Annotated in this window: 51 protein-coding genes (2 of these 51 cut by a window edge); 27 read left to right on the top strand and 24 right to left on the bottom strand. The window is 64.2% G+C overall.

Annotation, left to right across the window (positions count from 1 at the left end):
• From U8330_RS16915 to oiaX, 6 genes are all read right to left on the bottom strand, one after another.
• Window positions 1–1,539: the 5' portion of a sugar ABC transporter ATP-binding protein gene (locus U8330_RS16915; protein ID WP_323106408.1), read on the bottom strand. Its footprint begins 36 nt before the window's first position; only the first 1,539 of its 1,575 coding nucleotides appear in the window; it begins with the start codon at window positions 1,537–1,539; its stop codon lies beyond the left edge, outside the window.
• A gap of 1 nt (window position 1,540) precedes the next feature.
• Window positions 1,541–2,182, bottom strand: coding sequence for a DUF2291 family protein (locus U8330_RS16910; protein ID WP_323106407.1), 642 nt, complete (start codon window positions 2,180–2,182; stop codon window positions 1,541–1,543).
• A 71-nt stretch (window positions 2,183–2,253) separates the two neighbouring features.
• On the bottom strand, window positions 2,254–3,195 hold the full coding sequence (locus U8330_RS16905; protein WP_323106406.1) for a D-ribose ABC transporter substrate-binding protein: 942 nt from the start codon (window positions 3,193–3,195) through the stop codon (window positions 2,254–2,256).
• A gap of 66 nt (window positions 3,196–3,261) precedes the next feature.
• A complete protein-coding gene (locus U8330_RS16900) occupies window positions 3,262–4,089 on the bottom strand; it encodes a phosphogluconate dehydrogenase C-terminal domain-containing protein (RefSeq protein ID WP_323106405.1) in 828 nt (275 codons plus the stop codon).
• A gap of 154 nt (window positions 4,090–4,243) precedes the next feature.
• Window positions 4,244–5,578 (bottom strand): four-carbon acid sugar kinase family protein, encoded by a 1,335-nt coding sequence (locus tag U8330_RS16895; protein WP_323107334.1) that lies wholly within the window; start codon window positions 5,576–5,578, stop codon window positions 4,244–4,246.
• A 28-nt stretch (window positions 5,579–5,606) separates the two neighbouring features.
• A complete protein-coding gene (gene oiaX / locus U8330_RS16890; RefSeq protein ID WP_323106404.1) occupies window positions 5,607–6,923 on the bottom strand; it encodes a 3-oxo-isoapionate-4-phosphate decarboxylase OiaX in 1,317 nt (438 codons plus the stop codon).
• A gap of 82 nt (window positions 6,924–7,005) precedes the next feature.
• Here oiaX and U8330_RS16885 point away from each other — a divergent pair, with 82 nt between their 5' ends.
• The 3 genes from U8330_RS16885 (at window position 7,006) to U8330_RS16875 (ending at window position 10,231) form a co-directional block, all read left to right on the top strand.
• Complete coding sequence (locus tag U8330_RS16885; protein WP_323106403.1) at window positions 7,006–7,713, top strand: transcriptional regulator NanR; 708 nt, start codon at window positions 7,006–7,008, stop codon at window positions 7,711–7,713.
• A 121-nt stretch (window positions 7,714–7,834) separates the two neighbouring features.
• Window positions 7,835–9,112: an adenylate/guanylate cyclase domain-containing protein gene (locus tag U8330_RS16880; protein WP_323107333.1), complete on the top strand. Its 1,278-nt coding sequence runs from the start codon at window positions 7,835–7,837 to the stop codon at window positions 9,110–9,112.
• A gap of 57 nt (window positions 9,113–9,169) precedes the next feature.
• Complete coding sequence (locus U8330_RS16875; RefSeq protein ID WP_323106402.1) at window positions 9,170–10,231, top strand: polysaccharide pyruvyl transferase family protein; 1,062 nt, start codon at window positions 9,170–9,172, stop codon at window positions 10,229–10,231.
• A 52-nt stretch (window positions 10,232–10,283) separates the two neighbouring features.
• Here the strand turns inward: U8330_RS16875 and U8330_RS16870 are convergent, their stop codons facing one another.
• From U8330_RS16870 to U8330_RS16850, 5 genes are all read right to left on the bottom strand, one after another.
• Window positions 10,284–10,958 carry a hypothetical protein gene (locus tag U8330_RS16870; RefSeq protein ID WP_323106401.1) on the bottom strand — a complete coding sequence of 225 codons (675 nt, stop codon included), beginning with the start codon at window positions 10,956–10,958 and terminating at the stop codon, window positions 10,284–10,286.
• A gap of 15 nt (window positions 10,959–10,973) precedes the next feature.
• Window positions 10,974–12,293, bottom strand: a complete 1,320-nt coding sequence (locus U8330_RS16865; RefSeq protein WP_323106400.1) for a glycosyltransferase family 1 protein — start codon at window positions 12,291–12,293, stop codon at window positions 10,974–10,976.
• Between the two features lie 142 nt (window positions 12,294–12,435).
• On the bottom strand, window positions 12,436–13,704 hold the full coding sequence (locus U8330_RS16860; protein ID WP_323106399.1) for a capsular polysaccharide biosynthesis protein: 1,269 nt from the start codon (window positions 13,702–13,704) through the stop codon (window positions 12,436–12,438).
• Between the two features lie 9 nt (window positions 13,705–13,713).
• Window positions 13,714–14,439 carry a hypothetical protein gene (locus tag U8330_RS16855; protein ID WP_323106398.1) on the bottom strand — a complete coding sequence of 242 codons (726 nt, stop codon included), beginning with the start codon at window positions 14,437–14,439 and terminating at the stop codon, window positions 13,714–13,716.
• Window positions 14,436–15,959: a glycosyltransferase family 1 protein gene (locus tag U8330_RS16850; protein WP_323107332.1), complete on the bottom strand. Its 1,524-nt coding sequence runs from the start codon at window positions 15,957–15,959 to the stop codon at window positions 14,436–14,438. Before U8330_RS16850 ends, U8330_RS16855 begins: the two co-directional genes overlap by 4 nt.
• On the opposite strand from U8330_RS16850, the gene U8330_RS16845 reads away from it, so the two are divergent.
• From U8330_RS16845 to U8330_RS16820, 6 genes are all read left to right on the top strand, one after another.
• The gene (locus U8330_RS16845; protein WP_323106397.1) at window positions 15,936–16,904 is read left to right on the top strand and encodes a polysaccharide pyruvyl transferase family protein; all 969 of its coding nucleotides are present in this window, start codon (window positions 15,936–15,938) and stop codon (window positions 16,902–16,904) included. The genes U8330_RS16850 and U8330_RS16845 overlap by 24 nt on opposite strands.
• A gap of 2 nt (window positions 16,905–16,906) precedes the next feature.
• On the top strand, window positions 16,907–17,950 hold the full coding sequence (locus U8330_RS16840) for a polysaccharide pyruvyl transferase family protein (protein ID WP_323106396.1): 1,044 nt from the start codon (window positions 16,907–16,909) through the stop codon (window positions 17,948–17,950).
• 156 nt (window positions 17,951–18,106) lie between these two features.
• Complete coding sequence (locus U8330_RS16835; RefSeq protein ID WP_323106395.1) at window positions 18,107–19,267, top strand: polysaccharide biosynthesis/export family protein; 1,161 nt, start codon at window positions 18,107–18,109, stop codon at window positions 19,265–19,267.
• Between the two features lie 148 nt (window positions 19,268–19,415).
• On the top strand, window positions 19,416–20,708 hold the full coding sequence (locus tag U8330_RS16830; RefSeq protein WP_323106394.1) for a hypothetical protein: 1,293 nt from the start codon (window positions 19,416–19,418) through the stop codon (window positions 20,706–20,708).
• A gap of 30 nt (window positions 20,709–20,738) precedes the next feature.
• Complete coding sequence (locus tag U8330_RS16825; RefSeq protein WP_323106393.1) at window positions 20,739–21,530, top strand: hypothetical protein; 792 nt, start codon at window positions 20,739–20,741, stop codon at window positions 21,528–21,530.
• 72 nt (window positions 21,531–21,602) lie between these two features.
• Window positions 21,603–22,847 (top strand): aminopeptidase, encoded by a 1,245-nt coding sequence (locus U8330_RS16820; RefSeq protein WP_323106392.1) that lies wholly within the window; start codon window positions 21,603–21,605, stop codon window positions 22,845–22,847.
• Between the two features lie 34 nt (window positions 22,848–22,881).
• On the opposite strand, the gene hemW is transcribed toward U8330_RS16820, so the two are convergent.
• From hemW to rph, 4 genes are read right to left on the bottom strand one after another with little or no spacing between them, the layout of a single operon-like run.
• The gene (hemW, locus tag U8330_RS16815) at window positions 22,882–24,027 is read right to left on the bottom strand and encodes a radical SAM family heme chaperone HemW (RefSeq protein WP_323107331.1); all 1,146 of its coding nucleotides are present in this window, start codon (window positions 24,025–24,027) and stop codon (window positions 22,882–22,884) included.
• A 34-nt stretch (window positions 24,028–24,061) separates the two neighbouring features.
• Window positions 24,062–24,709 carry an RdgB/HAM1 family non-canonical purine NTP pyrophosphatase gene (rdgB, locus tag U8330_RS16810; RefSeq protein ID WP_323106391.1) on the bottom strand — a complete coding sequence of 216 codons (648 nt, stop codon included), beginning with the start codon at window positions 24,707–24,709 and terminating at the stop codon, window positions 24,062–24,064.
• Between the two features lie 9 nt (window positions 24,710–24,718).
• Complete coding sequence (locus tag U8330_RS16805; protein ID WP_323106390.1) at window positions 24,719–25,141, bottom strand: VOC family protein; 423 nt, start codon at window positions 25,139–25,141, stop codon at window positions 24,719–24,721.
• Window positions 25,142–25,148: 7 nt separating this feature from the next.
• A complete protein-coding gene (gene rph / locus U8330_RS16800) occupies window positions 25,149–25,865 on the bottom strand; it encodes a ribonuclease PH (RefSeq protein WP_323106389.1) in 717 nt (238 codons plus the stop codon).
• 183 nt (window positions 25,866–26,048) lie between these two features.
• On the opposite strand from rph, the gene hrcA reads away from it, so the two are divergent.
• Window positions 26,049–27,119 carry a heat-inducible transcriptional repressor HrcA gene (gene hrcA / locus U8330_RS16795; RefSeq protein WP_416236933.1) on the top strand — a complete coding sequence of 357 codons (1,071 nt, stop codon included), beginning with the start codon at window positions 26,049–26,051 and terminating at the stop codon, window positions 27,117–27,119.
• A gap of 104 nt (window positions 27,120–27,223) precedes the next feature.
• Window positions 27,224–27,883 (top strand): nucleotide exchange factor GrpE, encoded by a 660-nt coding sequence (gene grpE / locus U8330_RS16790; protein WP_323106387.1) that lies wholly within the window; start codon window positions 27,224–27,226, stop codon window positions 27,881–27,883.
• 300 nt (window positions 27,884–28,183) lie between these two features.
• On the opposite strand, the gene U8330_RS16785 is transcribed toward grpE, so the two are convergent.
• The 5 genes from U8330_RS16785 to U8330_RS16765 all read right to left on the bottom strand — a co-directional run bounded on the left by U8330_RS16785 (window position 28,184) and on the right by U8330_RS16765 (window position 33,854).
• Window positions 28,184–29,062 (bottom strand): GNAT family N-acetyltransferase, encoded by an 879-nt coding sequence (locus tag U8330_RS16785; protein ID WP_323106386.1) that lies wholly within the window; start codon window positions 29,060–29,062, stop codon window positions 28,184–28,186.
• Window positions 29,063–29,252: 190 nt separating this feature from the next.
• Complete coding sequence (locus tag U8330_RS16780) at window positions 29,253–31,484, bottom strand: hybrid sensor histidine kinase/response regulator (protein ID WP_323106385.1); 2,232 nt, start codon at window positions 31,482–31,484, stop codon at window positions 29,253–29,255.
• A 56-nt stretch (window positions 31,485–31,540) separates the two neighbouring features.
• Complete coding sequence (lspA, locus tag U8330_RS16775; protein ID WP_323106384.1) at window positions 31,541–32,041, bottom strand: signal peptidase II; 501 nt, start codon at window positions 32,039–32,041, stop codon at window positions 31,541–31,543.
• Entirely contained in the window at window positions 32,038–32,898 is an 861-nt protein-coding gene (locus U8330_RS16770) for an RNA methyltransferase (protein WP_323106383.1), read from the bottom strand. The genes lspA and U8330_RS16770 overlap by 4 nt, the downstream gene beginning before the upstream one ends.
• Window positions 32,895–33,854, bottom strand: a complete 960-nt coding sequence (locus U8330_RS16765) for a class I SAM-dependent rRNA methyltransferase (RefSeq protein ID WP_323107330.1) — start codon at window positions 33,852–33,854, stop codon at window positions 32,895–32,897. The genes U8330_RS16770 and U8330_RS16765 overlap by 4 nt, the downstream gene beginning before the upstream one ends.
• 310 nt (window positions 33,855–34,164) lie before the next feature.
• On the opposite strand from U8330_RS16765, the gene U8330_RS16760 reads away from it, so the two are divergent.
• On the top strand, window positions 34,165–34,635 hold the full coding sequence (locus tag U8330_RS16760) for a carbon monoxide dehydrogenase subunit G (RefSeq protein ID WP_323106382.1): 471 nt from the start codon (window positions 34,165–34,167) through the stop codon (window positions 34,633–34,635).
• Here U8330_RS16760 and U8330_RS16755 read toward each other — a convergent pair whose 3' ends face one another.
• The 3 genes from U8330_RS16755 to sppA form a co-directional block, all read right to left on the bottom strand.
• Window positions 34,636–35,031, bottom strand: coding sequence for a DUF1049 domain-containing protein (locus U8330_RS16755; RefSeq protein ID WP_323106381.1), 396 nt, complete (start codon window positions 35,029–35,031; stop codon window positions 34,636–34,638).
• Window positions 35,032–35,164: 133 nt separating this feature from the next.
• Window positions 35,165–35,482, bottom strand: coding sequence for an integration host factor subunit beta (locus U8330_RS16750; RefSeq protein WP_323106380.1), 318 nt, complete (start codon window positions 35,480–35,482; stop codon window positions 35,165–35,167).
• A 171-nt stretch (window positions 35,483–35,653) separates the two neighbouring features.
• A complete protein-coding gene (sppA, locus tag U8330_RS16745; RefSeq protein ID WP_323106379.1) occupies window positions 35,654–36,610 on the bottom strand; it encodes a signal peptide peptidase SppA in 957 nt (318 codons plus the stop codon).
• A 243-nt stretch (window positions 36,611–36,853) separates the two neighbouring features.
• Here sppA and lptC point away from each other — a divergent pair, with 243 nt between their 5' ends.
• The 8 genes from lptC (at window position 36,854) to U8330_RS16705 (ending at window position 44,426) form a co-directional block, all read left to right on the top strand.
• Window positions 36,854–37,525 (top strand): LPS export ABC transporter periplasmic protein LptC, encoded by a 672-nt coding sequence (gene lptC, locus U8330_RS16740; RefSeq protein WP_323106378.1) that lies wholly within the window; start codon window positions 36,854–36,856, stop codon window positions 37,523–37,525.
• 68 nt (window positions 37,526–37,593) lie between these two features.
• The gene (locus U8330_RS16735; protein ID WP_323106377.1) at window positions 37,594–38,109 is read left to right on the top strand and encodes an LptA/OstA family protein; all 516 of its coding nucleotides are present in this window, start codon (window positions 37,594–37,596) and stop codon (window positions 38,107–38,109) included.
• Window positions 38,110–38,205: 96 nt separating this feature from the next.
• Window positions 38,206–38,955 carry an LPS export ABC transporter ATP-binding protein gene (gene lptB / locus U8330_RS16730; RefSeq protein WP_416236932.1) on the top strand — a complete coding sequence of 250 codons (750 nt, stop codon included), beginning with the start codon at window positions 38,206–38,208 and terminating at the stop codon, window positions 38,953–38,955.
• Between the two features lie 364 nt (window positions 38,956–39,319).
• A complete protein-coding gene (gene rpoN / locus U8330_RS16725) occupies window positions 39,320–40,855 on the top strand; it encodes an RNA polymerase factor sigma-54 (protein ID WP_323106376.1) in 1,536 nt (511 codons plus the stop codon).
• Between the two features lie 222 nt (window positions 40,856–41,077).
• Window positions 41,078–41,650 (top strand): ribosome hibernation-promoting factor, HPF/YfiA family, encoded by a 573-nt coding sequence (gene hpf, locus U8330_RS16720; protein WP_323106375.1) that lies wholly within the window; start codon window positions 41,078–41,080, stop codon window positions 41,648–41,650.
• A 152-nt stretch (window positions 41,651–41,802) separates the two neighbouring features.
• A complete protein-coding gene (gene ptsN / locus U8330_RS16715) occupies window positions 41,803–42,267 on the top strand; it encodes a PTS IIA-like nitrogen regulatory protein PtsN (protein ID WP_323106374.1) in 465 nt (154 codons plus the stop codon).
• A gap of 81 nt (window positions 42,268–42,348) precedes the next feature.
• A complete protein-coding gene (locus U8330_RS16710; protein WP_323106373.1) occupies window positions 42,349–43,116 on the top strand; it encodes an SDR family NAD(P)-dependent oxidoreductase in 768 nt (255 codons plus the stop codon).
• Window positions 43,117–43,193: 77 nt separating this feature from the next.
• Complete coding sequence (locus U8330_RS16705) at window positions 43,194–44,426, top strand: D-arabinono-1,4-lactone oxidase (protein WP_416236931.1); 1,233 nt, start codon at window positions 43,194–43,196, stop codon at window positions 44,424–44,426.
• Between the two features lie 48 nt (window positions 44,427–44,474).
• Here the strand turns inward: U8330_RS16705 and U8330_RS16700 are convergent, their stop codons facing one another.
• Entirely contained in the window at window positions 44,475–46,760 is a 2,286-nt protein-coding gene (locus tag U8330_RS16700) for an NADP-dependent malic enzyme (protein WP_323106371.1), read from the bottom strand.
• A 180-nt stretch (window positions 46,761–46,940) separates the two neighbouring features.
• Between U8330_RS16700 and mutS the strand changes: the two genes are divergently transcribed.
• The 7 genes from mutS to U8330_RS16665 all read left to right on the top strand — a co-directional run.
• The gene (gene mutS, locus U8330_RS16695; protein ID WP_416236930.1) at window positions 46,941–49,676 is read left to right on the top strand and encodes a DNA mismatch repair protein MutS; all 2,736 of its coding nucleotides are present in this window, start codon (window positions 46,941–46,943) and stop codon (window positions 49,674–49,676) included.
• Between the two features lie 314 nt (window positions 49,677–49,990).
• Window positions 49,991–52,813 (top strand): [protein-PII] uridylyltransferase, encoded by a 2,823-nt coding sequence (locus U8330_RS16690; RefSeq protein WP_323106369.1) that lies wholly within the window; start codon window positions 49,991–49,993, stop codon window positions 52,811–52,813.
• On the top strand, window positions 52,810–54,414 hold the full coding sequence (gene murJ / locus U8330_RS16685) for a murein biosynthesis integral membrane protein MurJ (RefSeq protein WP_323106368.1): 1,605 nt from the start codon (window positions 52,810–52,812) through the stop codon (window positions 54,412–54,414). Before U8330_RS16690 ends, murJ begins: the two co-directional genes overlap by 4 nt.
• A 22-nt stretch (window positions 54,415–54,436) precedes the next feature.
• Window positions 54,437–54,826, top strand: coding sequence for a VOC family protein (locus U8330_RS16680; RefSeq protein ID WP_323106367.1), 390 nt, complete (start codon window positions 54,437–54,439; stop codon window positions 54,824–54,826).
• A 50-nt stretch (window positions 54,827–54,876) separates the two neighbouring features.
• Entirely contained in the window at window positions 54,877–55,644 is a 768-nt protein-coding gene (locus U8330_RS16675) for an AAA family ATPase (protein WP_323106366.1), read from the top strand.
• A gap of 87 nt (window positions 55,645–55,731) precedes the next feature.
• Complete coding sequence (gene trpS, locus U8330_RS16670; RefSeq protein ID WP_323106365.1) at window positions 55,732–56,796, top strand: tryptophan--tRNA ligase; 1,065 nt, start codon at window positions 55,732–55,734, stop codon at window positions 56,794–56,796.
• A gap of 66 nt (window positions 56,797–56,862) precedes the next feature.
• On the top strand, window positions 56,863–56,894 hold the 5' portion of the coding sequence (locus tag U8330_RS16665; protein ID WP_323106364.1) for a universal stress protein. It continues 460 nt past the right edge of the window; only the first 32 of its 492 coding nucleotides appear in the window; its start codon is at window positions 56,863–56,865; its stop codon lies off the right edge, out of view.

The raw sequence follows: 56,894 nt of genomic DNA, 5'->3' as shown, positions 1-56,894 counted from the left end.
GTGGCCGACCGAGGCGGCCTTGACGATCGCGTCTTCGCTCGCCTCCGCCCGGTCCAGAATGGTGGTGATGCGGCCGTTGCTCATGACGGCGATGCGGTCGGAGAGCGCCATGACCTCCTCGAGATCGGAGGTGGAAAAAAGGATGGCGAGACCTTCGCCCGCAAGGCGCCGCATGGTGCGGAACACGTCGGCCTTGGCGCCGACATCAATGCCGCGGCTCGGCTCGTCCATCAGCAGAACCTTCGGGCTGGTCATCAACGCCTTGCCGATCACGACCTTCTGCTGGTTTCCGCCGGACATGGAGGTCACGTCGAAATCCGGGTTGGGCGCCTTGATGGCGAGATCGCGGATCGCATGGCTGATCGCCGCCTTCTCGCGCTCGCCTTTAATGTGAAAGCCGAAGCGAACAAAGCGGTCGAGGCTTGCCAGCGTCAGGTTGGCCGCGATCGAGAGCACCTGGACGAGACCCTCGCGCTGGCGATCCTCCGGGATCAGCGCCAGGCCGCGCTTGATCCGCGACGGCGTATCGCGCTCGATCACCTCCTGGCCCTCGATGAAGATGCGGCCGGTGGAATGGGCGTGCTGGCCCATGACGCATTCGAAAAACTCGCTGCGGCCGGCCCCCATCAGGCCATAGATGCCGAGTACCTCGCCGGCACGAACCGAGATCGACAGATGATCGACGGCAAGGCCGCCGGTGCGCCGCGCAAGCGAGATGTCTTCGGCGCGGAAGGCCTCGCCGCCGACCGTGTGATCGAGCGACTTTGCGAAATCCTTGGCGTCCGAGCCGATCATCGAGCGCACGATCCAGCGCGTATCGATGTCCTTTACCAGCGCCTGGCCGGTGATTTGCCCGTCGCGCAGCACGGTGATGTAGTCGCCGATGCGCATCAGCTCTTCGAGGCGGTGCGAGATGTAGACGATCGCCACACCTTGCGCCTTCAGCTCGCCGATGACCTTGAAGAGAATGTCGACCTCGGCGGCGGAAAGAGCGGAGGTCGGCTCATCGAGGATCAGAATCCGGGTATCGAGCGAGATGGCCTTGGCGATCTCCACCAGCTGCTGCTGGCCGATCGGCAGGTCTTCCACCATGGTCTCGGCATGAATTCCCGCATCGAGCCGGTTCAGGAACTGGTTGGCCTTTTCGATCTGCGCCTTGTGGTCGATGCCGGCCAGACCCCGGGTGATCTCGCGGGTGGCGAAGATGTTTTCGGCGACGGAGAGATTGCCGAACAGGTTCAGCTCCTGAAACACCATCCCGATGCCGTGTTTCTGCGCATCCGCCGGCGAGTGGAACTCCACCTCCTCGCCTTCCAGCAGGATGCGGCCGAGCGAGGGGCGTTCCACGCCGGCGATCATCCGCATCAGCGTCGATTTGCCAGCCCCGTTCTCGCCGACCAGCACATTCACCGCGCCGCGTCGCAGCGCCAGATTGGCATGCTTGACCGCGACAATGCCGGAATAGACCTTGGTCACGTCCTCGAGGCGAAGGATGATGTCGTCTTGAGCGCCGGGCGCTGTCGGTGCCACGCTTGCCATCTCAGCCGCCGATCGTGATCGTGACGGGAGTTAGAAGCGGCAGCTGGCCGGAGGCGGGCAGCGGGTAGGCGCCGATGGCGTCGATCCTCTTGCCTTCCAGCCCCTCGCGCGGCAACGCCTGCAGCAGGGTTTCATTGGCATGCGCATTGAAGGCCTTGCCGAATTCGGCCCACTGGATCTGGTTCTTGAACTGGTTGAAATTGACGAAGTCGAGGCTGTCGCGAATGGCGGTTCCCTTGATGACCGGGCCGATCTGGACGCGCACATCCGCCTTGCCGTCGCCATCGACATCGGTGTCGAGATAGGCGGCGCGGGATTTCGTCTCGGCCTTCACCACGGTTCCGGAGACCTTGGCGGCGAAGGTCCAAGGGGCGTTGCCCTCCTTTTCCTTGTGACCATATTTCGCCGCGGCGGCATCGAGATTGCTGCCGACAAGGCTTGCCACATCCGCAAAGGGGCCAGCGCGATTGGTGAGGTAAGGAACAACTTTCGGACCCCAGAGCTCGGAAGCCTGGCGAGTGGGGTTGAAGCCGCCGCTCTTCTCTTCCGCAGCCTCTTCCGCCGTCGGTGTCTTGATGATCTTGCAGCCGGTCAGCGCGAGGCCAAGCGCAAGCAGCAGCGATGCGGCGGGAAAACGCGGCATTCCGTCAACTCCGGAAAACAGGGAAAGACGGACGGAGCGTCACGCCCCGTCCGCTTGGTCCATTGAAAGGATCAATCCTTGAGCGCGAAGGTTTCGAGCTTGTCGGCGTTGTCGGCGTTGATCAGCACGCAATCCATCAGCTGCTTTTCTTCCGCCGGAGCCTTGCCGGTCTTGATGTAGGCATCGGCCTGCTCGACGGCCATCTGGGCCTGCGCATAGGCCGGCTGCATGACGGTCGCCTTGATGCCGCCCGCCTTGATCGAGTCGCGCACATCGTTGGAGCCGTCGAAGCCGACGACGATCACGTCCTTGCGGCCGGCAGCCTGCAGCGCGGCAATCGCGCCCATGGCCATCGTGTCATTGCCAGCGATCACGCCCTGGATGTCGGGATTGGCCTGGAGAATGGTCTCCATCTTCGAATAGCCTTCGGTCTGGCTCCAGTTGGCCGACTGCTGGGCGACCATCTTCAGGTCCGGATATTCGTCGATGATGTCGTGATAGCCCTTGGAGCGGATGCCGGCATTGAGATCGGCTTCGCGGCCAAGCAGCTCGACATAATTGCCCTTCTCGCCCATCAGCCGCACGAACTCCTCGGCACCGAGCTGAGCACCCTGGTAGTTGTTCGACACGATCTGCGAAACGGCGACGCCGGTGGCGTTGATTTCGCGGTCGATCAGGAAGGACGGGATCTTGGCATCCTTGGCCTTCTGCACGGCGGCGATCGAGGCTTCCGAGCCGGCATTGTCGAGAATGATCGCCTTGGCGCCGCGGCCGATGGCGGTATCGATCAGCTGCGACTGCTTGTTGGCGTCGTCGTCATGGACGAGAACCAGCGTCTCATAGCCGAGCTCCTTCGCCTTCGCTTCGGCGCCGACGGCTTCGGCCTTGAAGAAGGGGTTGTCGTGGCTGGGCGTGATGATGGCGATCAGGTCCGCCGCATAGGACGGCATGGCCGTCCCGAGGGCAAGCGCGCCGGCAAGCGCCGCGAGCGTCAGTCTGCGTGTCAGTTTCATGGTGTCCTCCCTTTGGATGGTTGTCTCGGCCCCGCCTCCCTGCGGGGCCGCTTGGGTGCCGGCGCGTCAGGTGATGCGCCGAATGCTTTCGGCGATTTCCTCCGGCTCGAAGACCCGCTTCCAGTCGTCGCGCATCAGTGCCGGGATGCCGAATTCGATGGCCTTGTTGCAGGCATCGGAGAAGACGCCATCGACTTCCTTGAAGATCACGGCGCCGAGCACGTTCATATGGCCGAGCAGGAAGTCGCGCGCGGCCTGCTCCGGCACGCCGCGCTTCACGCATTCCTCCAGCGCCTGGTTCATGACGACGAGCAGCGAGGCGCAGACGGTTTCGGAAAGACCGGGCTCGAGGATCGCCATCTGCTCGACCGTGACCCGGTGCGAGCGCATGACCGGGGCCCAAATGGTCTTCGCCACCCCTTCGCCGATCGCGTAATGCTCTTCCGGACCCTGCATCAGCGCCGAGACGATGTGCTGCTTGGCGGCAATTCCCCCGAAATGGTCCTTCTTCGCGGCCATGTCCGTCTCGTCGTTGAAGATCGGCGGATGGCAGGGATGGGTGACGAAATAGGTGATGTCGGCGCGCTCCGGCAGATGGCCGGCAAAAGGCGCAGCCGCATCGAGGATCACCACGATGGTGCCCGGCGCAAGCTTGGAGACGATGCCGGAGGCCACCTTGCCGATCGCCGTATCCGGCACGGCCAGAACCACCACTTGCGCGCCGGACAGCGCCTGATCGACCGGCACGCAGTCGAGCCCGAGCTCGGCCTTCAGCTTGGCCTGTCCGGCGTCGCTGACCTCGACATGGCGCACGTCGAAGCGCGAGCCTTTCAGATTGCGCGCCAGTCGGGTGCCCATTTTGCCCCCGGCGCCGAAGATTGCGATCGCAGTCATAAATCCTCACCTGCTGTTCCTGTGGCGGCACTATAGCCAACTGGTATAATGAGTCAATGAGATTACGAGTCGGAAAATCGGGGTTGCCATGGATGCTCCTAAGGTAAGCAGTCAGTTACCTTCTTGATGCGCCTTCGTCCCCGCACTCCAGAGATCAGGCGCGCCGTCCGTCCCGGATCTGCGCGAAGTAGCTGTCCGTTCCCACCTGGCCGCCTTTCAGGGAAACTTGCAGCCCGTTCGTCGGAGCGTGCGCGCCATGCGCGGTGCAGAGCGGCGAACCCGGCGTTTGCGGTAAGGGCAGAAGCGTCGTCAGCGCATCGACCTTGAGTGCGGTCAGCGCGTGGCTCGACGTGTCGCCGCCGGCAATGACGGCGCGGGTCAGTCCTGCCTGTTCCACAAGGGCGAGAAGGATGGAGCCAAGCGTCTGGCCGATCCTGTGGCGGCTGCCGGCCACACGGTCGATCGCTTCGCCCTGATCCGCAGCCGGACCGAGCGCCGTGTGAAGAACGACGCTGCGGCCCTGGTCGAGGGCGGCCATGCCGGCGGTAACAGCCGCCTGGCGGGCGGCCTCGCTGCCTTCACCAAGCAAGGCGAGCGGATCGACCGGCACCGTGTCGAAGCCGTCCGCCTCTGCCTGGCGGATCTGCCGTTCGGTGGTGGGAGAGACGCTGCCGGAGACGACCGCGATCCGCTCCACGGCGCCCGGCTCGTCGAAGGCGCGGGGGCCCGGCGTGATGCCTTCCGCCTGCCAGCGCGAGAGGAGCGCATATTCGACGCCGGAGGAGCCAGCCATGAAGCGCAGACCCCGATGGTTGAGGCGGGCAAGCTGGGCCCCTGCCGCCCTCTGGCTGTCCAGGCTGTCGACATCGAGAAGCAGCATGCCCTCGAAGCGCTCGATCAGGGCATCGATGCGGCTGTCGGCATCGCCGGCGGCAAGTGTTGCAAGATCGGCGAGGCGAACAGGCAGCGCCGTCTGCGCCGCCAGATGCAGCCGAAGATCCGCCTCCCGCATCGGCGTGACCGGATGCCGGCTCATGACGGGATGCCGGTCGATCCGGTAGGTCTCGCCCTGATAGGCGGCGAACAGAGTTCCAAAGGCGGTGTAGCGCTTGAGCTGCGGCGCGCCGACCAGCAGCGGCACGACCGGCTGGTCGAAGAGGCGGGCGCCGATCTCGACCGCCCGGCCGATATTGCCGGTCTCGGGGCTCGAATCGAAGGTGGAGCAGACCTTGTAGTGACAGACGGCCGCCTTCAGGCTTCTCAGGAAAGAGAAGATCTCGGGAAGCATCTCATCCATCCAGCCTGTCGTTTCGCTGCGGCTGGTGCCGGCAAGGCCGATGGCGCGGCAATGGGAAAAGCGCGCAAGCAGCGCGTCGTCGGGAATGCGCAGAAACAGCACGGTGTCGACGCCATGGACGGAGAGCGACTCCATGACATCCGTCGATCCGGTAAAATCGTCGCCGTAATAGCTGAGCAGCAGCGGGGTCATCGGCAGGGGCATCCGCGGGATCATGGGCTCAGGCATCCTTCCCTCCGAATTTCTTCAGCGAGGCGGCAAGTTCCGGATGATCGACCGCATAGGTTTCGAGCGGGATATCCTTCACCGCCGCTTCCCAGGCCTGCGTAACGGCGCGCACACCCGCGGCCGGCCCCTGTGGGTGGCTGACAATGCCGCCACCGCAGAGATAAAGGAGATCCAGCGTCCGCCCGGTCCGCCGGTAGGTCTCAGGCGCCTGCCCGCCCCATTGGCCGGACCCTGCCACCGGCAGCGGGCAATCGGCGGGCGAGAAGAGCGGTGTGGACACGGCCTTGAAGGAGTCGACGAAGCTTTCGTCCGGTTCCCAATATTTCACGCCGATCCCGTTGATCTGGAACTGGTCCACGCCAAGAAGGCGCCAGAATTGCTGCCAGACCTTGAAATCGAATCCCACGCCCGGATGACGGGTCAGCACGTCCCAGCCATTGCGATGAGCGTGCAGGACAAGACCGGAGCGCTTGCGCAGAAACGCCATGCCGCCCATCCCGATCGAATTGATGTTGATGACCGCGCAGTTTCCGCCCGCCTCCAGGACCAGATCATGATTGCGCATCATCTCGTCGGGGTCCGTGTGAGAAATGCCGAAGGCATACATGACCTTCTTGCCGGTCTTCTGCTCGTGGTCGAGGATCAGCGGCATGATGGCCGCCACACGCTCCTTGAGCGGCGAATAGGCCGGGCTCATCAGCTTCTCATCGTCCTTGATGAAGTCGACGCCGGATTCGATCAGCTCGCCGACGAGCGCCGCCGTCTCCGCCGGGCGGAGCCCGAGCGCCGGCTTGACGATGGTGCCGATGATCGGCCTCCCGGAGACGCCGGTCAGGGCCTTGCTGCCGGCAATGCCGAACTGCGGGCCGGGGTGCGCCGCGCCGTATTCGGGCGGCAGCTTCAGGTCGACGACCCTCAGGCCCGTCATGCCACGAATGGAAAAGATGCCGCCGACGGCGATCGTCATCAGCGCCGAAAGATCGGTACCGATCGCCTCGAGCGGAAAAGCGATATCGACGTCGGCGCGGCGGATCGGTCCTGTTTCCTCTGCGGCCTCCGGCCAGCTCGGGCGTTTCGCGTCATCGAGGGGGCGGACGGCCAGCACACGGGCAGCGACGCGGGCTTTCAGCTCTTCCGTCTCGCCCGGAACCGGCACGAAGGTCCCGGTCGATTGATCGCTTGCGATTTTCTCCGCCATCGCCTCGACGCTGCCGGGCGTTTCGATCCGGTAGGTGACGGTGATCATGCTTCTCTCCTCAGGCTCGGTTGAGCAACTGGTATAATGAGTATAGCATTGGTGCAAGCCCATGGCTCTGGCTTCCGCAGAACTGCCACTTTGCAGCCATGTGCCGCTCGTGCCACAAGGAGGGCCTGACACGACCGTGAGACCCATGACGAAAATCGACGAACCGATCGTCCGCCGAAAGCTCTCCGACGAGGTCTTCGCGCGGCTGAAGGACATGATCACCGAAGGCGAGCTTCTCCCCGGCGACGAAATGCCGTCGGAGCGGGAGTTGATGGAGCGCTTCCATGTCGGCCGACCCGCCATTCGCGAGGCGATGCAGGCGCTGGCCAATATGGGGCTGGTGGCGATTTCGCATGGCGAGCGGGCGCGGGTCCTCGAACTCACGGCACGCTCGATCTTTCGCCAGGTGGATGTGGCCGCCAAGATCATGCTCGCCAAATCCTCCGATTCGCTCGAACATCTGAAAAGCGCGCGCATCTTCTTCGAGCGCGGCATGGCGCGCGAGGCGGCGCTGCGGGCGACGCCGGAGGATATCGAGGCGCTGGACGAGATTCTGGAGCGCCAGCGGACATCCCTTGGCGCGGCCGAACCCTTCATTTCCGCCGACATGGAGTTCCACACCCGCATCGCCCGCATTTCCGGCAATCCGATCTATGTGGCCTTGAGCGAGGCCATGCTCGCCTGGCTGCGCGAATACCACACCGACATGCTGATCTGGACCGGCAAGGAGAAGTTCACGCTTGCCGAGCATGAAGAAATCATCAGCTGCCTGGCAGCGCGTGATCCGGAGGCGGCCGACGAGGCGATGCGCAAGCATCTGGAGCGCTCCCGCGCCCTTTACGCGCCGCGCTGAGGCGCGCTCGGTTCCCTCTGCCGGCTTTTGGGTCTAGACCCTCCGCCTCCTCCGAATCGCTGCGAGGGCGGACCCGATCGTCCTTGCCTGCGATCCGGCCGGCAGCAGGAGATGCGCAATGATGGACCGAACCGAGATAGACCGCATTGCCGCCTGGCTCACCACCCAGGGGCTGAAGGGCACCGACGAGGGTCATATTCTCCAGGGGTTCTGCGAGCGCTGCGTGGCCGCAGGGCTGCCGATCTCGCGCGCGCTGGCGCTGATCGATACGCTCCACCCGGTCTATGAGGGCCGGGCCTTCCAGTGGGACAGCCGCGAAGAGGTCGACAGCGTCTTCGATTACGGCCCGTCGGATGAAGGCAATGCGGCGGAGAACTGGAAGCGCTCCGCCTTCCATCATCTGCGCGAGACCAATGGCGACGAGATTCGCCGCCGGATCGGCTTTGGCGAGCCGCTGGATTTCTTCATGCTCGACACGCTGCTGGCCGCCGGCCATCGGGATTATGTGGCGATGATCCACCGTTTTGCCCAAGACAGCCATATCGGCGAAATGGACTGCTTCTATTCCAATTGGGTGACGACCGACGAGGAAGGCTTTGCCGAGGAGCATCTGGCGGCCCTGCGCAGCCTCGTGCCGGTGCTGGCGCTGGCCATCAAGGCGGGGTCGCTGAACAGGATCTCCCACACCATCGCTCGCGTCTACCTGGGCGAAGATGCTGCGACGCGGGTGCTGCAGGGGCGCATTTCCCGCGGACGTGCCGAGCGGATCTCGGCCGTGCTGTGGTTTTCCGATCTGCAGAGCTTCACCCGCATCACCGAAAGCCTTGCGCCGGACGACATCATTCCCTTTCTCAACGATTATGCCGATGCGGTCATCTCGGCCATCCACGAGGCCGGCGGCAATGTGCTGAAGCTGATCGGCGACGGGACTCTTGCGATCTTCAAGGCCGAGGACCGCGAGGAAGCCTGCCGGCAGGCGCTGCGGGCCGAGCGCCTGTTGCGCGCCAAGCTCGCGGTTCTCAATGCCGAGCGGACCGCTGCCGGCCGACCCACCACCCTGGTTTATCTGGGGCTCCACATCGGCGATGTGTTCTACGGCAATATCGGCAGCGCCGACCGGCTGGATTTCACGGTCATCGGCCCGGCCGTCAACGAGGTCAGCCGCATCGCCTCGCTCTGCCGGTTCGTGGATCGCCCGGTCCTCATGTCCTCCCCCTTCGTCTCCGCTGCTCCGCCGCCAAGCGACCGGGAGGTCGTGTCGATCGGGCGCTATGCCCTGCGCGGCGTCAAGCTGGCGCAGGAGCTTTTCACGCTGATGCCGCGGCCGGAGGAGGCGATGGAGCCCCGGTTGCCCGATTCGTTGGCCGCCTTGACTTCGAGCCCAAAGAACGATTTCTAGCGCCTGATTTCCGCCGGTGCCTTGAACCGCGGACGCTGGCTTCAGGAGCATTTCGCGATGAAAACCAACCGGCTTGCCGAACATGTGCGTCAAACCGGTAAGGTGCCCCTGTCCTGGGCGGGCTCCACGATGGCGATGGATTACCTGAACATCGGCGATGCTCTGAGCGCCGTGATGGTGGCCCTGCTTGCCGGTCGCGATATCGAGCGCGTGCCGAGCAAGTCGTCCTCGCTGCGCATGGCCTGCGTCGGAACGATCGGCCATGGGTTTTCCGGCGGCGAGGTCTGGTTCTGGGGAACCGGGTGCTCCGCCTGGTCCAATCCTTCCGCGCCGGAGGCCGAGCGCCTTGCCTTTTCCGTCGAGCACGAGAAGGGATTTCGTGTGACCGCCACCCGTGGTCCCTATTCGGAAGCGTTGCTGACCGGCAAGCCGGAGGGCTCGGTGGGCGTCTATGGCGATCCTGTCTGGCTGCTGCCGCGCTTCTACGCGCCGCCAGTCGAGAAGAAGTGGAAACTGGGCGTCATCGTCCATCTCTCCGAACTCTCCGACCGCGCCTACGAGGCGCATGTGAAGCCGGAACTGATCCGCTACAAGATCCCCGCTCATCTGGCCGACGACGTTCACCTGATCAACACGGTGACGCCGATCAGCATGGAAGGCATGAAGGAGCGGATCGACGAGATCCGCGCCTGCGAGCGCATCGTCTCCACCAGCCTGCACGGCATGGTGTTCGCAGAAAGCTACGGCATTCCCTGCCTGCATTTTCCGACAAGCGGCGGCGAGACGGGGCTTGCGTCACGCAGCCTGGAGGGCGCCTGCAACATGGACCCCCGCGTCTTCGATCTCTACCGCGGTCTGCGCCAAACGTCGCTTCCTGTCTACACCCAGCCGCACGGGATGGAGACGGACTGGGAGGCGCTGATGGCAGCGATCGACAAAAGCTGGCGGGAAAAGCCGTTCGATGCTCAGGCGCTGATCGAAGCCTTCCCGCTCGATCTCAATCTGTTGAGCGCGCCGGAAGGGCGGACGATCTGGGACCATCCCCTTCTGCAGGCGCTCGCGCTGCAGCATGATGTTCGCGACTTGAAACTGGCTGACAAAAAGCGGCCTGCAGCCTGACGTAAGAGGCCCCAGGCTCAAGCGAATGTCATATCCCCTGCGCCTTCGGCGTTCAGCGGCCCTTGCTTGTGTCGATGAGCGTCAACAGAAGGGCTGAAATCAGCGCGAGCGGCGTTGTTTCCGCCGTATGCGGCTTTGAGCTTTGCTGCGCGTTCAGTCCGATTTTCCCGACAGGCTTTTCGCCGGCGTTGACGCCACTGTTGCCGAGCGTCCACCAGCCGTCGCGCAGCATACGCTCGATCATGAAGGTCGCCACATCCAGGGATCGCGACGGAGAACCCGGGGGCAGAATATCGGCTGCGGTCGGATTCCGGTCATTCATGACCGAATAATAGATCGTCTTCAGATCCTCGTCGATCTCGTCCGTGCCTTCGGTGGCATTGTTCACTTTCCCGCGCAGTTTTCGCAGCAGGTTGAGCGTGACCGGCTCCTTTGCTCCTGCCTTCTCGACCTCGACGGCAAAGGCATCCGGGTCGGTATTGGCTGCCGACAACATGTCGCCCAGCGCCGAGCCGGGTGTCGCCTGCCTGTTGCGGATGACCTTGGCCGCGCCACGAATGCCTTCGCGGAACGCTTCGCGCCGCACGTCATCCATCTGGATCTGAACCTCGTCGAGCGCTGCGGCCAGCTCGAGAAGCAAGGCTGCGACCTCGGGGCTTGTGCCGGTCACCGCGGCCTCGCGCGCCCGCTGGCTCAGGTGCTCCAGCCTCGCCTTCGACTCACTCATGGTCTCGGCACCCCATCAAGAGAATTTCGCATAAAGCGACTGCAGCCGTTCGGCATAGCGTGCGGGGGAGAAAAGCTCGGCACGTGCGCGGCCTGCCTGTTCGTAGTGCGTCAAGATGTCGTCGTCGTAAGTCAGGGTACGAATGCCGCCAGCAATCGACTGAACGTCATAAGGGTCGACCAGGACGGCCGCGTCTCCAGCAACCTCCGGATTGGCGCCTTCGGTGCCAGTAATCACGGCGGTGCCCAGCTGCATCGCTTCGAGGATAGGGAGGCCAAAGCCTTCATACAGGGAGGGGAAGACAACGCCACGGGCGCAGCGCACGAGCGAGGTGAGCAAGCTAAAGGGCAGGTAGTCGACCCGCATGATGGAGCCGCCCTTCTTCTGTCCACTGCTGCGCGGTGGCGCCAGACGTCCGCTGTCAGGCTCCGGGACCAGGGCATTCAGAAGGCGGAGCTCGCGATCGTCCTTCCAGACGAGCTGTCCGACAATGATAAGCGGATAGGGAGACTGGCTGGCAAGATAGGCCTCGATCAGCCGTCCGACATTCTTCTTCGGCTCGATCGCGCCGAAGAACATGAAATATTTCTTCGGCTGAAGGCCAAAGAACATCTCCACCTCGTCGCGCACGGTGTCCTCATCCCTGTCGAGAATCTTCTGCGGCAGGCGGACCGCCTGATAGGTATTGGTAACCCGGCTCTCGTCGACGTCGAGCAGGTTCATGATGTCGATCTTGGAGGCATCGGAAACGGTGACGATGTGGTCGGCCTTATCGGCGATGCGACGCACCACCTTCATGAACTCGCGCTTGTTGTCGAGCGTCGCATAGGGAAGGCGCAGCGGCACAAGGTCATGAATCGTATAAAGGTTGGCGGCCTTGGGCATCTTGACCGACATCGGATAGGTCCAATGGGCGATCTGCGCCGAATTGTCGTAGTCGACATCGAGGAACTGGCCGTAGGTTCGAAAATGCCAACGGGAAAAGGTGAAGAGGTTCGGCCGGTTGACGATCCGGTCATGCACCGGCAGCAGGCCCTGCACATGGCGGGCGATGACCTTGCCGGTCAGCTCGATCTCCTTGGCCCTCGTGCCAAGTGGGGATGTCACCAGCTGGCGGATCACGGCTGGCGGCGTCATTTTGAAGCCGGACGGATCGAAGAAACCGACTTCCGACAGGAGCTTTGATTTGCCGCCCGTGCGCACGCCATAAAGCAGATCGACGGGATGGCCGAGATCCTTGACCTCCTCCGCCAGGTTGCGAGCGTAGGTGGCGATGCCCGTTCCCTTTTCCAGCGCCAGGTTGAAACCGTCGATCATGATGCGAGGTTTGGCCATCGAAAACGTCGTTCCTGTTCCAGAAGGGGTCGCCGACCTGGCATCGGCATTTTGTCCGGGCCAGTGGTCCGCTCGGAGGCAGCGGGCAAGGCGCTATCTAAGCGAATGCTGGTCGTGACGCAACTGCGCTACCCCCCGGCCCTCAAGTCCGGGTTTGAGATGACGGGTAGAGACATCGCCCGATTCGACGCAGGGATCGTTCCGGTCGCTCGCGGAAGAAATCGGCTGGGAAGGCCGCAAAATAGCGTGCATCTTCCTCGGTTCCGACCTGCCGGATGATGGCGGAAACGAGCGGCGAGAAGCAGCGCCGCCAGCCGAACCGTCCGAAGGCGTCCCGGCGCGCGGCATCGCTCTCCGGGCCTTCGAATGCGGGGGCAAGACGCCGATGCAACGTGCGGATCACCTGGTCGAAACTGGTCCGTTCGCCGGTGTCCGGATCGAAATAGAGCGGATAGAGCAGGTAGGCGCCGGCAAAGAGTTTCGCCAGCGTCAACCGTCGTGTCCGGCGAGGGCTGGGGTGGCGGTCGTCCGTCAGGCCCCAGCCGGCATAGAAGGGCAGGCCGGTGACGGTGACGGGAATCCCGCGCATCAGCGCTTCGAATCCACCAAGCGAGGTCATGGCATAGACATGATCGACGGTTTTGAGCGCCTCGGCCAGCGGCGCGCGGGCCTTGAGGATGGTAGCGATGCGGGAAAGCTCCTCCAGCTTCGCGCCAGACGATCGAACCCCTGCAAGGACGTCGGGATGCGGCTTGTAGATGATCTCGGCATCGGGTCGATCGGCCGCTGCCAGCCGAACGAGAGCGTCATTGGTGATCGGTGCGTCTGACCCATAGCGGATCGAGGCGTCGCCATCGACCTGGCCTAGAACCAGAACGCGTCGGCGTGTCTTTTCTCCATACAACGGTCTGCCAGATACCGCGCCGCCATTGTACTTGCCGATGCCCTCTCGCCTAAGCGTCGCCATGGCCGATTCCGCGCGTTGCATCAGGAGCGGGTTGCCGTCGAAATCGTAAGTTGCGAGCAGGATCTCGAGATCGGACGGCGACCGGCTGTCGAAATAGGGGGTGCGGCTGTCGACGATCAGCGAGAGGGGGGGCGTTCGCCCGGCCTGCGGTACGGCGGAGCGAATGAACCCGTCCTCAACATAGAAGACGTCGATGGCGTGACGCGCTGCAAAATCCCTCGCCGCATCAGGCAGGTTGACGCTCCAGACGAAGAAATCCGGCTTCTGTACAGGGTCGATTGCCCCAAGGACAGTGCGCGTCAAATCGTCATGGGAAAGGTGAAACGGAACGAAGAGGAAACGACGTTCCGGGAAATAGCGGCAAAGGAAGGCACGCTTCCAGGCCTGCATATGGAAGGCGTAGGTCAGGCGCGGCGTTGTCTTTGCTGAAGGGAGAGGCGCCATGCGTTTGCGTCAACCCGGGCTGACATCGTTGACTTCTTCGCCCGTCTCGTCGATCCCGTCGACCTCCCCGCTTCCTTCCCGAACATGGTCGCTGCCAAGCCGCGCTACCGCATCGTCAACTGTTGCCGCGGGGAAGATTTGATGCTGGTCGATGACGAAGAAGTCCGTGCAATACCGCTTCAAAAGGCTGGGCGACGAGGTGTAGATGATGAAGCCCGCGGTCTGCATCCGCTCTGCCACAAGGTCCACGCAGCGCTCGCGGAACTCCCCGCTGCCACCGAGAATGTTTTCATCGACAATGTAGGTTTCGAAGGGGATGGCATAGCCGGCGGTGAAGACCAGGCGCGTGCGCGTGTCGCGGTCGACCTCGCGCATCGGCTTGTCCATCCACTTGCCCGCTTCCGTGAAGTCCCTGACGAAGCGGATGATTGGCACTGGGTCGAAACCGAACACGCGGCACAGAAAGGCAAGGTTTTCGCGCGGGGTCAGCGAGCCGTTGAACACGACGCCGCTGGCCATCGGAAACGAGACGAGGGAGCCCCGGCGAACGGAACCACGATCCGGCCGCACCTTGCCGATCGTCAGATTGGCCATGGTCGACTTGCCGCTGCGCGGCGCGCCTAGAATTCCGGTGATCCTGTCACCGGGAATCTCTGCCGATGCGCCTTCGAAAACAAGCGTCCTTTTGGCCTTGCGTCCGAGCGTCTTGTAAACGTTCTTGAAAGTCACGGTCACGCGTGCAGATCCTGTCTTGCCGGTGCGTCGCCTGTGCTGCGAGCTTCGATTTCGCGCATCCAACCCAGTCCGTCAACCGGGCTGAGGAAAACGGTGCCTCTCGGTGCGATTTCATGGAAGACGGGAATGTCGGACACGATCGCCGGCGTTCCAAGGGCGGCTGCTTCCAGAAGCGGAATGCCAAGCCCTTCGGCAAAAGACGGGAACAAGAGGCCACGGCTGTGCCGAAGCAGGGCTTGGACATCCTCGTCGGGCAGACTTCCGAACTCCAGCACATGCTCCTTGAGCGCGGCGCACCGATCCAGAATGTCCACGATGTTCTCGTTCTCCCAACCGCGCTTGCCGATGATGCACAGACGCGGGGTGTGCCCCCGCTCGGCCAGATCGCGCCAGATGTGCAGCAGCAGAAGATGGTTCTTTCGTGGTTCAATCGTCCCGAGCGTGACGAAAAACGGGCGAGGATCCTCGATGACGTCCAGGACCGGTCCGCTCGCTCGAATGGCAGGGGCCGGACGGAAACTTAAATGTGGGATGACGACATCCATGCCCGTGATCGCGTAGCCGCGCTTCTCGGCATAGGATGTCATACGGCGTGCGGTATCGGCCGAATTGGTGACGATCCGGCTCGGCGCATCCAGAACTTCATCCAGATATGTGCGGAACTGCGGCAGCGTTTCCGGTCTCTGATATTCCGGATAGTCGATCGGGATCAGGTCGTGGATGTAGACCAGCCGCTGCATGCGGGCCTCCGGATCAAGTTTGCGCAGCGCGCCTTTCACCTTGCCCAGGCCGGAATGGGACGCGACGACATAGGTCGTGTCTGCCGCCGCGAGGTCGTCGAAGCGGTCATGGCGCCGCCCGAACCAGCTGCGCCAGACGAGGCCAAGCCCCATGGACCGTTTGGTCATCTGGCCGCCTCCGTCATTCCAGGCTGTGTCGAGATGGTCGAGGATCTGGCGGCCTTCCTGCGGACGAAGCCGCCGGACGCCGTGGAGGCCGGCGTGGACGAAATGGCAGTCGTCCTGAAACCGCGCGACGAGATCGAGGCCGATTGCCAAGTCGATGCGATCGACGCCGGTGCCGAAAGGCTTGTCGAGGCTTCGTGCCAGCCTTGAGATATCGAAAAGAACCCGCCGGGTTGCGACATGCAGCGGGGCCATGGATAGTCGGTACATAGAAACCTGCAGGATCGACGACGTTGTTGAGGGCTGACCGGGCCCGCGCCGCCTTTTCCTCGTTTGATCATGCGGTCGTGCAGCGTTACCCCTGTACTTTCGCACAGAACATCGCTGTGGTATACGCCCGGCGCTTCTCAAACGGGCGGTGCCGACGGCCGGTCCGCTGGTTCCCACGTCTGGCCGCAAGGGTGTGATTTGTCCCAAGACCTCCTCGATCTCGTTGCCGCCAACGGTTCCATCCCGCTTTCCTGGGTCACCACGACCGGCAAAGAGCCGTATCTCAATCTCGGCGATGCCCTGTCCGCCGTCATCGTCGGCATGATGTCCGGTCTGCCGGTCCATCACGTTGCGGCCAAGTCCTCGGCGACGCGCCTGGCTGCGGTCGGAACGATCGGCCACATGTTCTCCGGCGGCGATGTTTCGTTCTGGGGAACGGGCACGTCGCCTCATCTCAATCCGCACCAGTCGGACGAGGAGAAGATTCTCTACACGCCGCCGGCAGAGACGCGCATGTCGGTCTATGCCACGCGCGGACCGTTCAGCCGGCGGGTTCTCGCGCCGGATGCGACTGGCCCTGCCGTTTTCGGTGATCCGCTCTGGCTGTTGCCGCGCTTTCACACTGCGCCAGTCAAGAAGCGCTACGAACTGGGGGTGATCCTGCACCTCTCGGAACTGGCTGACCGCGACTACGATGCACATCCCAAGGACGGTGCCCTGCGCCACATCGTTCGGGATCAGGACCGCTCGGCCGTCAAGCTGATCAATACGGTCACACCGATCTCGGTGGATGCCCTGCGCGAGCGACTGGATGACATCCTTGCTTGCAAGCGGATCATTTCGACCAGTCTGCACGGCATGGTGTTTGCAGAAAGCTACGGCATCCCTTGTCTCTATTTTTCGCCGCGTGCGCAGAAAGCCGGAGCAGGGAAGATCGATCTGACCGCCGAGGAGGGACTCGATCTCCGCTTCGTCGATCTTTATCGCGGCCTTGGGCTCGATACGCTCGATGTCTGGTACCAGCCGCGCAAGCAGGAAACCGACTGGACATCCGTCATCGAGGCGGTCGATCGGATCTGGGTGCCGAAGTCCTTCGACGACCAGCCGCTGATCGAGGCCTTTCCGCTGCCGCTTGCGATGCTGGAGAAAGGTGCGACCGGCAGCGCCTTCGACCATCCGCTGATCCGCGCCCTTCCCATGGAAAGGACCGCGCCGCCTCCGGCTGCCAGGCAAGAGGAAAAACGTCCCGGCTGGCTCTCCCGGTTGACCCGCCGCAGCACGGGAGCCTGATCATGCCGCTCGATGTCGCGCGACGCCTGTTCGCCCGCAAGCCTGCGCCTGCTGATGGAGTTCTGGTGAGGGAAGAGAATGGTAGCCCGTCTGCCGTTCGCCTCTCCTGGGTCTGGACGACTCAGCAGCATCCCGACGCCAATCTTGGCGATGCCTTAAGTGCCGTCGTGGTCTCCGTCATGTCCGGCTTGGCGATCAAGCCGTCTTCCTTCGATCAGCCGATCGAGCGCATGGCTGCCGTCGGAACGATCGGCCACGCGCAGCGCAACGGCCGCGTTCATCTCTGGGGGACCGGCTTCGATCTCAGCCGGAATTCCACCGGCGCCGTTGCCGGATACCGCGTGCCCGACGAGACGGAGCTTGTCGTGCATGCCGTGCGCGGTCGCCAGACGGCCAAGGGGTTGCGGGCGTTGGGTATCGAGGTTCCCGAGGTGTTCGGCGACCCGGTCTGGTTCCTGCCGCGAATCTTCCCGCTGGAGGGGCTAACGAAGCGAAGGGAACTGGGGATCATCGTCCACATTTCCGAACTGGAAGAGGCGACGGCCGCGGCGAAGGTCAAGGCGTCTCTTCTGCGTTACGGCATCCCGGCCGGTCTCGTTGACGATATCGCCATCATCAACACCTACACCGACCCGACCATAGAGGCTTTCGAGCGCAAAGTGCGCGAGATCGCCGAATGCAAGCGTATCCTCTCGACCAGTCTTCACGGTTTGGTCATTGCTGAGACCTACAACATCCCCTGCGCCTGGTTCTCGACAAACCGGGGTGAGGCCGGTTTCCTGCCGTTCGACGGTCCACAGCCGATCGATCATCGAATGATCGATTTCTATGGCGGCGTCGGCCGGGATGCGGTCTTGACTTATTTCCAGCCATTGCACGAGGCAACGCGCTGGGAGGAGGCCATGGCCTTCATCGATCGTCATTGGGAGGGGCTGACCTACACCGGAAAGGATTTGTTCGACGCGTTCCCGCTGCGGCATGCGGTGCGGTTCAAGGACAAGGTCTGGCGGTGCCGACCCGACATCCTGAACACAAACCGATATTGATGCGGGCTTTTCGGCCAACCTGCCACAAGCCAAATTTCTTATGCGGCTGCGGCTGGGAGGTCATTGTTTAACAGATGCTGTTGTTATATCGACAACGGCATTGGACTTTCGAGGGCGGGGGCGTCCTGACCGGGAGCCTCGCGCGCAAGGATGCATATGCCGCTCTTTTCAAGACTTGCCCTGCTGTCCATGACGGCTGCCATCGGCCTCGTCACGACATCCTGCACAATCATGCCAACATCGGGCCCCAGCGCAGGCGCAATCGAGCGCGGCGGCAAGGAGAGCTATGCTCCCTACACGCTTATCGACGTCACGCCCGACGCGATCGCCATGCTCTCCACCACCATGGAAAACCAGCTTGCCAACACGCTCGGCAACGGGCGCAAGCGCAGCTCATCGATCATCGGCGTCGGTGATTCCGTTGCCGTCTCAATCTGGGAGGCCTCGCCGGAAGGCCTGTTCAGCACCGGAAACGGTCATGGCGCCACGGTGATCCCCGAGCAGCCCGTGTCCGAAAGCGGAATGATCTCCGTTCCTTATGCCGGAAACATCCAGGCAGCAGGCCGGACCCCGGAGCAGGTGAAGCAGGCCGTCGAAAAAGCATTGGCGCGCATGGCGGTCGAGCCGCAGGTTCTCGTCAGCGTCATCAAGAACGTTTCCAACACGGTGACGGTCACCGGCGAGGTCGCGCGCAGCGGACGAATTCCCTTGTCCGCTCGCGGCGAGAAGCTGATCGACGTCATCGCGGAGGCCGGCGGACCTCGCATCGAGTCGCATCAGCTTTCCGTTCAGATCACCCGTGGCAGTCGGACCGAAACGATTCCGATGGAACGGTTGATTTCGGATCCTGCCGAAAATATTTCCGTGCAGTCGGATGATGTGATCGCGCTGATCCGCCAGCCGCGCAGCTTCACGGTCTTCGGTGCGACCTATGCCAATGCGTCGGTCCAGTTCGACGAATCGCAACTCTACCTGAACCAGGCTCTGGCCAAGGTGGGTGGCCTCAGCGACGAGCGTGCCAATGCAAAGGGCATTTTCATCTATCGGACGGAATCCTCCGAACTTGTGCGCCGCCTGACGCATGGCAAGGTTTCGCCCCTTGGGCCGACGACCAATGTCATCTATCAGGTCGATCTGAGGGATCCGAGCGGCTTCTTCCTGCTCAAGGGCTTCGCCATGCGGAATCGGGACCTTGTGTACATCGCGAACGCGTCGCTGGCGGAGGTTCGCAAATTCGCGACCCTCGTCTCTTCGACGGCGGCGCCGGTGGCCCAGGTGGCCCAGGTCGGCAATTCGCTACAGAACCTCGAGAAGTAATCGGACAGGCAGCGCCTCAAAGGCGCCGCTTTCCTCCTGCATCGCCTGCTTGAACAGCGCACGGCAGGCTGCAGGCCGGACTTTCGAACAGGCGGGCGTCATGCTATGACGCGTTGCATCGGCGCTATGGTGTGACCAGGAGATGCGAGTGTCGGAATCCAACGCGAAGCCTGACAAGGTAAAAACGCGCGAGCGCGACAGTGCCCTCGTTCTCAGGCTCGACGAAGTTCGCCCGATGAAGCAGATGCCGGTCGCTCGGAAGATGCCGGAGGTACCGGCGCGGCCGGTCCGCAAGACCCGCGTGACCTACCGTTCGGAGAAGATGGCAACCTTGGCCGCCAAGACCAAGGGCGGTTTTTCCGGCACCTGGATCGCCTTCTTTCTCATGGTGATCGTCCCTACGACGATCGGTTTCTGCTATTTCGCCTTCTTTGCTTCCCCGCAATATGTGTCCGAGTTCCGCTTCTCCGTGCGGCCGGCCGAAGGTGCGCCGATTGCCCAGTCCGGCGCAGCGGCAATCGCCTTGTCGAACAGCTTCATCGTTTCCGATTACATCGAAAGTCGCGATGTGGTCGACGCCCTTCAAAAGGAAGTCGACTTGCGCGCCATGTACACGCGCGACACGATCGATCCGATCTCCCGGCTCGGCGAGAACGTCTCGGTTGAAAAGCTGGTGAAGTACTGGGGCAAGCGCATCACGACCAGCTTCGACATCACCACGGGGATCAACACCGTTCAGGTAACCGCTTTCAATCCCGAAGACGCGATGAAGATCGCATCGACGCTGAAGGTGTTGTGCGAGGAACTGGTCAACGGGATTTCCGAGAAAGCCCGTTTCGGGCAGCTTGGCTATGCCAAGAAGGAACTCGACATCGCCGAAGCGCGGATGAAAGAAGTTCGGGCCCAGGAAACGGCGCTGCGGACCGGACAGCGCACGATCGATGCCCGTATGGAAGCGGAAGGCAAGCTGCAGCTTCAGGGGAAGCTGCGCGCCTCGCTCGCGGAACTTGAGGGCCGATACGGCTCCCTCACCAGCTATATGGATCCGAAGTCGCCGCGCCTGGCCGTGCTCAAGTCCCAGATCGATGCCACACGGGCACAGATCGACGAGATGCAGAGCAAGGTCACCGCAACCGGCGAGCTGTCTGATGGCGATGACGTCGCCATGGCAGACGCCGCGATGGTCTCGCGCTATGACGAGCTGAAAGCCGATCTCGATATCGCGACGAAGCTCTACCAGTCAGCCTTGACGAACTACGAAACGGCTCGTGTTCTGGCCAACAACAACTATATCTACCTGGCAACCTATGTGCAGCCGGGATTGCCGCAAATCGCATCCTATCCGCTCGTCTTTGCCGATACGATGCTGCTCTTCCTGTCCGCATGCGGCGTCTGGATCGTCCTCACGCTCATCTACTACAGCATCCGCGATCACGCCTGATATGGCGGCGACGCAGCTCGAGAGACGCGCATGAGTGACGTCATCACCACCGGTATCTCGCGTCAGCTGCGCATCGTGAGTGCGCTGACGATCCGAGAGGTTCGCCTGAGAAACAGCAAGCATGCGTTCAAGCAGCTGTTCGATCTCGGCGAGATGATGTTCACGATCGTGGTGCATTGGATCATCTTCGAGGTCCTGCACCATAAACTTCTGATCGGCGACAGTTTGTTGCTGTTCATCATGACAGGGCTCTTTCCGGTCCTGTATTTCCGGATCATTTCGCTGCGTGCCGCGACGGCCATCGACGCTGCGCGGGCCGTAACGATCATTCCCTATGTGGAAGCGATCGACTACGCGATCGCACGCTGCTTCATCGAGTTCCTGTCCTTCACCATCATCTTCATCACTATGCTGGCGATGATCGGCCTCTTCGGCAGTTCGCGCTTCATCATGCCGTACCGACCCTTTGCGCTGGTCGAGTTTCTTATTCTGATCTCGCTCTTCGCTTTCGGGATCGGACTCGTGAACGCGGTGCTGATGTATCTGATCCCCATCTGGAAAATGGTCTGGGGCATCATCGCGCGCGTGCAGATCTTCTTCGCGGCAGTCTTCTACATTCCCGAATATATGAACGAGCAGATGCGCTATTATCTCTCGTTCAGTCCCATCATGCATTTCGTTGCGCTGTGCCGATCGGCATTCTATCCGACCTATCCCACGCATCTCCTGTCGGTGAATTATCTTCTCGGCTGGACGGCTGCCGTTATGGTCCTCGGTCTTGCCATTGAACGCGCGTTGCGAAATTACCGCAGTGCCAATTGAGGCTGGACGTCACGGCTTTGATTCCTAGCTTGTGAAGCGCGTTCGTTTTCATATCAGCCACGAAGGTCCCCCATGACATCCCTGCCGTCCTCCATCGATCCCCACAAACTCGACAAGCTCGCCGAGGTCGCCGTCAAGATTGGGTTGAGGCTTGAGCGGGGGCAGGATCTGGTCATGACGGCGCCGCTCAACACCGCGCCCTTCGTCCGGCTGATTACCAAACATGCCTATCTCGCCGGTGCCGGGCTGGTGACGACGATCTATTCCGACGAGGAGGCGACGCTGGCGCGCTATGCACATGCGTCCGACGAGAGCTTCGATCGCGCCGCGGACTGGCTTTATGAAGGGATGGCCAAGGCCTATGCCGGCAATGCCGCGCGGCTCGCGGTCGTCGGTGACAATCCGCTGATGCTCGCCGCGCAGGACCCGGCCAAGGTCGCCCGCGCCAACAAGGCGCAGTCGATCGCCTATCGCCCGGCGCTGGAAAAGATCGCCAATTTCGAGATCAACTGGAATCTGGTGCCCTATCCGAGCCTCGCCTGGGCCAAGGTCATGTTCCCCGGCGACAGCGACGACGCCGCGGTGGCCAAGCTGGCCGATGCCATCTTCGCCGCCGCGCGGGTGGATCTGGACGATCCGGTCGAAGCCTGGAAGGCGCACAATGCCGAGCTTCACCGCCGCTCGGCCTGGCTCAACGGCGAGCGCTTCTCCGCGCTCCATTTCACAGGGCCCGGCACGGATCTGACCGTCGGCCTTGCCGACGAGCATGAGTGGCATGGCGGCGCCTCGCAGGCGCGCAACGGCATCACCTGCAATCCAAACATCCCGACCGAGGAAGTCTTCACCACGCCGCATGCGCTGAAGGTCGAAGGCCATGTTTCCTCGACCAAGCCGCTTTCGCACCAGGGCACCCTCATCGACGATATCCAGGTCCGCTTCGAAGGCGGGCGGATCGTCGAGGCCAAGGCGTCGAAGGGCGAAGAGGTGTTGCTGAAGGTGCTGGATACGGATGAAGGCGCGCGCCGGCTCGGCGAAGTGGCGCTCGTTCCGCATTCCTCGCCGATCTCTGCCAGCGGCATCCTGTTCTACAACACCCTGTTCGATGAAAACGCGTCCTGCCACATCGCGCTCGGCCAGTGCTATTCCAAGTGCTTCCTGAACGGCGCCACGCTTTCGGAAGACGAGATCAAGGCCCGCGGCGGCAATGCCAGCCTCATCCACATCGACTGGATGATCGGCTCCGACAAGGTCGACATCGACGGCCTGCGCGAGGACGGCAGCCGCGTGCCGGTGATGCGCAAGGGCGAGTGGGCTTAAGGCGCGAGACGTAGAGAGGGGCGGATGCCCCTCTTCAACACGCCAGATCGGCGACCACCGCGTCGAGGATCAGCATGCCGGCCGGGGTGCAGCGCAGGCGGGAGTTGCCGAGGCGTTCGATGAAGCCGTGTTCGATCAGGGTCGCCTCGCGGTCCGGGTCGGGCATGCGGCCGGAAAGCGACTGCCAGCGGGTGAGGTCGATGCCTTCCTTGAGGCGAAGGCCCATCAGCAGCAGTTCGTCGGCCTGCTCCTCGCGGTCCAGCAATTCTCGATCAACCATGCCATGGCCGTGGCGCTCGACATGGTCGAGCCAGGCTTCCGGCTGACGTTCCGTGGCGGTCGCCAGCTTGTCGCGGCCGACGGTCAGGCGGCCATGGGCGCCGGGGCCAATGCCCGCATAGTCGCCATAGCGCCAGTAGGTCAGGTTGTGGCGGCTTTCGGCGCCGGGTGCCGCGTGGTTGGAGACTTCGTAGGCCGGCATGCCGATCGCCGCGGTAATGCTCTGCGTCGCCTCGTAGAGCAGCGCCGATTGGTCGCCGTCCGGCACGATCAGCTTGCCCGCCTTGTGCAGGCCGTAGAAGGGCGTGCCCTCCTCGATCGTCAGCTGGTAGAGCGAGAGATGGTCGACGGCATAGGACACCGACTGCTTCAGCTCCGCCTCCCAGGCCTCCACCGTCTGGTTCGGCCGGGCGTAGATGAGGTCGAAGGACATGCGCGGGAAGATCTCGCGCGCCAGCCGGATCGCGGTCAGCGCATTCTCCACATCGTGCAACCGGCCAAGCAGCTTCAGGTCCCGGTCGTTCAGCGCCTGGACGCCGAGAGACACGCGGTTGACGCCGGCCGAGCGGTAGCCACGGAAGCGCGTCGCCTCGACACTCGAGGGATTGGCCTCCATGGTGATCTCGATGCCGTCAGGCACATGCCAGAGATTGGCGATGCCGTCGAGAATCGCCTCAACGGTCGCCGGGTTCATCAAGGACGGCGTGCCGCCGCCGAGGAAGATGCTGGTGACGCTGCGCGGCCCGGAGAGCTGGCGCATGGCCATCATCTCGGTCAGGAAGGCGGCTACGAAACGTGGCTGGTCCACGCCTTGGTGGCGGACATGGCTGTTGAAGTCGCAATAGGGGCATTTGGCCGCGCAGAACGGCCAGTGCACATAGACGCCGAAGCCCGGATCCATGCTGTCGGTCAGGTGGCGCAGGCGCGCCGGTGCATCATGCCCCAAGGCAGGTCTCCGCAAAGAGCTTGAAGGCGCGGGCGCGGTGCGAGAGCGCCGTCGCATCGCCGGGCTTCCAGCCGTGTTTGTCGTCCGCACTCATTTCGCCGAATGTCGTCTCATGGCCCTCCGGCTTGAAGATCGGGTCGTAGCCGAACCCTTGGGTTCCCCGCGGCGGCCAGACGACCGTGCCTTCCACTTCGCCGCGGAACAGTTCCACATGCCCGTCCGGCCAGGCAAGGCAGAGAACGGAGACGAAGCGGGCGCTGCGGGCATCGGGGGTCGTGGCGCCGGCCTTCTGCAGCGCATCTTCCACCTTCTGCATGGCCATGGCGAAATCGCGCGTGCCATCGGCCGTCTCGGCCCAGTTGGCGGTATAGACGCCGGGGTCGCCGTTCAGCGCGTCGATCACCAGGCCGGAATCGTCCGAAAGTGCAGGAAGGCCCGCAGCCTGGGCCGAAGCCAAGGCTTTGATCGTGGCATTCTCCTCGAAGGTCGTGCCGGTCTCGTCCGGTTCGATGAAGTTCAGGTCGGCGGCCGACTGGGCGGAGAAGCCGAGCGGGCCGATCAGGTCGCGGATTTCGCGGATCTTGCCGGCATTGTGGCTGGCGACGATCAGGGTCTTGGTGTCGAGCGTGCGTGTCATGTCGGCCCCTCAGTCCAGGTTCCAGAGTTTCGGTTCGCCGCATTCCAGGCTGTTGCCGGCCGGATCGCGGAAATAGAAGGAGCGGGCGCCTGTCGGCCAGGTGATCTCCGCCTCGATGGCGATGCCCGCGTCCTGCAGCCCGGTCTTGACGCTGTCCAGCGCTGCGGCGTCAACGCGGAAGCAGAGATGCCCCGGGCCGCGGCTGCCATGGGGCGGAACGGGAAGCCCGGGTCCCGGCGCCTCCGTCTCTTCCGGGTTGAAGATCAGCAGCACACCGGCGCCACATCGGTAGAAGATGTGGCGGTTTTCGACCTTGCCGATCTGTCGAAGGCCGAGGACGCCGCCGTAGAAGGCTTCCGCCGCATCGAGATCCGGCGCATAGAGCGCCGTTTCCAGAATGCCGGCCAGAGCTTGCGTGCGGATTGCGGCCATTCGTGCCTCAGGCGATCGTCTGCTTCTGCAGCGAGACGAGATCGCTGATGCCGCTCTTTGCCAAGCCCATCAGCGAGGCGAACTCGGCCTCTGAGAACGGCTTGCCCTCCGCGGTGCCCTGGATCTCGACGATGCCGCCGGCGCCGGTCATGACGAAGTTCGCGTCGGTCTCGGCGGCGGAGTCCTCCAGATAGTCGAGATCGATCACGGCCTGATCGGCAAAGATGCCGCAGGAAATGGCAGCGACATGATCTTTGAGCACGCGCTCGACCTTGACCATGTTGCGCGCTTCCATCCACTTCAGGCAGTCATGAAGCGCGATCCAGGCGCCGGTGATCGAGGCCGTGCGGGTGCCGCCATCGGCCTGGATCACGTCGCAGTCGAGCGAGATCTGCCGTTCGCCGAGCGCCTGCAGGTCGACGACCGCGCGCAGCGAGCGGCCGATCAGCCGCTGAATCTCCTGGGTGCGGCCGCTCTGCTTGCCGCTGGCGGCCTCGCGCTTCATGCGCTCGCCGGTGGCACGCGGCAGCATGCCGTATTCCGCCGTCACCCAGCCCTTGCCGGAGTTGCGCAGCCATGGCGGCGTCTTTTCCTCAAGGCTCGCGGTGCACAGCACATGCGTATCGCCGAACTTGACGAGGCAGGAGCCCTCGGCATGCTTCGAGACGTTGCGCTCGAAGGAGACCTGGCGCATCTGATCTGTTTTCCGGCCCGAGGGACGCATGGGTTCACTCCTTATCGTTCTTGTGGGTGCCTTCTAGCCTATGTCGAAGGTAAGGGAAATGCGGCCGCTCAAAGATAAGGCAGGGCGGCTTTGGCCTTTTGTCGGAGGCGCAGACGTCCTATATTTCGAGGGCGAAACGGCAAGAAGGGCCAACAGAGACTGATGGCGGTGAACACGACAGCAATGCGCGATCGCCTGGCGCTGCTCGACGAACGATCCGGAGAGATCTTTCGTCGCATCGTGGAAAGCTATCTGGAAAGCGGCGAGCCGCTCGGGTCGCGCAGCCTGTCCCGGCTGCTGCCCATGTCGCTCTCACCGGCCTCCGTGCGCAATGTGATGAGCGACCTGGAGGATCTCGGCCTCATCTATTCCCCCCATGTCAGCGCCGGCCGCCTGCCGACGCAGATCGGGCTTCGCTTCTTCGTCGATGCCTTCATGCAGGTCGGCAATCTTTCCGACGAGGACCGCGCCAATATCGACCGGCAGATCCGCCGGGGCAATCGCGAGCAGCCGGTGGAAGCGCTGCTGACAGAGGCGAGCCAGCTCCTGTCCGGCATGTCGCGCGGCGCCGGCCTGGTCATGACCGCCAAGGCCGATCCGGTGCTCAAGCATGTCGAGTTTCTGAGGGTGGCGCCGACCAAGGCGCTCGCCGTGCTGGTCGGTGCCGGCGACCAGGTGGAAAACCGGATCATCGAGCTGCCGGCGGGCGTCACATCCGCTCAGCTGACCGAGGCCGCCAATTTCCTGAACGCACATCTGGCCGGGCAGACGCTGGGCGAGGTGCGCAGCCAGCTTCAGAAGGTCAAGGAGCAGGTGCGCAGCGAGCTCGATGCGCTCTCGCGCGACCTCGTGGAGCGTGGCCTTGCCATCTGGTCGGGTGAAGAAAGCGAGGACCGCCATCCGACGCAGCTCATCGTGCGGGGTCGCGCCAATCTGCTCGAAGGATTGACCGGGGCGGAGGATATCGATCGGCTGCGCATGCTGTTCGACGATCTCGAGAAGAAGGACAGCCTGATCGAGCTCTTGAACCTCGCGGAAGCCGGTCCCGGCGTGCGCATCTTCATCGGCTCGGAGAACAAGCTGTTCTCGCTCTCCGGTTCCTCGCTCATCGTTGCGCCCTATCGCAATGGCGAGGACCGGGTGGTCGGCGCGGTCGGCGTGATCGGGCCGACGCGGCTGAACTATGCGCGGATCGTTCCGATGGTCGATTACACCGCGCAGTTGATGTCGCGGCTCTCCCGCCAGACCAGCTAGAGCGGAGACGGGTACGGCCGAAATGCCGCCCGCTCTTGATTTTCACGCCCCGAAGTTCGATATCGGCGGCATATTCACCACGCATAGTTCATTCCGGAGACGTCATGACCGACGAGACGAAAAGACACGCAAATCAGGCGAACGACGCGGCCGAAACCGAAGCCGTCCAGATGCCTGAGGCCGGCGCTGACGCAGGCGCCGCCGAAGGCGTGGCTGAGACTTTTGCCGATCCGAACCCGGCCGTTTCCGAGCCGGATCCGCTCGAGCTCGCCCGTGCGGAAGCGGCCGATTTCCGCGACCGCTATCTGCGGCTCGCCGCCGAAATGGACAATCTGCGCCGGCGCACCGAACGGGACGTGAAGGACGCCAAGTCCTATTCCGTCGCCGGCTTCGCGCGCGACATGCTCGCCGTTTCCGACAATCTGCGCCGGGCGCTGGAAGCGGTGTCGAGCGAAGCGCGCGATGGCGCCGATGCCGGACTCAAGACCTTGATCGAAGGGGTCGAACTGACCGAGCGCTCGATGCTGTCTGCGCTTGAGCGCCACGGCGTGAAGAAGATCGAGCCGGAGGGGCAGAAGTTCGACCCGAACTTCCACCAGGCCATGTTCGAGATCCCCAATCCAGACGTGCCGAACAACACGGTGGTCCAGGTTGTCCAGGCGGGCTTCACCATCGGCGAACGCGTGTTGCGCCCCGCCATGGTCGGGGTCGCCAAGGGCGGCCCGAAGGCGGCCGCCGCCGAGAGCGAAACGCCCTCGGCCTGAGGCCTCCAACCGGGCGTGCGCACGCCCCGCACGCCCGATGGCAACCTCCGCGAAGCTGCCATACGGTCGCCCAACCCACGGCCCTCTCCGTCATCCTCGGGCTTGTCCCGAGGATCCGATCCCGCCTCTGTGATTTCTACGGGGCGGCTGGAATCATGGTGTGCGATTGGTGGCTCCAGAGCGCCGGCAGCAGATCCTCGGGACAAGCCCGAGGATGACGGAAGTGGGGAATGGCTGCGCTCGCGCCGGTGGAGGCCAGCTGCCATCAACGGTGCCTTCGCGGCACCGATCGGCCGATGTTCAGAGGGCGAAGCGGGTGGCGTCGGCGCCGTAATAGTTCAGGTATCGGCCGGAAATGTTGGTGATCGGCAGCACGATCAGAACGTCGGTGGTGCGGAAGTCCGCATCGACGACAGCCCCTTCACCCACCATGGCGCCCAGCCGCAGATAGCCCTTGATCAGCGGCGGCAGGGCCATCAGCGCCTGTTTGGGCTGAATGGCTTCGGCCGGCATCAGGTCCATGCTGCGATAGCGGTCGCTTCTGGCCTTCACCGCCCAGGCATTCTCGGCCGGCACGCTGTGGTGCAGGAAGGAGAGCGCCAGCGCATGTTCCTCCGGCACGATGCCGGGGAAGGAGGCGCAGCCGAACATGGCCTCGACCCCGTGTTTCAGCGCATAGGCCCAGTTGCCCTGCCAGAGAAGTTCCACCGTGCGCTTGGTGCGGTAGGCGGGCAGCACGCAGGAGCGGCCAAGCTCCATGAAACGCATGTCGGGGTGGCGGGCGAGAAGCGGCGCGATGTCGAATTCGGAAGCGGAGTAGAAGCCGCCCGCTCTCGCCGCGATGTCCTGGCGCAGAAGCCGATAGGTGCCGACGATCTGCTCTTCCGGGCGGCCGTCAAGGCTGGTGTCGAGCACCAGGAGATGGTCGCAGACCGAATCATAGGCATCGATATCGCGGCGCAGCCGCTCGGCCTCGGGTGGGATCGACGCGCCCATTTCCTCGACGAACACCCGGTAGCGGACATGCTGGGCCGCATCGATTTCGCGCGCATTGCGGGCGAGGCGGGTTTCTAGCGCGCCGATGCGGCCGAGGACCTCGTGGCCGGCCGGGGCCGGCGCCAAGGCGCGGGCGCGCAGTGCATCCTGCGCAAGGGTTTTGTCCAGAACATCCAGGGTCATCGTCGCCCTTCCCGAATCGCGAAACTGCATGTGTCATGGTAGGGCTTCGGCGCGCGGCACACGAGGGAGAAGCGACCGCCCCCGGCCGGGTTCTCCTGCCGCGGGCCGACCAGCCCGCTCCGGAGACTTATAGACCGCTTCTGCAACAACATGGTGACGGGGACCGACCGCAGTGCGGCGTTCGCCGTCGTCAGGCGGCCGGGACGGCCGAAAAGCGGGCCGCCAAGGCCAGGAGCCGGGTCGGATCGGCGGGCTTGACCAGGACCGCATCGGCGCCGGCATCGATCAGATCGCGCTCGGTCTCCGGCCGGGCATCGGAGGTCTGGATCACCACGGGCAGGCGCGGCAGGCCGGCGCAGATCTCGACCATCCGCAGCTGCCGCAGCATGGTCAGCCCATCGCCGCCCGGCATGTTCAGATCGGTCACGACCAGCGACGGGCGCGGCGTGCCGGGATCGGCGGGCGTCAGATGCTGGCGCAGCCGGATGAAGTCTTCCGCCAGCGTCACCGCATGGCCGGCGCGACTCAGAATCGTGCTCAGCATGCGGGCGTTTACCGGATCGTCCTCTCCAAGGAGAATTCCCTGACGCAGCTCGTCCCGGGCGGCCTCCTCCTCCGCCGCTACATCGCGCAGGACAGGACGATTGTCGTTGATGGCGTCGCGCAGTTCGATCCCCTTCATCCGGCCTTTCAGTACTTCCACCAGCGAGCGCTCGCGCAAGGGGCGGATCAGCCAGGCGTTGAAGCCGTCCGTCTGGTGCAGGGGCCGCTGGCCGCGTTCTTCCGGGTTGACGAGATAGGTGCGCCGCAGCCGCAGCGCCTCCACGGCCGGCATGGAGGCCAGCAGCGCGCGCGCCTGAACGGCGAGGCGATGGTCGATGATGATATCGGTCAGGGGCAGCGCGCAGCGTTCGCCGAGCGCATCGGCGAGGGCCTGGCGCATGGCCGCCGGATCATGGGCGAGGCGGCAGGTTCCGCCCAGCGTGGTGATCGTGGCGCAAAGCGCTGTCGCGGCCGGTCCGTCCGGCGCCATCAGCAAGACCGTGCTGCCGGAAAGCAGCGTGGACCGGTCGGGAGAGAGGGAGCTATTGGCGGGCAGCGGCAGGCGGATCGTGAAGGTGCTGCCCTGGCCCGGCTCGCTTGAGACCGTCAGGCTGCCGTTGAAGGCTGCCATGATGCGGCGGGAAATGGCAAGCCCGAGCCCCGTGCCGCCGGACCGGCCTGCAGCGTCGCCGGCCTGTTCGAAGGCCTCGAAGATTCGCTGCTGCGCCTCGCGGGTCAGCCCCGGTCCCGTATCGGAAACGGTGATGACGAGCTCGGCGTTCCGAAGCTCGGCAGAAACCAGGACGCCGCCCGTGTCGGTGAACTTGACCGCGTTGCCGATGACATTGAACAGAACCTGCTTGAGGCGTGGCGCATCGATCTCCAGCACCTCCGGCACATCTGCTGCGACGACGGAGGCAATCTCGATGTTCTTGTCGTGGGCGCGGTGAGCGAGCATCTCCACCACACTTTCGATGGCTGGGCGGAGCGGCTGGCGCGTCGGTTTGAGCGCGAACTTGCCGGCCTCCAGTGACGAGAAATCCAGGAGATCGTCGACCAGCTGCACCAGCGTGTGGCCGGCCTGGCGCATGCCGGCCAGATAGTTCGCCTGTTCGGCGGAAAGCCGCGTCTGGTTGAAGAGGTTGCACATGCCGAGAATGCCGGAGAGCGGCGTGCGGATCTCGTGGCTGACGGTGGCGAGCAGCTGCGACTTGTCGCGGCTTTCGGCCTGCGCCCGCTCGATCGCCCTGGCGAAGAGGTCGACATTGCCGAAGTCGGGCGCGACCGCCCGTCCGATGCCCAGGCGGCAGAGACCGTCGGTGGACGGATCGCGGATGAGGGTCTCGTGGAAGTGAAGCCGCGTGCCGTCCGCTATGCAGAGCTGATCGCCCTGACGCGTCAGATCCAGAGCCTCGAGACTCTTTTGGAGCGGGTCCGTACCGATCAGGGCCAGGAAAGTCTGGTTGGCGGACAGGATCCGGCCTGCGCCATCGGTGAGGATGGCGATGTCTCCGAGCCGGTCATGAAGGTCGAGCACGGCGTCGAGCCGCTCTCGCTGTTCCAGCGCGCCGTCCCGCTCTAGCTCCTGCCGGGCATGGGCACGGGCGACCGCGCTGCGGCGTCCGTCGAGAAACAGGAGGCCGGTGCCGGTCAGCCCGGCCAGCGCAAGGCCCACCGGCAGGGTCCAGCTGCCGGCGGGAATGCCGAGCGCCAGAACGGCGGCGGAGGAGAGAAGGCCGGCCGCGATGAGAGCCGGACGCAGGGTCGATCGCCCGGTCGTGTCCTCGAGCGAACGGGCGGCAGGCGGATGAAGCGTCCGGCGGTCGGGCCCGCGGTTCGCCTCGGCGATCTTCTCATGAAGTTTCGACAGCGCGCTCATGCCGTTCGGCCTAGCATGCCGCCCGTCAAAAACTGCTTCCCCGAATCGATCGCTTTTTAACGATCCGCCGCCGGCTTGCGGCGCATCTGCAGGATCTCGTCCAGAACGATCGCGCCGGCCCCGACGCTGATCAGTGCATCGGCCAGGTTGAAGACGGCGAAGGACCAGGTCTCGGTGTAAAAGAGGACGTAGTCGATCACATAGCCGTAGAGAAAGCGGTCAACGAGATTGCCGAGCGCGCCGGCGATGATCATCGCATAGCCGAGATGGGCGAAGAAACGGTCCTTGGGCGTGCGGCGCCAGAGCCAGAGCACAAAGCCGACGACGACCAGCCGCATGCCGACGATGAACCAGCCCTCCATGCCGGAGAGCATGGAGAAGGCGACGCCATAATTATAGGTGCGATAGAGCGCCAGCATGGGGATGACATGCACCGCCTGCTCCATGGGCAGCGTCGCTTCCACCAGCTGCTTGATCGCCTGATCGGCGACGAGCGCGAGAAGGATGAACAGCGCGATCGGCAGCGGGCGGGAGAAGAGGGTGGGTGCTGCGCTCACGACGCCGGCTCCAGGGAAAGAAGATGGCGACGGGCCTCGAACAGCATGATGCCGGTGGCGATGGCGAGGTTCAGCGAATCGGCGCGTCCGGACTGCGGGATGCGCGCGAGCCGGTCCGCGCCGCGCGCGAGCTCTTCCGGCAGGCCGGCCTGCTCGTTGCCCATCAGAAGCACGGAGGGCCGGGCGCGGTAATCGATGGTGCGGTAGTCCACCGCCCCGGCCAGATGGGTCGCCACAAGCTGCGCGCCGGAGCCGCGGCTCCAGGCCAGGAAATCGCCCGCGTTCGCCTTCATGACCGGCATGGCGAAGACCGAGCCCATGGTTGCCCGCACGGTTTCCAGCGAAAAGGGGTCGGTCGTCTCGCCCACCAGGATGACGCCGGAGGCGCCAGCCGCATCCGCCGTGCGGATGATGGTGCCGAGATTGCCGGGATCGCGGACCCGGTCGAGCGCGACATAGGTCTCGCCCTTGCCGGGCTTCACATCCTTCAGCGCACGGTAGCGCTGGTCGAAAATGCCGACCACCATCTGCGGATTGTCGCGCCGGGTCACGGTTGCGATGACCTTTTCGCTCACCTCAAGCACCAGCCCGCCACGCGCCACTGTCTTGGCGGCTACCTCGTCCACCATGGTCTTGCCCTTGGCGGCCTTGGCATAGACGAGCGTGCGGATGGTCCAGCCGAGATCGAGCGCGTCGATGACCAGCTTCAGCCCTTCGGCCATGAAGGTGCCGCTTTCGTCGCGGGCCTTCTTCTGGGTCAGCGCACGGATGTCCTTGATGATCGGGTTGGTGAGGCTCGTGACCTCCTTGACCTGGCCGACCCGGCCGGTGGGCGTTGTGCGATCCTCGGGCTTCATGCGGGCACCCATCGGCTGAAGAGGGAGGTGGAGAGCGCGCGGCCCGAGCCGACCTCGTCGGGCCCGGTCTCGCGCAGGATCAGTTCGCCGGATTCCACCCGCCCGCCGCATCCGCGCATGGTTTCGCGCATGAGCTCGTGAATGGCGTAGAAGCTGGCGCGGATCGAATAGGCGGTCAGCACCAGGCCTTCGGCCTGCGGCGAGAGGATCTCGCGGCAGGTGTCGAGCATGGCGGGCAGATGGTCGAAGAGCTGCCAGACTTCACCGTTCGGCCCGCGCCCGAATTTGGGCGGATCGGTGAGGATGATGTCGTAGCGGCTGCCGCGCCGGGCCTCGCGCTGGATGAACTTCATCGCATCATCGCAGATCCAGCGGATCGGCAGATGTTCGGCGCGGCCGAGCGCCTGGTTTTCGCGCGCCCAGCCGATCGCCTTTCTGGAGGCGTCCACATGGGTGACCTCGGCACCGGCCGTGGCGGCGATCAGCGAAGCAACCCCGGTATAGCCGAACAGGTTCAGCACCTTCAGCGGCCGGCGCGCCTCTTCGATCCGCGCCTTCATCCAGGCCCAATGGACCATCTGCTCGGGAAAGACCCCGACATGGCGGAAGGCGGTGAAGCGGCCGAGAAACTCGGCGTCGAGAAGCTGCATCGGCCAGGTTTCGCCAAGCAGCATCTTGGGAAACCGCCAGCGGCCCATGCCATCTTCATCCGTATCGCCGGTAAAGATCGCATCTGCCTTGTCCCAGAGTTCAGGCGCGGCCTTGGGCCACAGGGCCTGCGCCTCGGGACGCACGATGAGGTAGGGCCCGTAACGCTCAAGCTTCAGGGCATCGCCGCTGTCGATCAGGGCATAATCGTCGGAGGCGGCCGTTTCGAGGATCAGGGGCACGGTTTGCGCCGGGGCCGCACCCTCTCGGCGCCGGAGCGGCGCAGCCGGCATGCGGTCTTCCGTCATCGCGGCGGGCGCATGTTCGCTGCGCGTGGCCATGGCAGGTTTGCCTGCCGGCCTCGGGGCTGGGCGGGATGTCGCCTGCTGCGGCTTTGCCGGCCCACGCGGCTGTTCGGGGCGCTGGCGCTTCGGCGCGTCCGGCCGGCCTCCCGGGCGTCTGGTCTTGTCCTTCAAGGAGACGTGCCTTCTCGTCATATCGAGCCGTCAGATGCGGCTTGCGTGCAAATAGCATCGCCGCCGCTCTTGGCAAAGTCTTATCCCAACTTACATTCGAGCGCCCGGCCGCCTGCGCCGGAGGCAAGGGGAGTGGTCGTGCATGGAGATGGTCGGGGAAGAGCGCATCGCGCTGCCGCGGGAGGATGTCTGGGCGGCGCTGAACGATCCGGAGGTGCTGAAAGCCTGCATCCCCGGCTGCTCGATGCTCGACTGGACCTCGCCGACCACGCTCGATGCCGTAGTTACGGTGAAGTTCGGCTTCGTTTCCATGTCCTTCTCCGGCGTCATCACGCTGTCGGCGCTCAATCCGCCGGAAAGCTACCGGATCGAAGGAGAAGGGAAGGGGGGCCTCGCCGGCTTTGCCAAGGGCGGCGCCGATGTGCGGCTCGAAGCGATCGGCGAAGCCGAAACGCTGCTCGTTTACGCAATTACCGCCGATGTTTCCGGCAAGATCGCCCAGCTGGGCTCGAAGCTCGTTTCCTCCGGAGCAAACCGGATCGCCGAGCGCTTCTTCGCCCGCTTTACCGCGGCCGCCCTGCGCAAGGCGCAAGGGCAGCCTGTGGAAGGCTGATCAGCGCAGCTTCGCTGCAACGAGGCCGGTCGACCGGTTGGCGGCCGGCGCAAGGCTCGTCTGGCCGGCCGGCACGGTGGACGGCTGGGCTGCTGCTGCCTGGGCCTGGCGCTTTTCGGCCTCCTGATGCCATTTCAGCGCTTCGCTGGCCTCGATCCGCGCGCGGCGCCGATACTTGCCCTGGCTGACCCATGTGGCAGCAGCGCCGATCAAAAGCCCCAGAATCAGGGCGAGGAACAGGAAGACATAGAAGGGCGCGGTCAGCGCCAGCACCGTATCGGCCGTATCGAACGGATTGAAGGCGAGCTTCACCGGCTGGCGGTTGGCGACGCAAAGCACGATGAGAACGATGCCGAGCGGAACGAACACCACGACATTGATCAACTTTCTCAGCATCGAAACTCTCCGCGAAACAGGTGGGTCACCGGGAATGGGTGGTCGAGCGGGGGACATAGGGCAGTGGCGCCGCTGTTAAACAGGGCCCGCGCATCATCATCGGCTTTTCAAGCGGCACGGCGCCGGACGCGGCTCAATCCTCGTCGATATCGATGTCGATGTCGGCATCGGAGCCGGGGTTCAGCCGCTCGCGCAGCTCCTTGCCGGTCTTGAAGAACGGCACCCATTTTTCTTCGACGAAGACGCTGTCGCCCGTGCGCGGATTGCGCCCCGAGCGGGAAGGACGGTTTTTGACCGAAAAGGCGCCGAAGCCACGCAGCTCCACGCGATTGCCCGCCGAAAGCGCGTCGGTAATCTCGTCGAGCACGGCGTTGACGATGTTTTCGACATCGCGGTGGTAAAGATGCGGGTTGCGCGCCGCAACGATCTGAACCAGCTCCGACTTGATCACCCGTCACCCCTTTATGGATTGTCTTTGTCTCGATCGCGTGCCGCAGGCTTGCCCCACCCGATCTCAGTCCTGCAGGCTCATTCCGGTCTTGCAGGCTGAAGGCGCGCGTTGATCCGGGTAGTCGGACTGTTCGGACGCCGCAGCCGCCTCCGGCATCAGCCGCCGGCAGTCTTAGCGGCCTTCAACCTGCCAAACGGAAACAAGACCGTCAAGAAACAACTTGTCTGCGCCAAGGTCCGGCAGGCTGCTGGCAAGCCGCGCCGGATCGAGCCCGAGCGACTGGAGAAGGGCAAGGCTGAGCGAACCGAGACCGAAGGGGAGGCTGTTGCTCGGCGGTTCCCAATCGACGATCGGCAGATCCCTGGCCACCTTGCGGCTTTCGAAGAAGGCACGCAGGGCCGGCTCGCCGCCCAGTTCGTCGATCAGTTTCATGCCCACCGCCTGCCGGCCGGTGAAGATGCGTCCGTCGGCGAGCGCAAGCGCCTCCTGGCGCGGCAACTGGCGCCGCTCGGCCACCAGATCGACGAACCAATTGTAGCTGTCGTCGATCATCGCCTGGATCACCGCCTTCGCCGCGTCGCTCGGCGGATGGAAGGGGTTCGGCTCGGCCTTCAGCGGCGAGGATTTGATCTCCTCCAGCGAAACGCCGATCTTGTCCATCAGCGTCTTGACCTGCGGATACTGGAACAGGACGCCGATCGAGCCGGTGATCGATGTGTCACCCGCCACGATCCTATCGCCCGCGAGCGCGACCATGTAGCCGGCCGAGGCCGCAAGCGTGCGGACATCCGAGACGACGGGCTTCTTTTCCGCCACCTTACGGATCGCATCATAAAGCACCTCTCCGCCGAAGGTGGACCCACCCGGTGAGTTGATGCTGACGATCAGGCCCTTGACCGAGCTCGTCTCGGCAATCCTGCTCAGCCGCTCGACCAGCTCGCGGTCATCGAGGATGACGCCGGAGATGCTGACCCGGGCGATATGGTCGCGCCCGACGCCGGCATCGGCCCGGGAAAAGGCCAGAAAGGCTGCGACGGCCGCGAGCCCGATCAGAAGAATCGTGGCAAGACGCCAGAAGCCGAGCTTGCGTCGCAGGCTCCGCCGATCGGCAAATCCCAGTTGATCCATGACAGCGTCCTCTTGCAGCGCCCGGCCGGCGCGGGACATCGCTCTTAGCGGAGAATCGACGAAAGAGAAATGCCGCCCTGCGCGGCAAGCCTGTCTCGACGGGGTGCTTTTGTGCGGATTTTCTAAAGATTCGGCCCCTCCATTGTCTGCCGCCCAAACAATCTCCATATTCATGGCTGCATTCCATGCGGGCGCGCGGCTGCGTTCGACGGCCTGCTGATGGTGGTTCAGAAGACGGTTTTCATGGCGAACGATGTGCATTTCCCCGGCGCCCTGCCGCATTCAGGGCCGACCGTCACGGACGCCTATGCGCGCGCAGCACGCCACTCGCGGCGCGTTCGTCGGCTGAAGATTGCCCTGCCGCTGGTCGCCGTTCTGATCGCGGCGATCTTCGTCGCCGTTTCCGTCGTGCGCGCCTTTCTTCCCGAAGAGCTGAATATCGAGACCGCCACGATCGAGAACGGCAAGATCGTCATGCAGAACCCCGCCATTTCCGGGCGCAACAAGCAGGACATCAGCTATTCGATGCGCGCCGAGCGCGCGCTGCAGGATATCGCCAATCCCAACATGATCACGCTGGAGAAGATCCGGGCGGAAATGCCGGTCAACGATGAAACGACGGCGACGGTGGATGCGGCAAGCGGCATTTACGATCGGGGCGCAAATACGCTGGACATGAACGCGCCCTTTACGATTTCCCTGAACAATGGCGTAACCGCGGACTTCCGTTCCGCTTATCTCGATATCAATGCGGGCGAGATGAAGAGCCAGGCGCCGATTGCAATCAGCATGCGCGGCGGTTCGATTGTTGCGCAGTCTTTGAAGATGACGGATAAGGGAAAAGTCATTACCTTTGAAGGCATGGTGAAGGTCGTCGTGGATCCGGCCACCATCCGCAAGACTGCAGAGAACTAACGCTTCCCTCGAACCCGGTGCACCTGATGTCGGCCTATCGCTTTTCCCGGAATGCCTTGACGAAAGCCATGCCTTTCGCAGTTGCGCTTGTCGCCGCGGCCGCGCCCGCGCTGGCGCAGCAGACGAACAGCCGCATGAGCGGGCTGAAGCTGTCGAACGACCAGCCGATCCAGATCGAAAGCGACAAGTTGGAGATCAAGGACCCGGAGAGCAAGGCGATCTTTACCGGCAACGTCAAGGTGGTGCAGGGCGCCACCACGCTGCAGGCCGGCAACATGGTCGTCTATTACAAGGCCGGCGGCGGCTCGATTTCCGGCGGCAACGCGCAGATCGACCGGATCGAGGTCGACAGGAAGGTATTCCTCCAGTCCGGCACGCAGCAGGCCACTGCCGATTCCGGCCAGTTCAACATGGCGCAGCAGACGCTGGTCTTGAAAGGCAAGCAGGTGGTTCTCTCGGAAGGCAAGAACGTCTTCACCGGCTGCCAGCTCAATGTCAGCATGGCCACCGGCGAGGCCCAGCTTGAGGCCTGCGGCGGGCGCGTGCAGATCCAGCTCGACCCGAAGTCCCAGAAGACCAACTGATCCACCGGACCATCCAGGACAGCCAGACAGACCGTGGCCCTTCCCTCCCTCCGCAAGCGCAAGGCGCCCGATGCGCCTTCAGGCGCCCCCGATCCTTTGTCGACGACCGAGAAGGCGCGCTATGACGGCACGCTCATCGCGCGGGGCCTGACGAAGGCCTATCGCGACCGGCGCGTCGTCAATGGCGTGTCGCTGGTGGTGCGGCGCGGCGAAGCTGTGGGCCTGCTCGGCCCGAACGGTGCCGGCAAGACGACCTGCTTCTACATGATCACCGGCCTGGTCCCGGTCGATGAGGGTTCGATCGAGATCAACGGCAACGACGTGACGACGATGCCGATGTATCGCCGCGCCCGGCTCGGCGTCGGCTATCTCCCGCAGGAGGCATCGATCTTTCGCGGCCTGACGGTGGAGGAGAACATCCGCGCCGTGCTCGAACTGCACGAGCCGGATCGCGGCCGGCAGGATATCAAGCTGCGCGGCCTGCTCGAAGAATTCTCGATCTCGCATCTTCGCAAGGCTGCGGCCGTCTCTCTCTCCGGCGGCGAGCGCCGACGGCTGGAAATTGCCCGCGCCCTGTCCACCGATCCCACCTTCATGCTGCTCGACGAGCCCTTCGCCGGTGTCGACCCGATCTCGGTCGCCGATATCCAGGCGCTCGTCCGTCACCTGACCTCGCGTGGCATCGGGGTGCTCATCACCGACCACAATGTGCGCGAAACGCTGGGGCTGATCGATCGGGCCTATATCATCCATGCCGGCGAGGTGCTGACGCATGGTCGCGCCGACGACATCGTCAACAATCCTGATGTGCGCCGGCTCTATCTCGGCGATAATTTCAGCCTTTAAGGGCAACCATCGCGGTGTTGCCAAAATGCGCGCGCGCATTTCGCGGCTCTTGACGAGCGTCGATGTTTGCGCGACGTTTGGCTTATGCAGACGTGCTTAAGAAGCCGTTCGCAAGATCGGGTCACGGGTCGCCGCGTCCATGCGCTGTGCGTGCGTCGTGACGAATGTGGCGCGTTCCATGAGGCACCGCCAACCGGTCTGTTTGCTCATGGCATGACGCGGCAGAGACAGCGCCGGTTGAAATCCTCATCTCACGCTTGACCAAATCTCTTTTCTAAGCAATTTTTGGGCCAGTTCCGCAATCGGCTGATTTCTCCAGAAAAAGCGTGCGCCGGGCGGACAGTTCAGGGAGTTCCGCGTTCCTATGGCATTGTCGGCCAGCCTGTTCCTGCGCCAGAACCAAACCCTGGCAATGACCCCGCAGCTGATGCAGTCCATCCAGCTGCTGCAAATGACCCATGTCGAACTGACACAGTTCATCGAGCAGGAGGTGGAGAAGAATCCGCTGCTCGAATTTCTGTCGGATAGCGACGCGCCGGTCGATGCGTCCCGCCTCGAGCGCGAGGAGGGGCAGGCGCCCGCTGGTTTCGACGGCGCCGACCTTTATGAAGGGACAACCACCGGCAGCGCGGAGCGGATGAGCGAGGTTCTCGACGAAAGCTTTGCCAATGTCTTTCCGGATGATACGGCGCCGCAGCGCGCCGATGCGCCGGAACTGCTCAGCCAGTGGAAGTCGATGCCGGGCGGCGGCGATGCCGATATTGGCGATGGGTTCGATCTGGAGGATTTCGTCGCCAGCCGGCAGACCCTGCGCGAGACCTTGACCGAACAGGTTCCCTTCAGCTTTTCCAGCGCGCGCGACCGGCTGATCGCCCAGCACCTCATCGACCAGCTGGACGAGGCCGGCTATCTCCATGCCGATCTGGCGGACATTGCGGCCCGTCTGGGCTGCGGGCTTGCCGATGTCGAGGCCGTGCTGTCCACGGTGCAGCGTTTCGATCCGCCGGGCGTTTTTGCCCGTTCCTTGAGCGAGTGCCTTGCCATTCAGCTGCGCTTGCGCAACCGGCTCGATCCGGCCATGGCGGCGTTGGTCGATCATCTCGATCTGCTGGCGCGCCGGGACTTTCAAAGCCTGAAGAAGCTGTGCGGCGTCGATGAGGAGGACCTCATCGACATGCTGGCCGAAATCCGCACGCTCGACCCCAAGCCCGGTACCTGTTTCGAAAGCGCGCCTTGCGAGGCGATCGTGCCGGATATTATCGTGCGCGCCGCGCCGGACGGCACATGGGCGGTGGAGCTCAACCCGGAAACCCTGCCGCGTGTCCTGGTCAACCAGGTCTACTACGCCACCGTTTCGCGCCACGCGCCGAAGAACAGCCATGACCAGGCCTTCCTCTCCGAATGCCTGCAGAACGCCAATTGGCTGACCCGCAGCCTTGACCAGCGGGCAAAGACCATCATGAAGGTGGCAACCGAGATCGTGCGCCAGCAGGATGCCTTCTTCCTGCACGGGGTCGACCATCTGCGGCCGCTCAACCTCAAGACCATCGCCGACGCGATCAAGATGCATGAGTCGACGGTGAGCCGGGTCACCTCGAACAAGTACATTCTGACGCCGCGCGGCGTGTTCGAACTCAAATATTTCTTCACGGTCTCGATCAATTCGGCCGAAGGCGGCGATGCGCATTCCGCCGAGGCGGTGCGTCACCGCATTCGCAGCATGATCGTGCTCGAGAGCCCGGAGGCGGTGCTCTCCGACGACGATATCGTCGATGTGCTGAAGTCGAGCGGCATCGAGCTTGCGCGCCGCACGGTCGCGAAATATCGCGAGGCGATGAACATTCCCTCCTCGGTGCAGCGGCGGCGGGAAAAGCGGGCCATGGCCAAGGCCTTGGCCTGACACGCCATGATTTTGCCGTCTTGCCCGGTCTGCCGCCTGCTGGTTGACTTGCCGGGCGCCCTGTCGTAATGGCCCGCCCCAGATTGATGCGGCGGGAAAGGCGGGCTTTGCCAAACCTGCCCAGATCACGCCACATTCACCGCCCGCCTCGCTGAATCACTTGGAGGTCGCAAGCGGTTGGAATAGACTGACGCTCGCAAATCATGAAAGAGAGGAAACTCCATGAGTGTGCGTGTGTCCGGAAAACATATGGAAATCGGTGAAAGCTTTCGCCTTCGCATCGAGGACCAGATCTCCCAGGCCGTGACGAAATATTTCGACGGAGGTTATTCGAGCCAGGTCACAGTGGAAAAATCCGGGGCGCGGTTCAGCGCGGACTGCAAGGTTCATCTGGACTCGGGCGCAACCCTGCAGGCCAATGGTCAGGCCAACGACCCGCAGGCTGCCTTCGACGCTGCGTCCGAACGCATCGCCAAGCGCATCCGGCGCTACAAGCGGAAGCTCAAGGATCACCACACGGGCAATGGCCACGGCAGCTTCGAGCTGGCCTACACCGTCATGGACTCCATTCCCGACGAGGACGAGGAACTGCCGGAAGATTTCGCCCCCACCATCGTGGCGGAAACATCCAAGCAGATCCGCACCATGTCGGTGGCCAATGCGGTGATGGCGCTCGACATGACCGACGACCCGGTTCTCATGTTCAAGAGCCCGGGCAAGGACGATCTCAACATCGTCTACCGCCGCACGGACGGCAATATTGGCTGGATCGACGCAGCCAACATGAAAGGCTGATCAGGCGCGCAGCAAAAAGGCCGAAAAGGCAGGCTGCGCAGAACCCGATCGGGACGGGCGAGCGGACAAGCCGCCCGGCCGGATCGGTCGAAGAGGATCGCGCGCCGGCGGCAGGGCCGCCGGCGCCAACCTCACAAACGAGGGACTACGACATGGCATTGGCAGGTCTCCTGCAACAGGATGCGATCCTTCCCGCTCTCCGGGTCCAGACCAAGAAGCAGCTGCTTCAGGAGCTCTCGGCCAAGGCGGCAAAGATCACGGGCCTGCCCGAGCGTGAAATTTTCGACGTCATCCTGCAGCGCGAACGCCTGGGCTCGACCGGCGTCGGCAATGGGATCGCCATTCCCCATGGCAAGCTGCCGGGTATCGAGCAGATCGTCGGCATCTTCGCGCGTCTGGAATCCCCGGTCGATTTCGAAGCGCTGGACGACCAGCCGGTCGATCTCGCCTTCCTGCTGCTGGCGCCGGAAGGGGCCGGTGCGGATCATCTCAAGGCGCTGTCGCGCATTGCCCGCGTGCTGCGGGATTCCGAAATGGTCGCCCGCCTGCGCGGCACCGATTCCGCCACCGCCATCTATGCCTTCCTGAGCGACGACCAGACCTCCAACGCCGCCTGATCAAACTCGTCCCGCTGCCATATCGACAGCGGCCCGCTTCTCTCCGATACTGCCTTCAAACCAGAACGGTGGGGGCAGGGCATGGCAGGCAGGCTGGCGGGCAAGGTGGCGTTGATCAGCGGAGGCGCGGGCGGATGCGGGCTGGCTGCCTCCGACCTCTTCGCGAAAGAAGGCGCGCGGGTCGGCATCGTCGACCTGCCGACGAGCCAAGGTGCCGCCCTTGCCGAGCGCATTCGCGCCGCCGGCGGCGAGGCGATCTTCGCGCCTGCCGATGTCTCGGTCTCCGCTGAGGTCACGGCTGCGGTCCAGGCGGTGGAAGCGGCCTTCGGGCCGATCACCGTTCTCTTCAATCATGCCGGCATTCTGGCCGTAGGGCCCTTCCTCGAGGTCGAGGAAGCGGAGTGGGACCGGCTGATGGCCGTCAACGTCCGCTCCATGTTCCTGATGACCAAGGCGGTTCTTCCGGGCATGATTGCGGCCGGCGGCGGCAGCATCGTGTCCACCTCCTCCATCTCCGCCGTGGCGGCAACGCCGATGGAGGTGCTCTATGACACGACCAAGGGCGCCTGCCACATGTTCGCACGCGCCATCGCCGTCGAGTTCCGCGATCGCGGCATCCGCTCCAATGCCGTCTGCCCGGGCTTCATCGCCACCGACCACGGCAAACGCGAGCTGGTGGGGCTCGCCAAATATGGCGTCGATGTTTCCGATGCGGCGATCGCTGCCCAGCAGGGCCGCATGTGCGAGCCGATCGAGGTTGCGCAGGCGGCCTTGTTCCTCGCCAGCGATGAGGCGAGCTTCATCAACGGCACCCATCTTTTCGTCGATAACGGCTTCACCGCCGTCTGAGCGGCGCGGCCTGTGTGAGCCTGAGGGAGAGCACCATGGACAGCGGGATCGGCAAGGCATCGGACATCATGGCAGGCATGTCCGCCGGTGGGCATTGGCGCAATTGGGTGGGCAATCAGTCCTGTATCGTGCGTCGGCGCGGCGCGCCCACCAGCGAGGCGCATCTGGCGGAGATGGTGGCGCAGGCGGCGGGGGAGGGACTCGGCGTTCGCTGCGCCGGCTCCGGCCACTCCTTCACCCCCGTCGCGCTGACGAGCGGTCTGCACCTGACGCTCTCCGACATGCAGGGCGTCACTGCCATCGACCGCGAACGCAAGCGCGTCTCCGTCTCGGCCGGCACGACGATCAACACGCTCGGCAAGATCCTGAAGGAGAACGGCCTCTCGCTGATCAACCAGGGCGACATCGACAGCCAGGCACTCGCCGGTGCGCTCACCACCGGAACCCATGGCACGGGCGCGACGCTCGGCAACATGGCCTCGCAGATCGTCGGCATGCGGCTCGTCCAGCCGGATGGCAGTATTCTCGTGGTCGATGAGCGAGACACGGACCTCCTCAACGCCGCGCGGGTCTCCGTCGGCATGCTGGGTGTCATCTCCGAGATCACGCTGCAGGTCATGGAGAGCTACAATCTCCATAAGAAGCTCTGGCGCTGCACCTTCGAGGAGTGCATGGAGCAGCATGATGCGCTGGCCGCCAGCCACCGCCATTTCGGCTTCTTCTGGTGCCCGGTGCCGGAAAGCCGGCACTGCTATTGCCTGCCGGACACGGCCTCCGTCTCGACCACCGAGCAACTGCACGATGTCTGCGAGATGAAGGTGATCGACATCACCGATCAGCCGCCCATGGAACGCGGTTTCGAGAAGATCGCCTATTCTTCTGAGATATACCCGATCGAGTACGTGCCGAACTTCCACGAGCTCGAATATGCCGTGCCGGTGCGCTACGGCAAGGAGGCCTGCCGGCAGGTGCGCGCGCTGATGCTGAGCAAGCACCCGACCTGCATCTACCCGATCGAATACCGTTTCACCGCCGGCGACCCCGGCTGGATCAGCCCCTTTTTCGAGCAGGATTCGATCACGCTTTCGGTGTCAGGCGAGCCGGGCACCGATTATTGGGACTATCTGAGAGACGTGGACGATATTTTGCGCCAGTTCGGCTCGCGCCCGCACTGGGGCAAGCTGCATTTCCTGACCGGCGAGGACGTGACGGCGCTCTATCCGCGCGCGGGAGATTTCAAGGCGCTGCGCGAAAGACTGGATCCCGGCGGCATCTTCCTCAACGACCATCTGCGCCAGCTTTTCGCCTGAGACGGGCTGCGGAACGACCGGGAGACCCGGCCGATCCGCACTCAAGCCTTAGCGGCCGGCATTGTGGGCGGCGAGCGCTGCCATGTTGACGATGTCGGAATCGCGAGCGCCCATCGGCACGATCTGCACCGCCTTGTCGAGACCGACGAGCAGCGGGCCGATCACGGTGGAGCCGCCCAGTTCCTGCAGCATCTTGGTCGAGATCGAGGCCGAGTGGAAGGCCGGCATGACCAGCACGTTGGCAGGGCCGGACAGGCGGCAGAAAGGATATTGCTCCATCAGCTGCGGGTTCAGCGCCACATCCGCGCCCATCTCGCCGTCGAATTCGAAATCAACGCGGCGGCGCTCCAGAATGTCCACCGCCTCGCGCACCCGCTCCGAACGCTCGCCCGAGGGATGGCCGAAGGTGGAATAGGCAAGCATGGCGACGCGCGGCACATAGCCGAGCCGGCGGGCGAGGCCTGCGGCTTCCTCGGCGATATCGGCCAGCTCCTCCGCCGTCGGCATGTCGTGGACGGCGGTGTCGGCGACCAGCACGTTGCGCCCGCGGCAAAGTGCCAGCGATACGCCGATCACCCGATGGCCGGGCTTGGGGTCGATGCAGCGGCGCACATCCTCGAGCGCGGTCGAGTAATTGCGGGTGATGCCCGTCACCATGCCGTCGGCATCGCCGAGCGCCACCATGCAGGCGGCAAAATGGTTGCGGTCGTGGTTGATCAGCCGCTGCGCATCGCGGAACAGGAAGCCTTTGCGCTGAAGACGGGCATAGAGATAATCAACATAGGCGCCGGTGCGCTGCGAGATGCGGGCATTGACGAGCTGGATGCCCGGGCGGTTGAGGTCGATGCCCTCGCGCTCCGCCGTCTCGCGCATCCGGTCTTCCCGGCCGAGCAGCAGGGCGGTGCCGAGCTGTTGCGTGGCATAGGCGACCGCCGAGCGCATCATCTGCACCTCTTCGCCTTCGGCAAAGACGATCGTCTTCGGATTGCGGCGCACCCGCTCGAAGATGCGGGTCAGCGTCGAGGCGATCGGATCGCGCCTTGCGGAGAGCTGGCGGGCATAGCCGGCGAGATCGGCGATCGGCTTGCGGGCGACGCCGCTGTCGATCGCCGCCTTCGCGACTGCCACGGGAATGGAGGAGATCAGCCGCGGATCGAAGGGGACGGGGATGATGTATTGCGGCCCGAAACGCGGGCGGTTGCCCTGATAGGCGGCCGCCACGTCATCCGGCACGTCCTCCTTGGCAAGATCGGCCAGCGCGCGCGCCGCGGCGATCTTCATGTCTTCGTTGATGGTCGTCGCCCGCACATCCAGCGCGCCGCGGAACATATAGGGGAAGCAGAGAACGTTGTTGACCTGGTTCGGATAGTCGGACCGCCCGGTCGCCATGATCGCATCGTCGCGGATCGCCGCCACCTCTTCCGGCGTGATCTCCGGATCCGGATTGGCCATGGCGAAGATGATCGGCCGTGGCGCCATGGAGCGGATCATGCTTTCGGAAAATGCGCCCTTCTGCGACAGGCCGAAGACGATGTCGGCACCCTCCATCGCTTCTTCCAGCGTGCGTGCCGTCGTGCGGGCGGCGTGGGCGGACTTCCACTGGTTCATGCCCTCGGTGCGGCCCTGGTAGATCACGCCCTTGGTGTCGCACATGATGATGTTGTCGGGATTGAAGCCGAGCGACTTGATCAGCTCGACGCAGGCGATTGCCGCCGCACCCGCGCCATTGCAGACGAGCCGTGCCGTCTTGAGATCCCGCCCCGTCAGCTCCAGCGCATTGATCAGGCCCGCTGTGGCGATGATGGCCGTGCCGTGCTGGTCGTCGTGGAAGACCGGAATGTCCATGATTTCGCGCAGCTTCTGCTCGACGATGAAGCATTCCGGCGCCTTGATGTCTTCGAGGTTGATGCCGCCGAAGGAGGGGCCGAGATAGCGCACGCAGTTGATGAAGGTCTCCGCATCCTCGGTGTCGACTTCAAGGTCGATCGAATCGACATCGGCGAAGCGCTTGAAGAGCACCGACTTGCCCTCCATGACCGGCTTGGAGGCGAGCGCGCCGAGATTGCCGAGGCCGAGGATGGCCGTGCCGTTGGAGATCACGGCGACCATGTTGCCGCGCGTCGTGTAATCATAGGCCGTCGCGGGATCGGCGGCGATCGCCTTGACCGGAACGGCCACGCCCGGCGAATAGGCGAGCGACAGGTCGCGCTGGGTTGCCATCGGCTTGGTGGGCGTGATTTCCAGCTTTCCCGGCCGGCCCTCGGCGTGAAATTGCAGCGCCTCCTGATCCGTCACCGCCGTGCCGCTGCGCCGTGCCTTGCGTTCGTCCGCCATGCCGCTTCCTCCCAAGCTTCTGTGGGTGGCCCCCTCGCCTCCCTCTATTCCCGTTGCCTTCTATAGCCGGGGATGGCTAGTCTGCCACCTTGTTTTTGGGGCCTGGCTTCGTCGGGGTCGGGCTTTTTGGGGTCGGGAATGGCATTCGTGAGCGATCGATCATCTTCGGGCGAAGGGGCGATGGACGAGGCCGTGCCGGCAGCGCCCGGTCCCGATGCCTCGGCTCCAGAAGCGCCGGCGGCGGCCGTGGTGCTCAAGGCCACGCCGATGATGGAGCAATATATCGAGATCAAGGCGGCCAATCCCGGCTCGCTGCTCTTCTACCGCATGGGCGATTTCTACGAGCTGTTCTTCGAGGACGCGATGGAGGCGTCGCGCGCGCTCGGCATCGTGCTCACCAAGCGCGGCCAGCATCTGGGCCAAGACATTCCGATGTGCGGCGTGCCGATCCATGCCGCCGACGACTATCTGCAGAAGCTGATCGCGCTCGGCTATCGCGTTGCCGTCTGCGAGCAGATCGAGGATCCGGCCGAGGCCAAGAAACGCGGCTCGAAATCGGTCGTCCGGCGCGACGTGGTGCGTCTCGTCACCCCAGGCACCATCACCGAAGACAAGCTGCTCGTTGCCTCCGAAAGCAATTATCTGATGGCGCTGGCCCGCGTGCGGGGCGGTGGCGAGGCGAGCCTGGCGCTCGCCTGGATCGATATTTCCACCGGCATCTTCCGCCTGGCGGAAACGAACGAGACGCGGCTGCTGGCCGATATTCTCCGCATCGAGCCGCGCGAACTGATCCTCGCCGATACGCTCTTCCACGATCCCGCGCTTCGCCCGGTTCTGGACGTGATCGGCCGCATCGCCACGCCGCAGCCGGCCGTGCTGTTCGATAGCGCGACGGCGGAGAATCGCCTGGCCCGCTATTACAGCGTTCAGTCGCTGGATGGCTTCGGCCAGTTTTCCCGCGCCGAGCTGGCGGCTGCCTCGGCCGCCGTCGGCTATGTCGAGAAGACCCAGATTGCCGAGCGCCCCCCGCTCAACATCCCCGAGCGCGAGAACACGGCCGCGACGCTGTTCATCGATCCGGCGACGCGCGCCAATCTCGAACTGGTCAAGACGCTCTCCGGCAGCCGCGACGGCGCGCTGCTCAAGGCGCTCGACCGGACCGTGACCGGCGGCGGCGCCCGGCTGCTCGCCGAACGGCTGATGTCGCCGCTGACCGATCCGGAGGCGATCCGCCGCCGGCTCGATTCGGTCGCCGCCATTCTCGAGGATCCGACGCTCTGCGCCGATCTCCGCAGCGCCTTGAAGCGCGTGCCGGACATGCCGCGCGCGCTCTCCCGCCTTTCGCTCGGCCGCGGCGGCCCGCGCGATCTCGGCGCGATCCTGGCCGGCACGGGCGCGGCCGCCGAGATCGCGCATTGTCTGGACGATGCCGACCTGTCGGAGGAATTGCTGGAGGCGAAGGCGGCGCTTGCCGGCCTGCCGGCGGATCTTGCGACACGGCTGGCGCAGATGCTTGCCGACGACCTGCCGCTGTTGAAGCGTGACGGCAATTTCCTGCGCGACGGCGCGGATGGCGAACTGGACGAGATGCGGGCGCTGCGCGATCAGTCGCGCCGGGTCATCGCCTCGCTCCAGGCGCGCTATGCCGAGGAGACCGGCCTCAAGGCGCTGAAGATCAAATATAACAATGTGCTCGGCTATTTCATCGAGGTCACAGCGGGCAATGCCGGGCCCTTGACGGAGGGCGAGGCGAAGGCCCGCTTCATCCACCGCCAGACCATGGCGAACGCCATGCGCTTCACGACGACGGAACTGGCCGCGCTTGAAACCAAGATCGCCAATGCCGCCGACCGGGCGCTGGCGATCGAACATGCCGCCTTCGAGGCCTTGACCGCGCAGGTGGTCGAAGCGGCGCAAGCGATCAAGGCGGCGGCGGCGGCGCTTGCCGTGCTCGATGTCGCGGCCGGGCTAGCCGTTCTCGCCGAAGAGCAGGATTACCGCCGGCCGATGGTCGACCGTTCCAAGATGTTTCGAATCGAGGGCGGGCGTCACCCGGTGGTCGAGCAGGCGCTCCGGCGCCAGGCCGCGGCGGCCTTCGTGGCCAATGGCTGCGATCTTTCGCCGACGAGCGAGACCGGGGACGGCGCGCTCTGGCTGCTGACCGGCCCGAACATGGGCGGTAAATCCACCTTCCTGCGGCAGAACGCGCTGATCGCCATCATGGCGCAGATGGGATCCTATGTGCCGGCCACCGCCGCTCATATCGGCACGGTCGACCGGCTGTTCTCCCGCGTCGGCGCCTCCGACGATCTCGCGCGCGGGCGTTCCACCTTCATGGTGGAAATGGTGGAAACGGCGGCGATCCTCAACCAGGCGACCGACCGATCACTGGTCATTCTCGACGAGATCGGCCGCGGAACGGCCACCTTCGATGGCCTGTCGATCGCCTGGGCGGCGGTCGAGCACCTGCACGAGGCCAATCGCTGCCGCGGCCTGTTCGCCACCCATTTCCACGAGCTGACGGTGCTTTCGGAAAAGCTCGCCCGGCTTTCCAACGTCACCATGCGGGTGAAGGAGTGGGATGGCGAGGTCGTGTTCCTCCACGAGGTCGGCCCGGGCGCGGCCGATCGGTCCTACGGCATCCAGGTCGCGCGGCTGGCGGGACTTCCGGCAGCAGTGGTGGCACGGGCGCGCGATGTCCTTGCCAAGCTCGAAGATGCCGACCGCAAGAACCCGGCGAGCCAGCTGATCGACGACCTGCCGCTGTTCCAGGTGGCGCTCCGGCGGGAAGAGGCCTCGCGTGCGAAACCCTCGGCGGTGGAGGCGCGGCTGACGGCGCTCAACCTCGACGACATGACCCCGCGCGAGGCGCTCGATGCGCTCTACGCCCTGAAGGGCGAACTGACCCGCACGTGAACGCCGAACCCCACGTCACCCGCGGCAGGGCTTGACCTTCAGCCGGCAAGGGCCGATGTGTGCGGCCAAACGCTCCCGCTGCGTCGCGATCACCAGATCCGGGCAGCGGCAGCCGGCATGCGAAACGACTTGGCAAGGCTTATTGCTTATAGATCTCGAGACAATCGGGCCGGCGGGGACAAAGGGCATGGGCCCGCTGCAATCCCTCTGCTGCTCTGCGGTGAGAGGGTGGATGGCGCATGCACAAGCGGCGGCTCGTCAAAGAGGCCGGGCTCCAGCCCGTCCGGCCAGTACCCGGCAAGATGAAAATGCTCGTGCCTGACTCCTTCGATATCTCCACCTTGCGCGCCCGCTGCGAGATGATCGCCTCGGTTCATGCCGAGACGCGCGACCAGATGCGCCAGGCGCTGCTCGCCGCCTTCAAGGAGGCCAATGCCGCCGGTCGTGCGCGGGCCTATGAACGGCTGAAGGAGGATGGCAGCGGGCTGAAATGCGCCGAGCGCATTTCGCGCCTGCAGGACCAGCTGATCACCGTCCTCTACGACTTCACGCTCACCCACGTCTTCGGGGCAGGCCAGACGCCGAAGGGAGAGCAGATCGCCATTGCGGCGGTGGGCGGCTATGGCCGCGGCACGCTGGCGCCGGGTTCGGATATCGACCTCTTGTTCCTGCTGCCCGCCCGCAAGGCGCCCTGGAGCGAGCCGGCGATCGAGTTCATGCTCTATCTGCTGTGGGACATGGGCTTCAAGGTCGGCCATGCCACCCGCACCGTCGACCAGTGCATCGAGCTCTCCCGCGAGGACATGACGATCCGCACGGCGATCCTCGAGACGCGACTGATCTGCGGTGCCTCCGCTCTCGCCGACGAGCTGGAACGGCGCTTCGACGACGAGATCGTCCGCAATACCGGCCCCGAATTCATCGCTGCCAAGCTCGACGAGCGCAACGAGCGCCACCGCAAGGCTGGCGATACGCGCTATCTGGTCGAGCCGAACGTGAAGGAAGGCAAGGGCGGGCTGCGCGACCTGCACACGCTGTTCTGGATTTCAAAATATTACTACCGCGTGCGCGAATCCGCCGATCTCGTCTCGCTCGGCGTTCTCTCGCGCGCTGAATACAGCCTGTTCCGCAAGTCCGACGACTTCCTCTGGGCCGTGCGCTGCCACATGCACTTCCTGACCGGCAAGGCGGAGGAGCGCCTCTCCTTCGATATCCAGAGGGAGATCGCCGAGGCGCTCGGCTATCACGACCACCCGGGCTTGACGGCGGTCGAGCGCTTCATGAAGCACTATTTCCTGGTGGCCAAGAATGTCGGCGACCTCACGCGCATCTTCTGCGCGGCGCTGGAAGACCAGCAGGCGAAGAACCGTCCGGGCTTTGCCAATGTCATCACTCGCTTCAGACGGCGGATCCGCAAGATCCCCGGCTCGCTGGAGTTCGTCGATGATGGCGGTCGCATCGCGCTGGCCAGCCCCGACGTGTTCCGCAACGACCCGGTCAACCTCATTCGCCTGTTCCACATTGCCGATGTCAACAATCTGGAATTCCATCCGGCGGCGCTGAAGCAGGTCACGCGGTCCCTGTCGCTGATTACCCCTTCGCTGCGGGAGGACGAAGAGGCGAACCGGCTGTTCATTTCCATTCTCACCTCGCGCCGCAAGCCGGAGCTCGTGTTGCGGCGGATGAACGAGGCGGGCGTGCTCGGCCGTTTCATCCCGGATTTCGGCCGTATCGTCTCGATGATGCAGTTCAACATGTACCACCACTATACGGTGGACGAGCATCTGCTCCGCTCGGTCGATATCCTCTCGCGCATCGACCGCGGCGAGGACGAGGAGATCCATCCGCTGGCGGTCAAGCTGATGCCGGCGGTCGAGGATCGGACGGCGCTCTATGTCGCCGTGCTGCTGCATGATGTCGCCAAGGGTCGGCCGGAAGACCACTCGGTGGCCGGCGCTCGCCTGGCGCGCCGGCTCTGCGCCCGCTTCCGGCTGACGCCGAAGCAGATCGACACCGTCGCCTGGCTGATCGAAGAGCATCTGACCATGTCGATGGTGGCCCAGACGCGCGACCTCAACGACCGAAAGACCATCCTCGACTTCGCCGAGCGCGTTCAATCCCTCGAGCGGCTGAAGATGCTGATGATCCTCACCGTTTGCGATATCCGCGCAGTTGGGCCCGGTGTGTGGAACGGCTGGAAGGGCCAGCTGCTGCGGACGCTGTATTACGAGACCGAGCTGCTGCTCTCCGGTGGCTTTTCCGACATGCCGCGCAAGGCGCGGGCGGCGCATGCTGCCGACATGCTGTTCGAGGCGCTGGGCGACTTCAGCCAGAAGGACCGCAAGGCCTATTCGCGGCTGCATTACCAGCCCTATCTCCTGTCGGTGCCGCTGGAAGACCAGGTTCGCCATGCGCGCTTCATTCGCGAAACCGACAAGGCCGACAAGACGCTGGCGACCATGGTGCGCACGCACCAGTTCCACGCGATCACCGAGATCACCGTGCTGGCGCCCGACCATCCGCGCCTGCTTGCGATCATCGCCGGCGCCTGTGCGGCGGCCGGCGCCAACATCGTCGACGCGCAGATCTTCACGACTACCGACGGGCGTGCGCTCGACACCATCCTCATCAACCGTGAGTTCCCCGTGGATGACGACGAGCTGCGCCGGGCGGCCAGCATCGGCCGGATGATCGAGGACGTGCTGGCCGGCCGCAAGCGCCTGCCGGAAGTGATCGCCAGCCGCAGCAAGGGGCGCAAGCGGCCGAAGGCCTTCACCGTGCCGCCGGCGGTGACGATCAGCAATTCGCTGTCCAATGCCTTCACCGTCATCGAGATCGAATGCCTGGACCGCACCGGTCTCTTGTCCGAAATCACGGCCGTGCTCTCCGATCTCTCGCTCGACATTCGCTCGGCCCATATCACCACCTTCGGCGAAAAGGTGATCGACACCTTCTACGTCACCGATCTGGTTGGCGCGAAGATCACCAACGAGACGCGCCATGCCAATATCGTCGCGCGGCTGAAGCCGGTCATGGCCGGCGAGGCGGACGAGGCACGCGACCGCATGCCCGCCGGCATGATCGCGCCGCCCCCTGTGGCCCGTCCCCCCATTCGCAAGGCAAAGATCGAAGGATGAGTCTCGTCCGCAAATTCGCCACTGTCGGTGGCGCCACGCTCGGCAGCCGCGTTTTGGGCTTTGCCCGCGAAACGCTGATGGCCGCGGCGCTCGGAACGGGGCCGATGGCCGATGCGTTCTACGCCGCGTTTCGCTTTCCGAACCTGTTCCGCCGGCTCTTTGCCGAAGGTGCCTTCAATGCCGCCTTCGTGCCGCTCTTTGCCAAGGAGATCGAGGCAAACGGCATTGAAGGCGCAAAGCGCTTTTCGGAAGAGGTGCTCGGCGTCCTCTTCACCGTTCTCCTGCTGATCACCATCGCCATGGAACTGGCGATGCCGCTGATCGTCTCGACGATCATCGCGCCCGGCTTCGTCGATGACCCGGAGAAGTTCGATGTCACGGTCAAGCTCGCGATCGTGATGTTCCCCTATCTCATGTGCATGTCGCTGACCGCGATGCTCTCCGGCATGCTCAATTCGCTCCATCATTACTTCGCTGCCGCGATCGCGCCGGTGTTCCTGAACGTGACGCTGATTGCGGCGCTCGCCTACGGATTGTGGACCGGGGCCGATCCGCTGGCGACCGCGTGGTACCTGTCCTGGGGCGTGCTCGTGGCCGGGCTCCTGCAGATGGCGGTGCTCTATGCCGGGGTGCGCCATGCCGGCATGCGCTTCCAGCTGCGCCGGCCGCGCTACACCGAGAATGTCAAGCGCCTGCTCTGGCTGGCACTGCCCGCCGCCGTCACCGGCGGCATCACGCAGATCAACCAGATCATCGGCCAGATGATCGCTTCCACCAAGGACGGCGCCATCGCCGTTCTGCAATATGCCGACCGCGTCTACCAGTTGCCGCTCGGCGTGGTCGGCATCGCCGTCGGGGTGGTGCTGCTGCCGGAACTCTCGCGCGCGCTGCGTGGCGGCGCGCTGAAGGAGGCACACAATCTCCAGAACCGCTCGCTCGAATTCGTGCTGTTCCTCACCCTCCCGGCCGCCGGCGCTCTCTGGGTGATTTCCGACGAGATCGTGCGGGTGCTCTACGAACGCGGCGCCTTCTCGGCCGCCACCACCGCCACCGTCGGCAGCGTGCTGGCGATCTACGGTCTCGGCCTGCCGGCCTTCGTCATGACCAAGGCGCTGAACCCCGGTTTCTTCGCGCGCGAAGACACGAAGACGCCGATGCGCATCACCGGTCTCACCGTGCTCGTCAATTGCGCGCTCGCCGTCTCGCTCTTCCCGCTCTTCGGCGAGCGCGGCATCGCAACGGCAGAGGCAACGGCCGGCTGGGTCAATGCCGTCATTCTCTTCCTTGTCCTGGTGCGCCGCGGCCATTGGCATTGGGAAACCGCGCTCTTTTCGCGCGTCGTGCGGCTGGTCGCCGCCACGATCATCATGGCTTTCGCGCTGAACTACGCCTCCGCCTTCCTCGCCGGCTGGCTGACCCCGGAGACCACGCTCATCCATCAGCTCGCAGCCCTCATGCTGCTGATCGGCCTGTCGATGGTCATCTATTTCACGCTCGCCTTCGCGCTCGGCGGTGCCGATCTCGGCATGATCCGCCGCAACATGAAGCGCAAGCCCGCGCCCGCCACCGAGCCTGCGGTCATGCCGCCGCCGGAGATTTAATACTTTCACCCCACTGGCTGCCATGAAACAGACGATCGCCCGCATCACCCTCATCGTTCCCGATTACGAGCCGGCCATCGCCTTTTTTTGCGGCGCGCTCGGCTTCGATCTCGTCGAGGATCTCGACATGGGCGGGGGCAAGCGCTGGGTGGTGGTGCGGCCGAAGGGCGCGACGGAGACTGCGCTGCTGCTTGCCCGGGCTGCCGATGCCGGCCAGGCCGAAGCGATCGGCCGCCAGGCAGGCGGGCGTGTCGGCTTCTTCCTCCACACGGATGATTTCGCCCGCGACCACGCCGCCTTCACCGCCGCCGGCGTCCACTTCCGCGAAGAGCCGCGCCACGAAGCCTATGGCAGCGTCGCCGTCTTCGAGGATCCGTTCGGCAATCTCTGGGATCTGCTGCAGCCGGCATGAATCCGCCTCCCTGCGGACCATGGCCAGTTGCACTGCGAGAGGAAGAGCTCATGGCGCGTCAGATATCCTCTGTCCTTCGTCCGCCCTTCCTGAAGAGGGTGTGGATCGACGAAGTCGCGCTGCCGTCCGCGCCGGGCTATCCCTTCAACCTGCCAATGTTCGCAAATGGCTTCGAGGTGACCTTCCAGACGCCCGTGACAATTATCGTTGGCGAGAACGGAACCGGAAAATCGACGTTCCTGGAGGGCCTCGCCGGCCTCATCGGCTTCGATCAGGCCGGTGGCGGAGCCGGCTATCGCCCGGTCGATCATAGCGGCGCCATCGATGTGGCAGGGGATGTCCTGCGCTCCGTGCTGCGGGCCGGCTGGTTGCCCAAGGTCAACACCGGCTGGTTCTTCAAAGCGGAGACCTTCTTTTCAGTCGCGCGGTACCTCGACGATGCCGCCCGCGATGCACGCGCCATCCCGCCCGATTTTCTCTCGCATTCGCATGGCGAAGGGTTTCTGCGATTCTTCGGCGAGCGCTGCCTGAAGCGCGGAATTTTCCTGTTCGACGAGCCGGAGTCGGCGCTGTCGCCGACCCGCCAGCTTGAGTTCCTGCGTCTGATCGCCGAGATCGAGCGCGCCGGTACGGGGCAGCTCATCATCGCGACGCACGCGCCTCTTCTCATGGCTTATCCCGGCGCCACCCTGCTTGAAACCACGCGTTCCGGCTTTCGGCCGATCGCTTTCCGCGACACCACTCATTTCCGGGTGATGGAGGCGTTCTTCCGGGACCCGGAGGGCTATCTCGTGGACGCCCTTGCCGCGGAGGATTGAGGTCGCGCCCCTTGATCGCCGCCCTTGCCCCGTGCATAAGCCCGCCAAACGCCCCAGCGCCGTCCACACGCCCTGATCGAGGTTCCCATGGCAGAGTTTCCCCCGCTCGTCTTTTCCGGTGTCCAGCCGACCGGCAATCTTCACCTCGGCAATTATCTCGGCGCGATCCGCAAGTTCGTGGCGCTGCAGGAGAAGAACGACTGCATCTACTGCGTGGTCGATCTGCATTCGCTGACGGCACAGCTCGTGCATGACGACCTTCCGGGGCAGATCCGGTCGATCGCTGCGGCCTTCATCGCCTCCGGCATCGACCCCAAGGCCCATATCGTCTTCAACCAGTCGGCAGTGCCCGCCCATGCCGAGCTCGCCTGGATCTTCAATTGCGTTGCCCGGATCGGCTGGATGAACCGCATGACGCAGTTCAAGGACAAGGCCGGCAAGGATCGCGAGAATGCCTCGCTCGGCCTGCTTGCCTATCCGAGCCTGATGGCTGCCGATATCCTGGCCTATCGCGCCACCCATGTGCCGGTCGGCGACGACCAGAAGCAGCATCTGGAGCTTGCCCGCGACATTGCCATGAAGTTCAACCTCGACTTCGCCGAGCGTATCCGCGCCCATGGCAAGGGGGTGGACATCACGGTCGGCGAAGAGCCGGTGCATGCCTTCTTCCCCATGGTCGAGCCGCTGATCGATGGTCCGGCGCCGCGGGTCATGTCGTTGCGCGACGGCACCAAGAAGATGTCGAAGTCGGATGCCTCCGATCTGTCGCGCATCAACCTGATGGACGATGCCGAAACGATCTCGCGCAAGATCCGCAAGGCCAAGACCGACCCGGACGGCTTGCCCTCCGAGGTGGATGGGCTGAAGGGGCGGCCGGAAGCCGACAATCTTGTCGGGATCTATGCCGCGCTGGCCGATCTTTCCAAGGCTGATGTTCTGACGCAGTTCGGCGGGCAACAGTTCTCGGTCTTCAAGCCGGCGTTGGTCGATCTCGCCGTTGCACATCTGGCGCCGATCACCGACGAGATGCGGCGCCTGATGGACGATACGAGCCATATCGACGCGATCCTGCGGGATGGCGGCGAGCGGGCCGGCGCACGGGCGGATGCGGTAATGAAGGACGTGAAGGACATCATCGGCTTCCTTCGCTAGTCCTCTGCCGATTATGGCGAAAAAGGGGCCTTGCAGCCGGGCGAGCGGAATGCCAGACTCCGCACCATGGTTTCCGCACGTCTCTCCCGCATGGAAGG

This window comes from Rhizobium sp. CC-YZS058 (genome assembly GCF_034720595.1).
Taxonomy (GTDB): domain Bacteria; phylum Pseudomonadota; class Alphaproteobacteria; order Rhizobiales; family Rhizobiaceae; genus Ferranicluibacter.
This window is presented reverse-complemented; position numbering and strand designations above follow the sequence as displayed.

Excerpts from the sequence above, each read along its gene's own strand:
- U8330_RS16910 (WP_323106407.1), bottom strand. The coding sequence starts at position 2,182 with ATGCCGCGTTTTCCCGCCGCATCGCTGCTGCTTGCGCTTGGCCTCGCG.
- U8330_RS16905 (WP_323106406.1), bottom strand. The coding sequence starts at position 3,195 with ATGAAACTGACACGCAGACTGACGCTCGCGGCGCTTGCCGGCGCGCTT.
- U8330_RS16900 (WP_323106405.1), bottom strand. The coding sequence starts at position 4,089 with ATGACTGCGATCGCAATCTTCGGCGCCGGGGGCAAAATGGGCACCCGA.
- U8330_RS16895 (WP_323107334.1), bottom strand. The coding sequence starts at position 5,578 with ATGACCCCGCTGCTGCTCAGCTATTACGGCGACGATTTTACCGGATCG.
- oiaX (WP_323106404.1), bottom strand. The coding sequence starts at position 6,923 with ATGGGCTTGCACCAATGCTATACTCATTATACCAGTTGCTCAACCGAG.
- U8330_RS16885 (WP_323106403.1), top strand. The coding sequence starts at position 7,006 with ATGACGAAAATCGACGAACCGATCGTCCGCCGAAAGCTCTCCGACGAG.
- U8330_RS16880 (WP_323107333.1), top strand. The coding sequence starts at position 7,835 with ATGGACCGAACCGAGATAGACCGCATTGCCGCCTGGCTCACCACCCAG.
- U8330_RS16875 (WP_323106402.1), top strand. The coding sequence starts at position 9,170 with ATGAAAACCAACCGGCTTGCCGAACATGTGCGTCAAACCGGTAAGGTG.
- U8330_RS16870 (WP_323106401.1), bottom strand. The coding sequence starts at position 10,958 with ATGAGTGAGTCGAAGGCGAGGCTGGAGCACCTGAGCCAGCGGGCGCGC.
- U8330_RS16865 (WP_323106400.1), bottom strand. The coding sequence starts at position 12,293 with ATGGCCAAACCTCGCATCATGATCGACGGTTTCAACCTGGCGCTGGAA.
- U8330_RS16860 (WP_323106399.1), bottom strand. The coding sequence starts at position 13,704 with ATGGCGCCTCTCCCTTCAGCAAAGACAACGCCGCGCCTGACCTACGCC.
- U8330_RS16845 (WP_323106397.1), top strand. The coding sequence starts at position 15,936 with ATGATGTCCGGTCTGCCGGTCCATCACGTTGCGGCCAAGTCCTCGGCG.
- U8330_RS16850 (WP_323107332.1), bottom strand. The coding sequence starts at position 15,959 with ATGGACCGGCAGACCGGACATCATGCCGACGATGACGGCGGACAGGGC.
- U8330_RS16840 (WP_323106396.1), top strand. The coding sequence starts at position 16,907 with ATGCCGCTCGATGTCGCGCGACGCCTGTTCGCCCGCAAGCCTGCGCCT.
- U8330_RS16835 (WP_323106395.1), top strand. The coding sequence starts at position 18,107 with ATGCCGCTCTTTTCAAGACTTGCCCTGCTGTCCATGACGGCTGCCATC.
- U8330_RS16825 (WP_323106393.1), top strand. The coding sequence starts at position 20,739 with ATGAGTGACGTCATCACCACCGGTATCTCGCGTCAGCTGCGCATCGTG.
- U8330_RS16820 (WP_323106392.1), top strand. The coding sequence starts at position 21,603 with ATGACATCCCTGCCGTCCTCCATCGATCCCCACAAACTCGACAAGCTC.
- hemW (WP_323107331.1), bottom strand. The coding sequence starts at position 24,027 with ATGGATCCGGGCTTCGGCGTCTATGTGCACTGGCCGTTCTGCGCGGCC.
- rdgB (WP_323106391.1), bottom strand. The coding sequence starts at position 24,709 with ATGACACGCACGCTCGACACCAAGACCCTGATCGTCGCCAGCCACAAT.
- U8330_RS16805 (WP_323106390.1), bottom strand. The coding sequence starts at position 25,141 with ATGGCCGCAATCCGCACGCAAGCTCTGGCCGGCATTCTGGAAACGGCG.
- rph (WP_323106389.1), bottom strand. The coding sequence starts at position 25,865 with ATGCGTCCCTCGGGCCGGAAAACAGATCAGATGCGCCAGGTCTCCTTC.
- hrcA (WP_416236933.1), top strand. The coding sequence starts at position 26,049 with ATGCGCGATCGCCTGGCGCTGCTCGACGAACGATCCGGAGAGATCTTT.
- grpE (WP_323106387.1), top strand. The coding sequence starts at position 27,224 with ATGACCGACGAGACGAAAAGACACGCAAATCAGGCGAACGACGCGGCC.
- U8330_RS16785 (WP_323106386.1), bottom strand. The coding sequence starts at position 29,062 with ATGACCCTGGATGTTCTGGACAAAACCCTTGCGCAGGATGCACTGCGC.
- U8330_RS16780 (WP_323106385.1), bottom strand. The coding sequence starts at position 31,484 with ATGAGCGCGCTGTCGAAACTTCATGAGAAGATCGCCGAGGCGAACCGC.
- U8330_RS16770 (WP_323106383.1), bottom strand. The coding sequence starts at position 32,898 with ATGAAGCCCGAGGATCGCACAACGCCCACCGGCCGGGTCGGCCAGGTC.
- U8330_RS16765 (WP_323107330.1), bottom strand. The coding sequence starts at position 33,854 with ATGACGGAAGACCGCATGCCGGCTGCGCCGCTCCGGCGCCGAGAGGGT.
- U8330_RS16760 (WP_323106382.1), top strand. The coding sequence starts at position 34,165 with ATGGAGATGGTCGGGGAAGAGCGCATCGCGCTGCCGCGGGAGGATGTC.
- U8330_RS16755 (WP_323106381.1), bottom strand. The coding sequence starts at position 35,031 with ATGCTGAGAAAGTTGATCAATGTCGTGGTGTTCGTTCCGCTCGGCATC.
- sppA (WP_323106379.1), bottom strand. The coding sequence starts at position 36,610 with ATGGATCAACTGGGATTTGCCGATCGGCGGAGCCTGCGACGCAAGCTC.
- lptC (WP_323106378.1), top strand. The coding sequence starts at position 36,854 with ATGGCGAACGATGTGCATTTCCCCGGCGCCCTGCCGCATTCAGGGCCG.
- U8330_RS16735 (WP_323106377.1), top strand. The coding sequence starts at position 37,594 with ATGCCTTTCGCAGTTGCGCTTGTCGCCGCGGCCGCGCCCGCGCTGGCG.
- rpoN (WP_323106376.1), top strand. The coding sequence starts at position 39,320 with ATGGCATTGTCGGCCAGCCTGTTCCTGCGCCAGAACCAAACCCTGGCA.
- hpf (WP_323106375.1), top strand. The coding sequence starts at position 41,078 with ATGAGTGTGCGTGTGTCCGGAAAACATATGGAAATCGGTGAAAGCTTT.
- ptsN (WP_323106374.1), top strand. The coding sequence starts at position 41,803 with ATGGCATTGGCAGGTCTCCTGCAACAGGATGCGATCCTTCCCGCTCTC.
- U8330_RS16710 (WP_323106373.1), top strand. The coding sequence starts at position 42,349 with ATGGCAGGCAGGCTGGCGGGCAAGGTGGCGTTGATCAGCGGAGGCGCG.
- U8330_RS16705 (WP_416236931.1), top strand. The coding sequence starts at position 43,194 with ATGTCCGCCGGTGGGCATTGGCGCAATTGGGTGGGCAATCAGTCCTGT.
- U8330_RS16700 (WP_323106371.1), bottom strand. The coding sequence starts at position 46,760 with ATGGCGGACGAACGCAAGGCACGGCGCAGCGGCACGGCGGTGACGGAT.
- mutS (WP_416236930.1), top strand. The coding sequence starts at position 46,941 with ATGGACGAGGCCGTGCCGGCAGCGCCCGGTCCCGATGCCTCGGCTCCA.
- murJ (WP_323106368.1), top strand. The coding sequence starts at position 52,810 with ATGAGTCTCGTCCGCAAATTCGCCACTGTCGGTGGCGCCACGCTCGGC.
- U8330_RS16680 (WP_323106367.1), top strand. The coding sequence starts at position 54,437 with ATGAAACAGACGATCGCCCGCATCACCCTCATCGTTCCCGATTACGAG.
- U8330_RS16675 (WP_323106366.1), top strand. The coding sequence starts at position 54,877 with ATGGCGCGTCAGATATCCTCTGTCCTTCGTCCGCCCTTCCTGAAGAGG.
- trpS (WP_323106365.1), top strand. The coding sequence starts at position 55,732 with ATGGCAGAGTTTCCCCCGCTCGTCTTTTCCGGTGTCCAGCCGACCGGC.